This is a genomic window from Noviherbaspirillum sp. UKPF54 (assembly GCF_007874125.1).
Lineage (GTDB): Bacteria > Pseudomonadota > Gammaproteobacteria > Burkholderiales > Burkholderiaceae_D > Noviherbaspirillum.
The window spans coordinates 57,672-115,192 of sequence record NZ_CP040128.1 but is presented as its reverse complement, the minus strand read 5'-3'; the positions used below and the strand labels follow the sequence as shown (position 1 = coordinate 115,192).

Genomic DNA, 57,521 nt, shown 5'->3' with positions numbered 1-57,521 from the left:
CGACAAAGAGCAGCTTGCCGTTGAAATGTTTAGATAGCGTCTCGGTGACTTCTTGGACCTGGAAGGCCTTTTCGGCATCGGCGCCAATGTATTGTTGCACCTCATCCAGCACGACTAGCGTCAGGGGGAACTTGCCATCCACTGACAGCGCGGCATCGATGCTTGTGGTCATCTGCTCGCTGGTGATGTCGGTAACTTGGGGGAATTGCTCCTTAAGCAGCTTGCGGGCGTCGGCTTCGGTGTGGGCGAGGTCAGGCCGGGCTTTGAGCAGCGCCTTGGCCAGGTGGCTGGACACGTACATGTGCGGCAACTCTTGAGCTAGCGAACGGCCGGCGGATTGGAGTTCGCCTTCCACCGTGGGCAGGATGCCCTCTCGCGTCATCCACAAAACAAACTGGGCCTGGTTGTATTGTTCCGGCAGTCCCTTTGACTTGAACACGATGCCCAGCAGCGCCAGCCGTACCTTGTCACCGGCACCGGCACCCAGCTTGCCCGCAGCAGCGTGCAGAGCGCCGTGGCGCTTGCCCTGGGTGCTGAGTTCCTTCAGGTGTTCAAATACCCCTGTGGGCAGCTTGGCCAAACTCCGAGCAGTGGCACCATCGGCAAATTGATAGTCGGTCCAGAGCGTACGCAACATCTTGGCCAAGTGCGATTTACCACTACCGTAGAAGCCAGAAATCCAGACACCTGGCTGTTCGGAGCCGGCGTCCAGATTCAGCAGGAACTTGTCGAGGATAGTCTCCAATCCCTTCTCGTACTGACCGTCGCAGACGAAAGTCTCGAGCTCGTATCGCAGAATGGCCTGAGCGGCATCAGAATGGTCTTCAGAAACCTCCGCAACGCCATTGTTAACGAGGCGATTTTCCTTTGGCGGCTTGTTGTAGATGTCCCTATTCAGCATGGTGGTCCTTGGTCTTTTTATTAATGACAGAAGTTAGTCTTGGGGAAGGAGCGGTACGGCGAGGTAGTTCCAGCCGTCGCGTGCGTCAAGCAGTCGATAGGTGTGGTTTTCTGGGTGGTGCTCGCCGGGGAAGAACACCAACAGCCGACCTTGGACGGCCTCCTTGATACCTTCGACGACACTGGAGACGCGGGCTAAACCGAAGAGCGTGCCAACGCCCAGGAGAGCCACTACCGTGTCTATTCCGCTCTCAGCGGCGATGCGCTGCTTGAGCTTAGTGGTCAGGTCGGCTACGAATTCCGTCAGCTCACCCGTCTGATAGCCAGCCAAGTCTTCAGGGCTTTCAAAATAGGCATCGCGGTACTCTTGAGCCGCCATCCATTCAGGAAATGCATTTGTCACGTCCAGCATCAGCCATTGCTTTCCTGCTTGTTGGGTGGCCAGCGCGAACTCGTCGACATTGGCCCGCAAGCGCAACTCATCGGCTTTGTCGTAGACCGCAAAAATGACGCGCTGAATCGCCGCGAGGCCATCCTGCCACGGCACAGTAAGGTGCTGTCGGTAAGCCGAAATGACTTTGGCAATCTTAGATGACACTAGAAACCTCCTGACGAATTTCTTCTTCTTCGGGGGTAAGGAAATCGGGGAATCGTACTTCCTTCACACCACCTGCATTCATGAAAACAAGTAACCCCCGATGAGACGCTGAGCTTGCAAGTCCTTCAAGTTCATCCAGCGGCCTTGTCAGCAACTCAATCCACGGTGAAGTAAAAAGACGCTGGCCGGAAAATCCTTCGAGATGTCCGAGGAACAGACAAAGGGCTACATTGGCAGGCGTAATAATCGGCACAGACCGTGTTTTGCGAACGCGGCCAGACAAGAATCCGGCAGCCGTCCAGGTGCCATTAACGTTTTGAGCAAAAGATTTGAGCGAAGCAGAACTAAACCTGTCCTGATAATCTGCAACGAGAAGCTTTTCAAGGTCTTCTCGCGTCACTGGAGAGCCAGGTTGCCTGTTCAAGATGAAAGACTGGGTATTTCGCAGCAATGGGTCGCGAGCTAAAGCTACTGTAAGAGCAAGCACTGGCTGTGCAGCCTCATCGACTTCCCACAACCGGCGCATGGCCCGAAATAGCGGCGACTGCGCGTCCAGTCCATACAAGGCAATCAGATGACGAAGAGCTAGCTCTCTCGCTTTTTTCGTGGGTTTCCCGAGTATGTTGTTGTTAACAACCTCGTTCGCGTAATCAGCAGGTGAAGCATTTACGGGAAGCCGGCTAAAAAGGATGCATAGGTCATCGAACATCATCGTCCGCGCCGCATGCGGCCCGTTCCTACCAAACCGAAAACCTAGCTTGGAAAGAAGTTGTTCTTTTGTGTCGCTCACGATTTCTGCGAACCTTTAGTGTCTGCGAGCGCCTGTGGGGAAAGTCCATCGATTGGAATGTTGTTCGCACGACAATAAGCGACCACCATTACTTCGACCATGTTTGCTAAGCTTCGAAGCTCTCGCTCAGCAGCAGTTTGCAGGGCTGCCTTTATCCTTGGCTCGACCCTAACACTTACCACTTCGGTTTTACCAACTGTCATTTTTCACGGCCCTTGTAAGCAAAACGCTAGCGATTTGCAACTCTATCGCAAACGTTGGAAAAAATCGAGAAGGTTGCAACGTGCGAAGCGCTCCCCTTCCTTTCTGCAAGCCAACACCCGTACCCGAAGAACATTGACCGATATAAACCGCTCGACCTACACGGAACGCCACTTGTTGGCACTTTCCGGCACGTCGTGGCGAACAAATCCTTTTTATGACGCCTCGCGTGCTCTTCTCAATTCGATGGAGCACTAATGAAAACATCAATCCTTGACCTCCAAGAGCTGGCAGCTCTGCTTGGCCGCAGCCCCGAAACGATAAAGAAAGACCTCAAGCGCAACCGCTTGGCAGTCCCTCCCCGCTTGCATATCCCCGGCACGAGATTTTTGCGCTGGCGCCGAGCCGATGTGGAGTCCTGGCTCGAGAGCCACGTCGAACCCCGGCCGATATCGGGGGACGCGAAATGAATATCAACCCGTTGAATATCCGCATTGAGTCGGACACGCTGGGAACTCATTTGAAAGCAGCCCCTACTCAACTCAACGACTCGTTGCAAACACTATTCGAAATTCTCTCCGGAGTAGCCCCAGAGTCCATGACCCTGAAGGAACGGGGCGATTTCTACAAGGCTCAGAATGCCAATGCTAAAAAGTTCGTCGCTGCCATCGACAAGGCGAAGCGACCTGAGCTTAACGAACAAATTGGTACGTACATCCGAACTGTCAAGCCACCTCAAGAAGACGTTCGCGACCGACTCTATCAAATGCAAGGACTGATGGAGCAAGACCTTGACCACATCGTGACCACCTCCACGCCGGTTACAGCGACGATGCCGTTTGAACTATGGGACGGCCACAGCGCCGCTCCCACGGCTATTTTGCGCTGCGGCCTTTTCAGCCACCCCGCCCCCGGGCAGCATATCTTCAAGGTACTCGGCCTAAAGCATATCCGCATTGAGCGTGCCGGCGCACCGCTGACAGAAACTCACCTGCAGGCGCTGCTATATGCCGCCAGCCTTGTTCGCGACTATGACCCCAAAAATGGCCAAACCGTTGTGTTCAATGCTTGGCAAGCGATATCAACACTGGGGTGGACAAAATCAACCAAAAGTCTGCTCCGACTGCGGAACGCACTCGAGACTCTTCAAAATAGCAAAGTGCGCATCCTCTTGGACGAGGATACTGACACGGAAGAGTCGGCCCCATTAGTGGGGCGCGTGATGTCGGCCATGGATAAGCGCACAGCATGGGAAGTCCAGCTGACGGGAACATTGCTGTCTGCTATCGCGAAGCATCGCACGTTCTTAAATTTCGAGACACTGGCCGCACTGCCGAATGGAGCGGCGTTCTGGCTATATGCCTTTATCCGGAGCGAGGCCAACCCGCGCACCGAATGGGACCTGAATGAAATAGCCGAGGCTGCTGGCCTCACCAGCACTAATCACGACTACGTCAAGGGTAAGCTCAAAGCCGCTCTCGAAACACTTGTCTCTGGACGCGTGGAGGTCAAGGCACGAGGGAAGGCAACTCACATCGAAGGACGTGGCGCATTGGAATCGCGTGGCAATAAGGTAGTCGTCAAAAGTTTGACCAGCATTACCAAGAAATTCCCTCCACCGCTGAGAAAATTCGAGTTCAAAAAGACGGCTACAGGCAAGTCACGCGTCGTCATCTATCGCTAAACTTTCAGTGCGTCGCCGGCATCACGCAGCCCCGCCGGCTGCACGCGCTGACAAAAATTGCCTCTCGCGGCTCCATCAGAGCATCGAGAAGCGGTAGTTAAAGCATGCGAAATCAGCGCACTTTTCTGGTAGTTAAGGCATGCGAAAATGCCGCGACCTGAATTTGACGGCTCGGTAGTTAAGCCATGCAAAAGTAGTTAAAGGGTGCGAAAAGTTAGCAATCACTACCGCGAAAACCCTTATCCAGAAAGGCTTTCAAGAGAACCCTCCCCCTTTAATCAAAACTCTTATACAAGGGTAAGAGTTTGGAGTAAACCAAGAGTAAGAGAAAGGGTCCTCTCCTTGGATAAAACAGCTCCGTCTTTAGGTATTCGCCGAGAACGAAGTTTCTGGCGAAGTCAGGGTTGGGGCATCCGCGCGCGGCAAGGGCAAACGTCCGGATGGGCCAAGAAAAGCATTGCATAAGCTGGCTTGCAAGAATTGAAGCGCGAGGATACCGAGCGATTGCAAAAGACTCGTTCGACCGAGGAACGGCTGCATCGGGCGCAGTCCGTGGCAAATCTCATCGCACGATTCGCGCATCACGGTGCGTCAGTAGATTACATGGAATTCAGCTCGGGTGTTTTGCAGGGCTTTAAGGGCCACAATCGCGCATCATAGGGGGTAGACACCCGCCATCCAATTTGACGGGGCATATGCAGGGCAAAAACTAGGGAAAACAGGCATGCCATTGCGCCTTCCATCCGGAAGAGCGGCGCGCCTGTCAAACTTGTCGTTGGCTGAGGGCTCCACGCCGAAAATTTGCCTATCTATGCTGCGATGCCGGTAACCGAGGTAACACGGTAACAGGCTTACACTTGCGTCTGCGGGGTATGCGAGAGTCGAATACGGCCATGGCGCCCACATTGACCTGCTTGGTCGGTGTAGGTGACTCAAAAAAAAGCGAGCCCATGGGCTCGCCAAATCACTTACCAAGATGGCCTTTCGTTTTGTATGAAGTTACGATGTCATGCGATGTCCATGCTGCGCGGCGAATTCATTATCATCATGAAGGATGAGCGCACGTTGTAGCCAGCGCACCATATTTGGAACATCTCGCAGGCCGAATACATCTTGACCTGCGACTTCGCCGTACATCAGCACAATGACTTTTTTTGCCTCGAGCGGAAGTTGAAAAAGGTCACATGGCAGAAGCTGTCGAACCTGGGGTCTTCTTGAATTTGGCGCAATATCCGGTCCAACGTATCTTCTTCACTCTCGCGCGGCGCAATGAAGTCGGACATTTTGACCCGTCCGGCGAGAATCTTAGTCACGATGGGTGGACAGCCAAGGTATTTAGCTGTGGCTTCCGCCATCTCTTGGCTAATATGAGATGGGCTCCGTACCCCAGTCCGCAACTGATTGATGTACCCGTAGGTCACACCAAGCTCAGCGGCCATATCTTTGAAATCATGCCCACGCTTCCTCGCCTCGTCGAACAACCAGCCCAGCAACGGACCTCCCGGACAGTTGTAGAGACGTTGCACACGCTCTTCTGCATTCTCATTTTCAACTGCGCAGAAAGCTGTAAATTCTTCCGTTTTTACCGCCCGCTTTCCTTTCGCCGCTGACTTAACCACTTGAAGTTTCGTCATTTTGTCCTCTAATCACGTGATGCATGCACACGCATGCACTTCGTATAGCAACGGACTATTTGCGCAATATGTACGGAAGGTATAAACAAACTCGCTAGATTATTCAGGTCCATCGCATACAGTCGGTTTTCAAAACTGAGCAACTTTTGACCGGTTGTATGCTGCCTGTAGAGTTCGCCACCGTGCAGGTGGCTTCGAAATTCTGAAGTCCTTGGTGACGTTGTAGAGGTAACTTTTTCCTCTGCCGAATAGGCAGTTTAGCTGGAGACCTTTTCCATATTGACGAAAAGGTCACTGTTGTTCACCACCATATAGGTGGCTTGGGAGCCCGCATCTGCGGGCTCTTTTTCTGCGAGTTTCAACGTTGAAACTCCAAAAAGAAACCGGGCCCTCTGCCCGGTTCTCCCCGTCTCTGCGTTGTTGGTGCCATTAACATGCCATCGACGAGTGTGACACATTCATCTTGAGGAACACCCCGGCCCGAAGGCCGGGGGCTGAATCAAGAATCATGAATCACAAAATTTACATGCCTTAATTCTCGCTCCCAAAACTGACATCCCTGTCAGTACCGTGTGGCTCTCACCCCGCACGGCAGGTACGACAAAATCTCAAGCTCGACGTCTCCCGACGCCGAACATCTCACACGAACAACAGCGCTTCGGATAGCGCCCTGCTCCCGTCTTTCGACCCTTCTCACATAGCAGCAAGTCTGCAAGGGGGCTCCCACTCACCGTTACATCGCACGAGGCGCACGTTCCAGTTGTGGCTACTCAACAAGTCTCCCAGTCATTGCCCATTGCCGGTTTCTCACGCCGGCGGGCTTTAGACTTTCCCGAGTTATTTCAATACAACTACACAGCACGACCGCGAGCTCCAGTTGCTGCATGACTGACAGAGCTTCTGTCTGGCCCCTCGTACGAAAAGTACGAGCAGGTTTTCGGGGGCGCAGGATTCCATAACCGCTCCCCTACCGGCATCAACCTTCATCACTTCCTTGCTTGCTGCCCCACCGGGGCAGTACGACCTTGCTGTGCATAGTCTTTCGCGTCAGTTCTTCACGAGCCAACTGGCCCGGACGCTTTACCGTCAAGCTATTCGCCAACCCATCATGAGCTGCACTTGTCGTGCAACCCTTTGGGCTACCACCGTCCACACTCGCTCTGGTGGCCTGCGCTCTTTCGAAGCACCTCAGGCGTGCCGGTTAAGACAGAGGTTTAGCCCTCTCGAGCTACCCCTCTGCGGACAAGTATCCGCTTCCTGCATTGAACGCCGAATACGGTTTCAAGCGCGAACCGCGCTATTCCCCGCACCAGCATGTCCTCGTCGCCCAATCCCGGTTTCAACGTTGAAACTGGTTATGGCCTGGCCTACGGTTCACTTCGGAATGGAGTCGTCGGGCGGGAGTTGCAGTCTCCCCTTCCGAAACGAGGTCGCTGTCTACGCATCGTGAGATGCTACGAATACGACCACCCGCGCTCCGTTGTTTGCCGCGCCAGCACTGTTAGATGCACGCGGCTTCCGCAGTCTTCAATCAGTTGAGAGTCTGATTGAAGGGTTCAGGTGAGATTTGAGCTCGAGGGCATAGCCCCCGTATGTATTCCTGGGGCATATCGCCCCACCAAAGGTAAGACGACAGCCAGACGGGGTGAGAGGCCCTCTGTCAGCATCGAATCGAAACGTATAGGTAAGCTGCTGATTCCGGCAATTTAGCCCCCTGGTTCCCACGAGGCTAATTTATCAAGTGCTGATTCGCATGAAATAACCGCTTTGGTATGTGGCGACAATCGGGCCAGGACCTGCCGCTCGGGATTCTTCTCCATTGCAGTCATTCGTAGATTGCGTGTCTTTGGCTATTACACGGCAACCTATGATTTATAGGGATTCCAGAATGACCTTACGCCGTGCTTCATACTCTTGGGGGGAAATCAGGCCTTTCTTTTTTAATTCAGCTAATCGAGCTAGGCGACTTTCCACATCTGACGCCAAAGGTGTAGTGGATGTCGAGACCGGTGCTGCCGTCGATTTTTGGCCCAATTTTGATTCCAGCAGCGAAGCTCTCATCTTGCTAAGCGCATCCTCCATTGCTCGCCGCCCCGCAATTCCATGGTCAACGAGTCTTTCGCCTGTCTCAGCAGTGCCTATTCCCAATACTCGGGGGCTCGCAACAAGCTGACCAGTTGAGTCAATAATTCTGTTTGTTATATCGACAGAAAAATTTGTCGGAGGCCAAGTAAAAAATCCTGAGCCACCAGAATTGGTGACAATGGTCGGTTCAATCACGTAATCAAGCTTGTCGTCGCCGTCGGGCCTCAGGGTGGGCGTAGAGACTTTAGTGACCTTGCGAAAAACGCCGCCTAACGTATCTTTATAGGCGGCCTCAATATCTTTGTAGGGGTAGTACCGAATGTTATCTCCGCCTCCTCCTGGCGTCGTGACTTCCAAGTTTTCGGCACTTGTAGAAATATAATAACCAACGCTTACTTCGATTATTTTGCGAGTTTCCGAACCATTCTCGATGTTGGTCAGAGTAGGTGCGACCGAGATTGGATGGGCACACCCAACAGTTATCAAAGAAACAAGCGTGAGAGCGAGGATTTTTCGAACGCTGAATTTCCAATAGCCTTTGGTTTTCATGATTTTCATTGTGAATTTTTTCAGTGAGAATTATGCGCTTTGCCAATTAAATTGCCTATGTGTAATTTCCATTCCCGCCAATAGCGCCCTGTCCATCGTTGCACGGCTACTATTGAATAAAGCAAACTACCCCAAAGGGTCAAACCCAGTCATTGCTTGCTACTTGGGAAGTCAATCTCAGCGCCAAGGCTCAACGTAAACCTGCGTATGCACAAACCAAACAAAACACGAACTGAATTTGCTCTCAGTCTCGACGTCGAAACTTGCCGCCGAATGTCCCAGCGCGCTCCGCGCTGCCGATTTCAACATTGAAATCGGATAGTCTTCTATCCCGGCATTCGCCTCGGAATCCTTTGTAGTACGGTCACTGCCGGACTAGGGGCCAGCCCCCGCAAAGCGCTCGCTATACGTGACATCACTGTTATGGAGTTTCGATGATGTCGCGCCAGCGCTCTTACAACCCTACCGTTTTGCTCAGCAAAACGGTCTACCTTCAACGTATTCAGGAGGCCGTCATTGACGGCTATCGGCACTATGTTCTCGGGTCTGTTCCGCTCGAAAAGGCTCCTGGCCTAGTTCGGAAGTTCAAGGACTTTTATCTAGCGCATCTCGACAAAAACGCGCGCTACCGGCGCAAAGCCGCCGGCTTGGGGAATGCCCGCCTCCTCCTGCGCTTCAACGAAGAGCAAGAAATCGACTTCGCCCTGCTCGTTTCACCGGGAGAGCATCCGGCGCATCAGCTCGAAAAGCTGGGCGACGTTCGCAGAACGCCGCTTGCGTTCCGCGAATTTGAACTTGTTCTACTCACATTGAAAGGCCGGGAAAAACCGGGTCTGACCTGGCGCCTTTCGGCACCGACAATGGAATCCTGGCGCCAGCGCTTGCACCTCTACACAGCGCACTACAACAGGTTAGAGCTATTCCGAGCTTGGCATAGTCTGTATCGCGTGCCCGGATTTGCCGGCATCCGCCGGCAAATCGGCGAGTTGGTCGTGTACTGGCGCGCTGAGTGGAAGCAGCATCGTCATGATGCGCCCTGCCCCCTCGCCTACCCACACAACGACCTTCAGTACCGGCCGCGGCCGGGCGTCCACAAAGGGAAAGACGGTATGTACTGGACCGTGAAGGGATTCCCGACATCAGCGCAGCTACCAAAACTCTTTTACGTCCGTAAGCAATCCAGCGTTGGGCAGTCATTGACGTCGCTGCTGCGAGACCGGAAAGAGGGGCGCTGCTAAAGGCGATTGCACAACTGTGTTTCCTATCACGTCAGCACATGTCGTCCGTTGCTGACCAGTTTTGTACCGCACATGCCGGCATGTGCTGACGTTGCGCCCGACGGCATATGTGCATACGTGCAGACGAGATATGCGCTCACGAATTCACGCCGCACATGTGCACACATGATGTCGACATATGCGCATTCCCTTTCAAGCCGCACAGGCGGAAAGCACAGGTTGCTATACGAAGAATGAGCGGACGAGGTGTGCGCTCAGAAACTCAACCGTAGGAGCTTTTTTATGCCAAAAATAATCATTAAGCCGCGTGCCGGCGGAAGAAGTGCTCAACTCGTACGCAGCGTCTACTCCAAGGACTTGAGGCGAAGCGTCACAGTGAATGTTGGCTCGATATCGGCGAGCATCGAGCTGGCGAACCTGCGTGCCGGTATCCGATTGGCCCAAGGACAGACCTTGAATGCAAATGACGTCGAGAAAATTCGGCGATGGCTGGCCACTCATTCAACCGTAGGAGGTCTTTATGCCAAAAATAATCGTTAAGCCGCGTGCCGGCGGAAGAAGCGCCCAACTCGTACGCAGCGTCTACTCGAAGGACTTGAGGCGAAGCGTCACAGTGAATGTTGGCTCGATATCGGCGAGCATCGAACCGGCAGGCCTGCCTGCAGGAATACGCCTGGTCCAAGGCCAAACCTTGGCCGCGATGGACATCGAGAAGATTCGGCAATGGCTGACCACTCATCGACAGCCCACCTACCCAACCGAACTGGTAAGACAAATCGAAAAGGAGGTAGAAGCCCGGTTGCGGGCAAGCTTCAAGGACGAATGTATCGAGCAATCTGCCGAGAGCGACATGGACGATGAACCGGAGGCGCAACTTCTCAATGCGCTCAAAATTTTCAATCAAGCGTGCGCTACAGCTCAAGCTGCATTCAAACGGCTACCGAAGGGTCACAAGGTCGCGGCGCAGACGATACTCGAATATCAAAAAACCTGGTACACCAATCAGGCAATGGGCAATGCGCTAAAGATAAAGCCCTGCTTTCACCGCCCCGGCGGCTGGTCGGAACTGCGTCAACAGATACTTAGCGGGTGCATCTACAAGAAGGGAGATGCTGTGCACGTCAATTAAACCATGCAGTACTACGCTCCTTCAGTAGCATCAGCGCTGAATCCTGCATCTCAGAATAATCGTTTTTCCTTCGTAACTGCGTGCCCACTATCTATCGCAAACAACGTAACGTAGGTAACAACGGTAACCAGCTGCTGGAAACCATCCCGACGAACATCGCCCCTCAATGGACTCACGCAAATATTTCCCATCAAATATGGTGATGCGTTCAGAATTAAACGAGCGTGTGCCCGTATTTTTAGCCGAAATAGTCGTAATTCCCCAGCAAAAAGGCCACCTCTGTATTACTCAGCGCGGCCTTTTCGTCCGTAACTTAACGGCATAACTGTCAAATATGGCTATTTTTTCAGATTGGCGAAATGGCACCAACCATAACGATGACCATACTTAGCGCTTGCAATTAGGGGCTGCTTCCCATTCAGTTCCACTTCCCATCTTCTTCTGGTATCTTTGAAGCAACAACCGCTCATCTACAGCACAACTCAAGGAGCTTCCCAAAATGCCGCATGAACTTGCAATCTCTACTGATTTGATTGACAACCCTTCGCCTCGCTGCCCATGCATGGTTGTGCTCGACACTTCTGGTTCAATGGGCGGTGGCGTATTCAGTGGTTTATTTAGTTCCGGAAACAGCAACACACCAATTGCGCAATTGAATAAGGGAATGTCAACTTTTTTGGAGGCTTTACAAGCAGATGAAATTGCATCTTATTCTGTTGACGTTGGTGTAATTACGGCTGGTGGTACGGTGCAGGAAGTTCTACCTTTCACAACCGCCGTGCAAATTGAAAATATTCAGCCATTTCAAGCCAACGGCCAAACTCCTTTGGGCGGTGCGGTTGAACTTGCATTGAAGCGATTGGAAGAGCGGAAGGCGGAATACAAACGCAACGGCGTAGCGTATTACCAACCTTGGTTGGTGGTTATCAGCGACGGTGAGCCATCAGATAAGGGCACTTGGCAGCATGCCGCCCAAATTGCCAAAACACTGTCCAACGAACGAAAATTGGTTTCCCTGATGGTCGGCGTTGAAGGCGCAGATATGAATGTCTTGGCACAAGCATCCAATAAACCCGCATTGAAACTGGATGGCTTGAAATTCTCCGAGTTCTTCGAGTGGCTCTCCGCCAGTATGAGCCGAGTTTCAGCCTCCACATCAACTAGCGCTTCAGTCCAACTTCCCAGCGTGGACAGTTGGGCAAGTATTTAATGTTGAGTTGGTTAATCATAGATGAAAGTCGTCTATAGCAGCGAGCGTGAGCCTCAACAACTAGGGGAGTTACTCGCAAAGGGGGGCGAAGGTGAAATCTATCCCTTGCGTGACCGCCCCGAAATTCTCATTAAAATCTACCACGATGCAATACTGAAAAAACGCGGTAAGGACTTGCAAGACAAGGTGCAAGCCATGCGCCAAGTCACTGAGTTGCGAAATAACCGCAAGCTCTCTTGGCCTTTGATTCCCGTGTATGACGCCCAACAAAGATGGGTGGGCTATGCCATGTATCGAGCCAAAGGCATACCGATGGCAAAGCTCGCCCATGCCATGCTCTATCAAAAAAATTTTCCGGGCCTCAACCGCCGTAAGGTGGCGGGGTATCTGCTGAATTTACTGGAGACGACTCGTTTTTTGCATAATCATGGTGTCATGATTGGGGACTGTAATCTTCAAAATATCCTTTGTGACCCCAATAGCGAAGATGTCGTGCTGATTGACTGTGACAGTTATCAACTATCAGTCAGCGGAAAACACTACCCCTGCCCCGTCGGTATGGCGGACATGACGCCTAAGGAGCAGCAGGGAAAAGATTTCAGCAAAGTGCTTCGGACGGAGGAGAGTGAAGCATTTTCCATTGCCATCATTATGTTTATGTCGCTGATGTTGGGCAGGCACCCATATGACATTCAAGGCGGCACTGAACGTGCAGAAAATCTACGCCGTGCAGCTTTTGCCTATGGTAAAGGCAACAAAGGTATTCCTAAAGGGCGCTGGTATAACATCTGGAGCCATATGCCTCACAAGTTGAAGGAACTTTTCATTCGTACTTTCACCGACGGAGCAGAAGCCCCTCAGCATCGGGCTACGCTAGCTGAGTGGATAGAAGCTCTGACACTTTATCGCAAAGAAATTGACAAGGGCTGGCATGAAGTGGCAATGGCACCAACAGAACCGAAGAAAAGTGAATATCGCGGCTCACGGGTCGGTGTTCAGGCATAAAGCATTCGCAGAAAACTTCTATGAAGAACAGAGAAAAGCTAAAATTGAAAAAGCAGCCTCTTGAGACTACGGCTACCGCAGTCCTAGCAACAGAGGGCAAAGTAGAAAGTACCACTGCACAAACTGATGCCATCACCGATGAGCCCCCACGACTCGATGCAAATGAGCCTCCTGTATCGCCCCCTTCATCCGAAACACTTGCAACTTTCTCAAAAGAAGAAAAGTTCCTATACCACCCGTTAACACCTAGTTGGTTATCTCAGCATGAAGCGATAGCAGGTATCAAGCATCGCAATATGCAACCACCTTTGCCCTGTCAAGACGCAGCGGAGAGTGGTCTTGCTCCCATGCCCTTTGTCATCGTTGCCGATGGCGCAGGAAGTTCGCCCATGTCAGACCTTGGAGCTCAATCCGTGGTCACTGCGTTAGCTCGCCTACTTAAGACCTTGGAGGTGGAAGTCGCTGGTCTACTTAATCAACCCCAGGAGGCGCCAGATGCTGGACGACGCCTCTCGCTTATGCTGGTTAAGCATGCAATGGGGGTTCTTATGGACTTGGCTCAAACCCATCGCCGCTCAGTTAAAGACTTTCGCTGCACGCTTTTATTGGCTGTTATCGGTAAGGTAAATGCATTGTGGCTCAAGGTAGGTGATGGCGCCCTGGTAGAAGAAAAGATGCGTATTTACCCTAATAACAGGCTTGAATCTGAATGGCGCACCTTGGGCGCTCCTGGCAAAGGTGACTTTGCCAATGAAACTATTTTTGTCGATGACCGTTTGCAGCCTGATGATGTTCAAAGCGGCCTCACATCTTCTGCCGATATTTGTGCTCTTGGCGCTATGAGCGATGGCGCTGCTTTGGCCTTAGTTTCAAATGATGGCAAACAAGTGGCTCCACGGCTATCAACTTGGTCGAATGATTTACGTACAGGAAAATTGAAAAAAAGCACGCTTACGGCAAGTTTTTACGAGGCTGATTTTTCTCGCCGGGCGATGGGTGATGATTGCTCAATAGCGCTGGTAAGTTGTGCTCTGAAAGAGTAGCTGCCAACTGCCCTTCACCGCAAACTCCTAAGCCGATTTTCCAGATGAGGTCCGCACCATCCTCTCAATGATAGGGCGAGAAAAACCCTTCGTCGGTGTCGTGTTCAAAGATGTCTTTCTTAGCTTCGAGGTTCAGCTCGCTGGCGCTAATTGTTGGCACGGAGCACCTCAAAGAAGGATTTTTTCACACATGCACGATATTGCTGATGACCAACTAGAAGCGGCAACAGTCACGAACAGATTTTCTGAAAAAAGTGTCCAGACTCTGGACACTTTTTACTGAATAACGGGCCATTGTCATAGAGTGGCCCTCCTCGCCGCCCATGCGTCACGCCGCGCCACCTTGGAAGCATCGCATTCGAGGCTGTGCGCGAACTGGACCTGAAACAATAGCTCTTCCAGTGCATCACCAAGCAATTCAGGACCGCCCTCAAAAGAGACACTCTGTGTTGGCGCTCCTGCGACATCAATGAACGCTGTAATCAAAGTGCCGAAGTGCTTGCGGAGAAACTTGATTTTATTCGCAAGCTGTTGCGGCAAATCGCCCGGCGGCGCACCATGAATGGGAAAGTGCGAGGTACCGAGGACGCCGGCCACTTTGAATGTGATGTTCGCAGAAAAATTTCGAGACATTGAAATCTCCAAAGGGAATTTATTTTTCAGCGTCTTAATCGAGGAACACGACGTTCCATGCATGCTCCGATGCGGACTCCAGCATTTCGAGCAGGACGCCATATTCTGGAAGGCTGTCGGCGTCCTCGATGTCGTACACGAGGCAGCTGGTGTAGAGGTTCAATTCACAGTCGACGTCGTACTCGTCCCACAGCAGGCTCTCAACAAACACCCGAAACTCTTTGAGGTAACGGTCACTCTGCGCGTCATCTCCGGGGAATCCCGTGAGCAGGTAGTCGCGGGAGGCCTTGTGGCCGAGGCGAAAATCGGTGGTGGTCATTTGGTTTGACTCTTTCAAAACAAGTTTGTAGGAACTTGTATAGCCACTGACTCTCCGAAATTCGGCTGAAAACAGGTTTTTTGACTGTATTTTTTTAGAACTTTTTTACATATTGATTTGTGAAATCCATGCTCCTTTCGCATATACGGAGGGAGTGAAAAATATCCCAAGCACAGATTATGAAAATGGCGGGACGATGACACTGCAGCCGAACAATTTTGATTCCAAGAGGCTGTACTCGTGCTCTAGCACAGCGTAATCAGCGTAGTTGGTCTAGTCGTGTCCTACTAGGACACGGTAGCAGTCAATCATGATTATGAGAATCACGGTGGCGTTTCAAAAACTCAGACATTTCAAGCAAGGCTTTACCTACGCCGAGTTCAGGCACGCCCCTGTTGGGAGCAATTAGCTCGTCCGGGCTGACGTTGGCGCGCTCATCCATGTAGGCGTCCTCAGGAGTGATTACGGCTGGCAGCGTCGCTCCGGGCATACAGTCACCATCTTGGGCGGGCAAGAATTCAGAACTAGGGCACCCGCAGGTCGTGCAGCGTTGATAGCTCTCAATCGTCGCTCGCCGGCCGCCGTAGTGCTGTCGTTGCTCCTCAGCGGTCAGCGTGTCGTAGTATTCGTTGAATTCCTGAACGGCCGCAGCCGCCTCGGCTTGTGAGATTCCGCGGTGCACTCGCCCGCAGCGCGGGCATTTGAAATCATTGGTGTCGTCCATTAGCGCCCTTCGAAAATCATTTGGTTGACGAGCGCATCATCTAACGCATGATGCGCTCGCAGTCCGTGTTTTATGTGCAGTCTGCGCCTGATGTTGAAGAATCGACGACGCAGTTGCTCCAGCCACGACAGTGTTCTGCAACTGCAGTTTGTCGGCAGCCCACTTGGAAACGAAATTTTGAGCTGTTCAACGTCTCGCTGAGAGTCACAAATCAGCACTACGTCCTCGCCGCGACCAGACAACCAATTCCGCAACGCCACGCGGAGGTCTGCGAGTATCATCTCGCATGCGGCCCCCTCGAGCAAAGGTAAGACCTCACGCCGACACAAATCACTGCATCGCTCTGGGCTGTATGTGTCCGACAACTCCGCATAAAATGTCTGACCGGCGCTATCCACCATGCCGATTGAAATCAGCGCCGCGTCGTGGAACAGTCCTTCAAACTCTGTATCGAAATAAACTCGCACTAGAACCTCTCAAGCCACGCCCGCACCTGCGCCTGCACAGCCGGGTCGCTCAGCCCTGTTTCGCCCGCCGTTCCAATGAAATTGCCCTCGTAGCACCAATCGGGCCACCGCGCCCAATCGTCATCGAGCGCTACCCACTCTTCGCGCGCAAGCCCACGCCGTTTGGTGTCGACAATAACCTGTCCGCCCCGCCCTAGCATGTCAAACGAGTCTAGTGGCATGTGTCGCCGGTGGTATGTCGCACCAATCACACGCTCGCGCAGCCCTGTACTCAGCTGCTTCTTCGCAAAATTAAACGACCGAACCACGCACCAGCTCGTAGACAAAACAATTTTGACGTCAGGGTGTGGCTCTAATAGTTGCTCCAGGACAGGCATCCATTCGAACAGGGAGCGTCCTGGGGCATCTTTAATGAAGATGCCGCGTTTCGGAGTCCAGTAGACCTCGCTGTGGTGCAGAACACCGTCGAAGTCCAGATATAGCACCCTCACGCTTCCTCTCCCTTCTTCTTTATTTGAAATCTGACGCGCATAGTCTCTCGTTCGCTGTGCTGCGGAATCAACTCGTCTAACTGTCGCCGCGCCACATCTGCCAAGTCGCCTGGCGACAAAAATCTGTCTAGGCCTGCCTCAGCAGCGAGTTCTCGCAACTGCGTGCTCGGCATACGTCTGCCAGCGTACCCCTCGTCCCGCGCCATGCTCTCAACAGTCAATAGCAACAGCACACGCGGAACCCGCGCACCGATTGCGCGCTCTTCGTTCTCGCGCAGCATGTCGTTAATCATGTAATCAAGCTGCAGCGTGTCCCACGGCTCGCCTACGGCGTTGCAGCGCTCGATGTACGCCCGGACTTCCGCATCTTGGTCCGGTGTGAGGGGTAGATTTCTGAATGTCATCCTCTGAGCGTAGCCCAGAGTCGCAAATACATGCAATCGCACAAAACGACACTGCCAGTATCTGTATTCGATAACGAATTATGGAATTATCGAATGCCCTGATTCTTGCGAGTGTAGAACCGGTAGATTTACGTGCCGGCTGGAGCGTAAGCCCCATGCGGCTTTTCCGGGTATTCACCGCTTACAGCGGCGCCTGGCCAAGTGCGAAGATGTGCCAAAGTTCGCACGTCTAGCGAGACTTGAAGCGAACCCGTTATCGAATAGCATATTGCGAGAAAATTTTAATGTAGATGGCGCGCTACAACTGCCAAGTACCGTCTGCATACCGAGACCGATTGCCAGAAGGACCGAACTGCTGATGAAATCCGTTGCGGATTGCTTCCCGTCAAATTGCAGTCAAAAAAAGCCCGGCGAGAACCGGGCATAAGAATCAGGACAAGGTCATTCGAGGAACCTTGTCATGTATAGCAATCAGCCTAGGTCTTGAATCGTCAGGACTAGATTTGTTTCATTACCTTTTTCCCAGGCCTACTCGAGAACCGCGTCAGGCCATCTAGTACTTCGAATTCCAGCTCCACGCTACGCCCGTCATAGACGTTGTCCTTCAGCCAGGCGACTTCGCTTTTGATGGCCTCAGCACCGGTGACTGTGTGATGCCAACATTTTCTCTCTGCGTCCCATCGGTATCCGCGCCCCTTGAGCAGGTCCTTGGACTCAAATGGAGACCTGATTGCAAACACCCGATAGCTCTTCTCACTTGATTGCTTGAGAATTGCTTTCAACGCAAGCTCTCCGGATTTCGGCAGCGGTTGCTGCAGAACTTCCAGTAAAGCCACGCAGTCGGCCTCGGCTCGATGCGCTTCATAAAAAAGTCCGTTTTGGAACGCAATATAGTCAAGCTTCGCGCTACCAATACCCTCTTCTCTCCAGCTGACCTGCGACAATGAGCATCCCCAATGCAGGCGCTCGAACATCGGCAATCTCTTCTCCAGAAACACGCGGTCGAACGCTGAGTTGTGGGCAATGACGAGACTCACTCCCTCCAAGAAAGCCTCAACCGCTACATCATCGATGCGCTTGCCTGCAAGCATGGCGTCAGTTATGCCATTGACAGCTGTGGCTTCAGGCGGAATCGGGAAGCCGGGGTCTTCAAGTTCGTTGAACGTTTTCAGCACCCGGTAAGCTTGGCCTGTTTCCGGGTCATATTCAAACAGCACCATGCCAAGCTCAATAATTTTGTCTTGGTCATGATTGGTTCCCGTGGTCTCCGTATCGACAATGGCCGCCTTCAGTAGCATGCCTGCTTCGGATTCTGCATACCTCTCACGCGGGACAATTCGCCGAATTATCCTGTAATCAGGATGCGCCTCCAGCACTTCAAGTGCATCTGAAATTGTCTCTTTTGTTGATGTCGAGTCTCTTCCCATTTTTATCCTTATTTTCCTCGGTATCTCGTATAGTAACGGCGAATTTGGAAGAATATCTTGCGGTGAAAAGCAGCTTGACGCCTCATCTGCGACGGCAACCACTGCACCGAAGCCTATATTAGTTCGCGCGCCTTGCGATGTACGATGAAGCTAGCCTTTATTTATGGGGCTATTCACGAAAAACAGAAAAAAGTGAAACTTCGTCATAAGGGCAACTTGTGGGAGGTTTAAAATTTGCGAAGCAACACCCAATATAATATGGCGCGCGTTATTTGGATTACCCATTTCACTACTACGAAGACGCCGCTATGGAGATGATGATGATGAGACTACAATGGGGCGGCCGGAGCGTTCTACTAACACGTATGTACCTTAGGACTTTATCCACGACGCTTGCTCTGCTGGCAGTCGTACCTGCAGTTGCGCAAGTTATCGACCCCGAGAAGCATATCCAAAAGTATGGGTATCACGAGACGGAAACGGGCAGAACTGGAGTGCGTACTTTTAAGCACAATGGGCAAGCATCACCGGCAACGATGGCAGCGCTTAAGAAAGCAATAGCCGAGCTTCCTAAGGAGGCCAGCGTGCGCAGCACATGTAATTCGATAATAAGCAATGACAAGGAAAGGTTGGCCGAGGAGCAGCGATTGGCCAAACAACCGATTACTATCAACGTCAGCCTTGCCGACTTTGGCTCTACGGACGCAACGATTGCCTGCGCGTTAAAGGTTAAACGCAACAAGAAGGTAAGTACGGAACTCCTTTACATCAAGTTAGGAGGCGAGGGGGTGTACTATGTAACAGTAGAGCCTGACTAGTCCTTCAGACTATCCTGCGCAGCATAAAAAGCTCTGAATCTTTCAACAGAATGGTTTGGTGGTCGGTTCTTTCAAGACTGATAAGCGTAATCTTGAAGCCCCTTTATCAAGGCAGGTTCATTTGCCTTATTGGCAGAGGCTCTGTTACCAGGAGTGATAGTGCCCTGTAAATATGTGCGACTCAACCATGCTACTCACGTCGCACTGTATAGACGAGATATCCGTTTATGGTCGCCCAGAGGTCGATATTTTGCGGCAGAAATAGCATATTGCCTGTGCTACATCATCCTTCTATGGTCATATATTTCAACTACACTACGTCTGACTAAAAATGAAAAACAATATGAATAAGGCGAGCATTTTTGCGGCCGCTTTGACCTGCCTATCCATGGTGACCGCACACGCCGAGCCCACCATTGACTCCAGTAAGGCTGCCTTTTATGTGGGAACGGAAGCCATGGTATGTGGCACGGTCTACGAAGTTAAGCCGTTTAGCAAGGGAACCTACATCAATATGGGGGGACGGTATCCGAACCAACACATCAGTTTTATGGTGTGGGACTCGGACCAGCCAAAGTTCAACGCGAGGTTTGGTGGTCTGTCCGTTTTCCAGGGAGCCCAAGCTTGCGCCCGCGGCCTAATTGAGAATTATAAAAACACGCTACAGATTAAAGTTTCCAACCCGCAATTCCTGCGACTGATTAAGTAAGTCTATTTGCGCTTAAACGACAGCGACGGCAAAGACCGCTATTGCGACTTCACCGTCATTGAGTCCCGGACCGTTCGTATTGCCATTGAAATCGACGGCTACGAAATTGGCAGCAACGCCAAGCATCGCCCGCCTCGCAGGGGTGGCACGTCCTGCAGTTCGCCAATCAGGATGTTTTGGAAGAGCCCCGCGATGTGCCAAGCATATCTCCTTACTACTCAATCGATTGACACAAGCGCAAATCGGGCGCGTTGAAATCGTCACGATTTAGTCCAGTTCGCCGGAGGTAAATGTCGTCCCCGCTATCGTGACTTGGCAGAGCCTCTTTGAGAAGCTCTGCCACCCCCGCGATGTACAGAGTTGTGCTGTTCTGAAGGTTGAATTTTTTCCTTGTGGCGGCACTTCGGGAATCGATTACAACTCAGGAATGGCCCATAGGGTCCCGTCTTTTGCACCATGAACCCTTCCTCGCAGGATGGGCAAACCTGCGATGCGCCAACCTCTCCATCCAGGTCCAGAACCTGGAGCTGATAGTCTTTTACCAATTCAGCAATAAAGGGAGATTCTTTGTGTGCCAATGTAATCAACGTTACAGTGCTCCTAGCGCGGGTCAGGGCAACGTAGAACAATCGACGTTCTTCAGCATCTTCAAACGAGTCCCCTCCTGGCATCGCTAGCTGAAGCACTGGGTCATCCTCGATATGGCTCGGGAACCCCAAAGTCTCTGAAGTCATCCTCGGGACAATGACATGGTCAGCTTCCAGCCCTTTGGATGAATGAGCCGTGACGAACTCAAGCTGCACTCTGCCATCTGTAGGTCTAATCGGGAGATGCTCTCTTTCTTTTCGGTAGCGGCCAAGAACATAGACACGAAGTGGCTTGCTAAGTGTTGCGTATCCATCGGCTAGCTCCTGAATACGGTTGGCAATGGCAGCTTTAATCTTTGCCTCTTCATTAACCCGAATAATCCTGATTGGTTGTTCAATATCAGGCTTTGACGACCTAACCTTCTTTCGCAGTTGCTGCGGGTTTTTCTGAACGAAAGAGCTGCTGATGTCGCAAAGCGACTGCGGGCACCTGAAGGTCGTTTCCAGCTTGAGGGTAACCGCCTTACCGAATTTTTCATCAAAGTCGGTCATTACCCCCAAGTCGGCCCCGGCAAACCGGTTGATGCTTTGCCAATCATCACCCACGGCAAAAAGACATCGCCCGGGGGATTTCAACAAGCTGGCAACCAGGCGGGCACGCGCTTGGCTAACGTCTTGGAATTCATCAACCATCACCAGCTCGTAGGGACTTTGCCACTGACCAAACTCTACACAATCCGCAGCGAGGCCGAGCATGTCCTCAAAGTCGATGCATCGCTCAGCTTTCAGGCGTGCTTCCCAGGCTGTCCATACTTTCTCGAACAGCTCCAGGAACATCTGATGTCGAAAACGGAAGTGGCCAGCCAAACCGACATCAAGTCGGTGCTTCAAAGTCGCAACCGACAGCCGATTGCTCTTGGCGTGGGTTAGGAAGGCCCGGAATGTGCGCGCCAGCCTTGGATTATCAATTGGCTTTCTCCCTTTCCCCTCACGGTCCGGATTCGGGTCGAGGGTAATACCTAGCTTTGTCAGTTCCTGTGTCAAATAGCGGAATGCCTTACCGCTCCACAGTTCTGCCATTGTCGTTTCGAGGAGCTTTGTGCCATTGGTCGCATGCACCTGGCGCTTCCAGACCATGCCTTCCTTGTAGCCCGTAAACTCGGGAGGTGGCTCCCCCTCCTCATCTACTGCCCAGTGCTCCAAATAGACGTCTACATCCGGGAGGTAAAAATCGGGCCGATATTGCCGATGTTGTGCGTCGGCGGTATCAATCCGGTAGGAGGATTCGTATTCGTATTTGACGCCGTTGTAGAACATCCAGTTTGCAATGAGCTGCTCACCACGGCTCTTCACGACGTCACCATTCAACGTCCAGAAGCCAGCTTCCTTGCGGTCCCTATCCCATGAATCAGGGGAATCCTGCTCCTTACCGAATTTAGGCAAGTCCTGCCCGAATACGACCCTGAACAAGTCCCAGTTAGTCCTGAAGGCATCATCACGGTCTTTGAGTTCATCGACCAATTCAAGAAGCATTTCCAAGTCCTGCCCGCTTTCCAACCAAGGAGCGACACTTGGCCGCTTTCCGGTTGCAGCGCCGATAATATCCAGACCAAAGGCGTGGAATGTCTTCGCAGCCACCTTGTCAGCAGGCAGCCCGAGCGGCTCAAGGCGAGTCTTGATACGTTCGCGAAGCTCGGCAGCTGCGTCTTTGTTGAAGGCAAGGAGCAGAATTCGGTCTGCTTCAAAGTACCCCTTCTTTAACGCGTAACCAGCCTTAGCCACCATAGTGGAAGTCTTTCCCGAACCTGCAGATGCGACCAGCAGCACCCGGTTGTCAAAGCAAATGACTGCCTTGGCCTGCTCTTCAGTTAGGGGCGATTTCTCTACCTGGTCAAAGAAAGACTTGAACTCCAGTAGCTCTTTGGCCAGATGTCGCGCATTGATATCATCCGCAACTTCAGTGAAATTACTCTTCCAGAGAGAGACAGCATCCTTTAATGGCTGAGGCTGTCGTTCTAGATGCTTCACTACCTCTGGCTCAGATAGCAATTCTGCTAGGCCTCTAGGTTTAAGCTCTGACTGGGTCTGTTTGAACTCATGCGTTACCCAACCCTTGGTCACCAGTTGCGTCTTACAAGCTTCACGAGCATTACTGGCCCAAGCAGAAACTGGCTGCATAGCAGCATCAAAGTTCTGGATGAGTTCAGCAACTCTAACTCGCCGAATTGCTTGAGCAATTGCCTGTGCCATCTCCTTGGCTGTGGCATTTGGAATGCCATCCAAGGTAGCCATACGTGCATTAGATATGGGGACTGAGATACCTGACCAGAATGTTCCTGGCGTAACCTGTAGGCGTCCCAAATCCAGCACCGCCCCTTGATATTTCTGGCTGCCGAACGCGAGCTGAAATCGTTGGGCTGAAATTGACAGCTCCCATTCTGGAGACCGAGTAAGCACCCTCCCTAATGTCGAAGGTCGCCAAGAATTCTGTATTGATGTCATCTGTGGGTCGAAAAATTCGGAATTACCTAATTATCATGCATTCTCTTGTTTTACCCGCGGAACAACGACTGACGTTCTATGGGCATTCAGGGATAATCGCTTTGAATGTCATCCGGACAAGCTGGCATAATCGATATGTGCAACACAATCTAATACCTTTTGCGTATGACCTGCCCCTTCTGCTCCCTTCCCTCCGTACGCATCGTTGAGCAAAATAAGTATGCTCGCTGGATTTACGATGGTTTCCCGGTGTCTCCCGGACACAGCCTTATTATTCCGAATCGACACATTGGGTCATTTTTCGAAGCAACTCAGGAAGAGCGGATGGCAATACTGTCTCTACTGGATAGGGCAAAAGCAGTAGTAGCGCACGAGTTTCAACCAGATGGCTTCAACATTGGCATCAATGATGGGCCGGCTGCGGGTCAAACTGTTCCCCATCTTCACCTTCATTTGATACCGCGATACAAAGGGGATGTTGAGGATGCACGCGGCGGCGTACGGTGGGTCATACCAGACAAAGCCGACTACTGGTCTGCTCGATAGACGTGGCTGCCAATCCACCAACCCCAGAAGCGCAACTTCAGTTTCTTAGCAAACTGCAACGCGTCTTTGCTGAAGGCGACTTCGCCGCCACATACAAATTCGCACTGCTTATCGCACTCGCGGACTTGGCGGTTGAATTGGGGGCTGACGATGGAGAGGAACTGATTCTGACGACGCGTCAAATCGGCCTACGGTTCATTTCCCTCTACTGGAAGCACTCACTACCTTACGGTAACGGACGACCAGACAGTGCGGCTGGCATCCTGAGTCAGAACAACGGTACGCAAGCTGCCGTGGTGTCGGCCATCACCGGCTTTCGCGAACAGACGAACGTCCCAACGTTCCTGGCTGCTACGTTACATCCCGGCTTCAACAGCCTTTTAAGCTCTGTGGCGGCAACAGTATCGGCACAGCCTCTGAGCTATCTTCAGAACTTCGGAGGTGGCACGGACGAGTTCATCTACGAGAGAGCTGGCGCAGGCAAGGTACGGCTTAAACCAGGCATGGGATACTGCCTGCGTCGCTTCTACTCGTTGGTCCAGCAACTTGCTCGAGCGCATTGGGTCGGACACATCAAAGGTAACCGCAGAAATGTGGCGATTCTTGGCGAAGCTGACGACCTTGAGGAATTTCTGTTCGCCACCTCGAGGCAGTCGCTTGAATTGATGGGCGCCGGCTTGCGCAAACTCGATGGAGCACGATGCTTTTACTGCGGGCATAGCCTCAACGCGGCAGATGTGGACCACTACATTCCATTTGCTCAGTATCCAAGAGACCTCGCACATAACTTCGTGCTCGCACACCCAGGATGCAACCGTAGCAAATCAGATACTCTCGCCGCATTACCTCATCTGGAGCGATGGCTGGAGCGCTTGCAGGCTAAATCTGATGCGTTGGCCGAGATTGGAACTGCTGCGGGCTTTCTCACTGACTCGCGAGTTGCAAGGCAAGTTGGAGCTTGGGCGTACTCAAATGCAGTTGCATCTGGTGGCCAGGCATGGCTAGCCACAAATGACTACCACCCTATTGACCAACGCTACGCCGACTACTTCCATAGCGTTGTAGGGTTGTAGCCACAGGTAGGTATGTAGTTATTTCAGCCGTCGCCAGTTTCCTTGTTATCTCGAATAACGAGTGCCTCTGAATGACCGATGACACTGATTACAAATTGTTGCAAGTCAACTCGCTTCGCCCACGATATTTACGCATTCTTTCGGCATGAGCAAAGCAACACAGAAGCTTCAGATGAGGTGAGATATTACAATCTACTTGCCAAAACACTTAATCGATACCTTGGATTAACTAGGCGGCAATCGAGCTTCAATCAACGATTAAACAGGTACGCCTGATGACGCAATTAACTGAGTCACCGATGGAACAAATCAAATTAATAGAAACGGACGCCACTCGGTCTCTACTCGACCAATTGCTTGAAGAGTCTCGGCTATACAAATCGGGGAAGGATTACAAAGAACTTTTGGATTTCGTCGTTCGGCTGCGCAACTTTGCCCCATTTAACGCCATGCTCCTTCAAGTTCAGAAACCTGGCGTTCTTTATGCCGCTTCCGAACGAGACTGGCGGGAGCGCTTCAACCGATTTATTAAGGACGATGCCAGACCCTTATTGATTCTTTGGCCGTTCGGACCAGTGGCACTTGTTTATGACGTGGCTGACACAGATGGAGCCCCCCCTTCCCGAAGACGTTTCTCCTTTTGCTGCTTATGGGACTGTAGATGAGGCCACATTATCAGCGTATAAAAATAGACTGGAAAAGAAGAACATCATTTGGCACACCATAGATGCAGGTGATGGCAAAGCCGGTTCAATTGCATTGATATCTCGTTCCGAAAAACCTGGCGAACCTTCGCAGTACAAAATGGCGGTTAATCGAAATCACAACCCTAATGTTCGATTTGCGACTCTTGCGCATGAACTTGGCCACCTGTTCCTGGGACATCTTGGCAAAGACAAATACCTGAATATACCGGAACGGCCAAAGCTGTCGCATGCACAGGTTGAACTAGAGGCAGAATCCGTTTCGTACATCATTTGCTCGCGTAATGGCATCAAGAGCAAGGCTGAGTCCTATCTCAGTACATACGTCAGTAGCGACACTTCCATAGAAAATTTAGACCTGTATCAGATTATGCGGGCCGCTGGCCAAGTAGAAAATATTCTTGGACTCAGTGCCCCTACGAAGTATGACCGGCCAAGTAAGGCACCAACAAGCGACGTGAACATGCAAGACACCCTCTTCTAGGCACAATACTGTTCAGCAAATCAGAACTGAAGGGAAGTACACGACTATTTGGCCCAAGTCCTCGCGGTCACTACACAATTGACTACGCTGCCACCTGTTCCCTTACACTGGTCGCCATTTCCTGCATTAGCACAAGTGCTTGTTCGCGGTATTGCCGCCCTTTTTCCCATTGCGGATGACTGGTTCTGTATGCCTGAATACCATCGGCCTTGAACGACCACAATGCCTTGGGCACAAGTCTTTGGCTACCGGTAACATCAAAAAACTCCTTTATATAGCTGTCGTAGCCCGTGCCAGTCACAAACAGCATCACATCAGGCCGGAAAACCTCTACCTGAATGCGAAGCAAGGTTCGGGATAGTTCCTTGATTTCTTCAAAGCTGTCTAAACATCTGGTCGGGGTGCTGGACCGGTAGCTTAGGCAAAAAAGATTCGCCCATGCCACTGCATCTGCTGCAGGAGGTTTTTTGTCACTGAGAGCTTGGCATGCAGCACGATAAAATTGAAAAAATTTCGACGCCGACGGTGGCTTGCGTAGAACGCGTACATGCTGCTTCATGACGCATTCAATGTAGTTCTCTGTATTCGTTAAATCTTTTACTTCTTTCGGCTTTGCCCATCCTCTCGTTTCCTTGCCAACTATCATGACCTTGAGTCGGCTGGTGAGATAACTTTCCGTTATCCCTGGGAGAAATAGCCCAGACAAGCGAGGCGATTTATCTGCTAGGGCGGCGAGCCTTTTAAGGTTTACGGCTTCTGCATATTTTTCAGCCAATAGCCTATTGGCGTCCTTTTCCGAAACCATTTCGCTCTCCCCTTCGGCAGTTACAACATGTACCCGGGCGAATAACCGCTCATCCATCTTGGCAGGCCCCCCTGGAATTGCTATCTACCAGCCACCAACAGCCGATATTTCTCCACCCTACGCACGACTTCATCACCAATAATTTGGTTCGCGTTTTTCAGTGATTCGTCCATGCCCGATTCTGGCGCGTGGCTTTCAGCTTCGGCAAGGTCATAAACAAAACTTGAAATGCCTGTTGCGTTCAGCGTTCGAAGCCCTTCCAACGCCGCTTGCCGCCGAGCTCCTTCCACAGTAAACGGCAACGTGACTGCGGCCAATACTTCCAATCCCTTGTCTTGGGCAATCTGCACGATAACTGGCACTGCGCCTGTTCCAGTTCCGCCACCCAGCCCCGTCAAAAGAATGAGCAACGACGAACCGTCCATGATTGCCGCCAGTTCTGTTCGCGACTCAACTGCGGCTCGCCGTCCTCGCTCCGGAACCTGCGCACCCGCGCCGCGGCAGGCGTGAAGACCTATCAATAGCTGCTCTGGGAGGGAAACGCGCTTAAGTGCGTTGCTGTCCGTGTTGACCGCTATAGCTCGCCCGCCGATTGTGGAGTGAATATGCGCGGCAATCGCGCAACCGGCACCTCCAACACCAACGATAAGGATTTGATTCATGCATTTACTCCAATAATTTTTCGCTCATTTTCACCATACTAATAGGCCTGTCTTTGCAACGCGAAGACGGAAGCATTCTTTTTTATTCAACGACACTCAGCAATTTGCTCCCAATCCGTCGTGTAGTGTGGGCTCCTGTTGTCCGCTCTCATTTCCCATGCCCGGTGCGAGCCATCACTTGAAATCTTCAATGCACCTCGTCCAAAGCGAGCATTGATTTTATCCAGCGCGTCCATCAGGGCTTCTCTCGGCTTCGTTTCTTGGACCGCGAACAAGTCCTCTTGCACAATATGCTCTGGCCTGATGTCAGCGAGGATGACGCCGGCCTTCTTGTAGTCGTAGCCAGCCCGATAGATGCGCTTCAATCCATCGCATGCCCAGCGATTGAGCTGCAACGAATCGGCAGTCGGGACCGGCAATGGAATGGAAATGCATGGGGAATATTGCGACTTTTCCGGCCTGAACCGGTCGGTGAGAATAAACACCTGCAGCAGTCCCGCAACGGATTTCTGCGTTCGCAGTTTTCCGGCAGCATTGGATATGAAGTGGGCAACAGCATCCTGTAGGTCGTGCAACTCGGTCACGCATTGACCAAACGAGCGACTGGAAACAATTTGTTTTTTGGGGGGTTCGACTTCTTCTAGCTCGATGCAGGCGTCACCACGCAGCTCCCGAATGGTCTTCTCCATTACAACACCATAGCGCGCTCTCAGTGAAGGAGCATCTGCGTCCCGTAACTGCAAGACGGAATCAATTCCAATGGTGCTCAATCCTGTCGACAGCTTCCTGCCGATACCCCACACATCGCCCGCTTCCAGGTGGGCTAGAACGTTGTCTTGCTGCGACTGACTGAGTAAGTTGTAATCGAATACCCCTTTTGATTTTGGATGCTTTTTCGAGACGTGGTTAGCGAGCTTGGCCAACGTCTTGGATGGGCCGATGCCTACACAGACGGTAAGTCCAGTCCACTGCAAAATGGTTTTTCGAACGTCGTATGCCCGCTCGCGAATATCCGTGAACCCCGTCAGGTCGAGAAAGCATTCATCTATCGAATAGACTTCCTGGACCGGCGAAAACTGGGACAGGATAGACATGACGCGATTGCTCATGTCGGCATATAACGCGTAATTGGACGAGAAGGCGACGATGCCGTGCTCCCTGGCCAGGTTTCTTAACTTGAACCAGGGTTCGCCCATCTTGACACCCAGCGCCTTAGATTCGTTGGACCGCGCGACGACGCAGCCGTCGTTATTCGAAAGGACGACCACTGGCTTCCCATCGAGGTCCGGCCTGAACACTCTCTCGCAACTGCAATAGAAGTTGTTGCAGTCGACTAATGCCAGGCTGCGGATTGACGAGTCCATGGCGCTGCTAGCCGTTGAGCAGCTTGCGAAGGTTATAGGTGACTACGCCCCACACGCGCAGCTCTTGCCCATCCTTCAAATCAATCGGCGGATACGCCGGATTTTCCGCCAAGAGGCGGATGGTCTTCCCGCGCCGATACAGCCGCTTGACGGTAAATTCCTCATCCACGATGGCCAGCACAATGTGCCGGTGCTTCGGTTCGATGGAGCGGTCAACAACAATCGTATCGCCGTCAAAGATGCCGACGTTAATCATCGAGTCGCCCCGGACGCGAAAAAGGAACGATGCTTCCGGGTTAAGGAGCAAGTGGGCATTCAGGTCGATTCTTTTTTGGCTGTGGTCTGCCGCCGGACTGGGAAAGCCTGTTCGCACAGTAGCCCCGAACTGGGTCAAAACCAGCGGATTGACATCCAGCGGCACGGGGTCTTGTTGTGACGACATGGCAGATAATTCTTTATGACATTAAACTGTATATACATACAGTATCTGCGATGCGTTTCTAAAATTCAAGCTCCTGCTTGGCGTTTTGAATCGAGCAGGAACAGGCTTCGTGAGCAGCCTGCAATACTCGCTGCAAAAACACGCTCTTCCACGTCGCTACCAGATGCAAGTCAAAATGAGTTCCGTTACTCAGCTAACTGCTCTGCAAATTCTCTTCCAGCGTGCTAGCCACGCAATCGGTTCAGCTGGGCTAACTTACTCGACCTGCTCCCGAATCTCGCCCCGGCATTACGGCATTACGGTATTACGGTATTACGGTATTACGGTACCTGTGTCAGCCGTATTACGCGCGTCAACAACGTCCAATGTTCACGACGACAACCAGAGAATTCACTGCGTCCGGGAATTGCTTATTTACCCGCAATGACACATACGAAACTGGTTCTTTCCCTCCGCTTTCGCTTTGTACATTAAGCGGTCTGCTGCTTCGATAATTGCCTCATTTGTATGCAGTTCCGGATTGGGCAACATGCATATTCCAACGCTTGCTCCAAGCCGTAAATCGTCGCGTGGAGTGACTACCCGTTCGATTGCGCTGAGCACCCCTGCTGCGAGCCGTTCAGCATTGTCTTCACTGACAACGTGCCGAAGCGCTATGCCAAATTCATCCCCGCCCAGCCTAGCAACCTTATCCGAATGCCGCACGCAGCGAACTAATGAAGCGGCGACGGCCTTCAATACCGTGTCGCCGGCAGCATGTCCGCAGGCATCGTTGATAGCCTTAAATCCATCCAAGTCCAATACCAGTACTGCGGTCTTTTCGCCAGGTTTAGTATCCGCCGCCCGCAATTCTTCAAGTACATCCCCGAATCCGGCACGGTTCAATAATCCCGTCAACGGGTCGTGTTTGGTGGCGACCTCAAGGTGTGCGACACGCGATTCGAATGCGGATTTCTCCTCTTCGAGTCGCTTGACGAGGACAACAACATAGAGTGGCAACAGGACGTTGACGAGCACGATGCCGGCCGCAACGCCCGGAATGCTTCGCCAGTCGGACGAGAAGAAGAATGCGGCGCCCATAGCCGGGCCGCCGACCGCCGACGAGAGCCACGCATATCTTGTCCCGAACCGCATGCCGCTACCGATGGACCCGAGAGCGGGAACCCAGGCAACCAAACCGGCCAGAAACCCAGCGAGATACATCCCGATGGCAGGCAACGCCTGGTCCAATATGGCGGCCAGCGTCCGCCGCAGCTGAATATTCAGAATGGAAAACTGTACAACGAACACCCAGAGCACGGCATAAAGGATGTATCCCAATGCGCCTATGGCTACATTGGCAGGCACGGCATGCCAATCGCGATACCACGCCAGAATAAGGTACAGGCAGAACGGTGTGACATTCATCACCCGGAGCTTCGCCTGGCCGAACTCGGAGCCGATAGGAGACTTGCGCGACAACAGACGGGTCAACCAACGAAATTTCTTCATGCCGAATCACGCCTTGAGGCCAAGCTTTATGAATGGCCGGAGTACCGATATGCGCGCACGGTTTGCGCGTGCAAGTCACAAATAGTTGCACTGTAGAAATTATTTTAGCACGTGGTTTGGTGACGGTTCCCTAGGGCAGCTGAGATTTTCGGCAAATCCGCAAAGCATGTAACCTCGAGCCGATAAAATTATCGTCCAGGCGCCTTCATTGCGGCTGTCGTCTGCGTACGCACGCTTGAACAACTGCCCAAGAATTTTTTTCACGCTGCTTCCAAAAAGGCTAAAACCTGATTTTTACACTTGTCCTTACCAATTTTTTGTGAGGACATCATCATGGTTCATGCAACCACTCAGGGCAATTCCAACTTTGCAGGCACTACGGCGGCCGGGAAATCTCCGTCGGCGCACGACAAAGAAGTCAAACTCATCAAGACGGCTGCGACCGACACTGGCCACACCAAGAAGGCTATCATGGCCGCACTCCGCGCAATCGGCCTTGCGGGCAATCCTGCTAACGTCGAACGTGTGCAAGAACTGCGTGCCGATTTTGAGATGGTGCGCGCGCAGCGCTTCTGCGACAGAGCCAGTGCCCGGCTTTCTCAACCCGTTCCGTCGCTCCCCACACCCTCTGGCCGCGCGCCGGTTCTTCTTCCAAAAGGAACACCGTCCAAGCGGCTTACCGCACTCCGGATACGCGCCATATCGGCGCATGCCAAGGGAGCGTTCCGTCATGGCGCACCTGGCGGCACCCGCTTTACCGTGGGGTTCGCGTCCTGCACAAGCAAGGTCAATTACTCGGTCGAGCTTGGCCGCAATTACGATGTCTATCGTGGCGCATATAAAGGATGGGGAGCCAATGTCGATAACCACCAGATATGTGTGCCGGCCGACTGGCGGCTGAGAGTCGAGCGCAAGGGCTTGGCTAACCTTGGCGGATTGCTCACGCTAGATGTCCTGCCGATGGAAAGCCCTGCTGGCATTGCACTGTATGACGCAGTATGGGCAAGCCAGGGCCGTGGCTATGACGTAAGGACAGAACGCGGATTCATTGCAAAGAGCGGGGACGAGCACTTTCATGGCGACACCCCGGAAAACGCCATTGCAGGACTACTGCGCAAGTGTCGAATCCTTAAAAAACACATGGCCACGGTTGCTGACCTGTCGTCATCGGTCGACTCGTTTATCGCCAAATTTTCAGCCAGCGACGTCAAGGTCAGCCTTGATGACGCGCGGCAGACAGGCAGCTGCGAATATGGTATCCGCTCCTGGTGTCAGTCTGTCGGAATTGATATCGCTCGCGTAAAAGTACCGGTCACAGAAATTTTGGAGGGGTTCCGCAAGTTACCGCTCAGTGAAGTGCGTCGTGCGGTATTGTTTGCGGCTCGGCGCCATCGGGTTCGCCTGGTCAATGGGTCTTGATAACGAAAAGATGGTTCATCCCCCCGGTCTCTAGGAGGGATGAAGCGAAAAACCTAGAATCGATAGACCAAGACGCGCAGATGCGCGACTACGCCCCCACCGGACCACACGGAGCATTGGGTCTACCAGTCTCTCCTCGACCGCCGACTCGCCAAGTTTGCCAGATTCATATCTTATGGCGGAGACGACTGGCAGGACTACGCTGTTCTTGAGGCGGAGTTCAGCCGATTGGAATCAAAATTGATGCGATTACAGTGATAGCGCGCTAGCGCCCTGGCGCGCTATCATGCTGTTGAAAAAAATAGTTGCCCAACAGAATTTATTTCTATATATTTCGTTTCACTACTTCTTTTGAAGTGCAAACCAGCTGCTCCGGCTCAGGAAGTCGGAAACAAGCAGTCGATGCCCCGGGCTCACAACGAAGCGCGGAACGAGTAACTATTCTCGTAAGGTTTGCACTTTAAAAATTCAGACAGAGGTAGTCAGCGGAACGCTAAGCCGCACCACCTCAAGCGCCTAATCAGGCGCTCAATAAATCCCCAGAACACCCCCAAGCAACACCAGCCCTGACGCTAGGCACTTTGCTCTGCGCGGCTGGTTTCATTCGTTTCACAAAAAATACATTTCAAGCTTAGGAGAAAATATGAAGCTGAACAAAAACATGACATTCGACGAAGCCGTTGAACAACTCCGCAATCTCCCCGACCCGGCCACGAAATTGGACGCCTGCCCCAAAGCCTCTCAAGACAAACTCGCGGGGTACGCACAGAACGCGGTGGATTTGTTCAAGAGTGGCGAGTTCTACCGCGCGATGCTGGAACTGGACCGCGTCCACGCGTTGACACGCTTACTGGCTCAATCGCTTGAAAAGCACGACACACCGGAACAAGCCGTGGCTGCGATTGATGAAGACCTCGGAGATATCGAGGGCAATCTGTTGACGCTATTCGACATCAGCAATCACTACGACGAGCATCCCGCGTTCAAATTGGCGTAACTCGTAAAAAACACTAATCAAGAGGCCCCGAGGGGCCTTTTTTATTACCCAATACAAAATTTATAGGATAAAAATCATGGCACTCATCACTGCATACAAACATAAAGCCCAAACACTCGACAACATCAAATGCGAGGCAGGCGGATTCAACAAACGCACGAAAAAATTCACGCCCTTCACGGAAATTCCGATGGGGATGTACGAGGTGTTGGACGCTATTACTGCCGCCGTGGAGGCCGGTATCGTTGATACAGACACGTGGGTATCTCAGCTGTTTGCTGGCGTAGACGTCTTTGAGGACTTTCTGGCGGGACTGGCTTGCTACGACGAGTGCTACCGCGTCATGGACCGCTGGTGGCAAGCCCTGGCGCGGCTAGCTGGCACAGAGCACATCGAAGAGGGATTCACCCACACCTCGGAGATGGCCGATTTACTGCGCGAAACGGCAGACGAAACAAACCAAATTTGATTACAAGGCCCCGAGGGGCCTTTTTTATTACCCAACACAAAAACTAAAGGACAGGAAAATGACAAAGAGCGCCGAAACACGCCGCATCAATAAGAATATCCACGCCTGGCAGTCACTCATGCTCACCCTTGAGTGGACGACACAAACACTGACAACCGCACTGACAAAGAGTGGTGTTGCTGTTATCCCCTGGTTCGCCGACGATTTTGGCGCGCTACGAATTGAGGTACTACTGCCGACGGACCATCCGCGACATGCAGAGGCATACCAACTTTACATGAGGCTCGAACTGAAACTCCGGGCACAAACATGGACCGCGCATCTGGCCGAGCGCACTGCAGATGGTTGCTGGACACCGTTAGCTAATCCAATCGAAGTGCCGGTGGCAGTGAGCTTGGAAGCGCAGATGTCGGAAATCATGCGGACGTACGCAGCATTACACGATGTGCTGCTGCCAGTGATTGGCGCCGAACGACTCCTGGAAATGCAAGAAGAGTTGCTTTAATCAGTTTCCAAAATGCAAGGAAGTTACTCGTTTAACTGGTAACATTTCCTTGCATCAATAATATTTGAGGACAAAGAAATGGCAGCAGCAAAGAAAGCAGCAGCAGCAAAGAAGCCGGTAGTGAAGAAGACGGCAGCAGTGAAAAAGGCAGCACCGGCTAAGAAAGTGGTAGTGAAGAAAACTGCGGCACCAGCAAAAAAGGCCGCAGCGGCTAAAAAGCCGGCAGAGAAGAAGGCAGTAGCACCGGCTAAGAAGATGGCAACCCGGAAAGCGACGAAGGCTGAGATGGCGGATTTTGATACTGCGGTGTCATATATGAAGATTGCAATCAACGCGACAGTGGGAAAAAAACTGGATGAGGCCTGTCATGCACTGCAAATAGCTGCCGCAGCAGCTGACATGGCCAGACAAATAGCCACGTATCGACGGAATCCGGAGCAATACAAACCTGCAGCAATGGACTTGGCCCTGGCCAAGGGCGAGGCAATGCTGGAGAAAATCGGGAGTGATACGGACACGCAAATTCGGATTATCAAGGCATATTCCGCCAAGCCTTTTACTCTGCGACGCTACCGCCTCCAAGCGATTAAATAACTCCAGAGATAAGAAAAAAGGGACGATAGCGTAAGCCGTCGTCCCTTTTTTGTCTTAGTAGCAGAGCAGTTTTACCCCGGGCATTTTTATATGCTGAAGAGATTGGGGTAAAAACGGTGTAAAACTCAAAATTTACCCCAATCAAAAACTGCTAATCTCAAGTCATAACTCTTTGATTCCACTACTAAATTTTGGTGGGCCTCCCGTGAGTCGAACACGGCACCAACGGATTATGAGTCCGCTGCTCTAACCAAGCATGAGCTAGAGGCCCGATGGACGCTGCCAAAAACTTGGGCGGTGTTACCCGCCCAAGAAGTTTGGCAATGTTAAACGATTAACTGCCTTCGAGGAAGCTCTTCAGCTTGTCGGAGCGCGACGGGTGGCGCAGCTTGCGCAGCGCTTTAGCCTCTATTTGACGAATGCGCTCGCGCGTGACGTCGAACTGCTTGCCGACTTCTTCCAGCGTGTGGTCGGTCGACATTTCAATACCGAAGCGCATGCGCAGCACCTTCGCTTCGCGCGGCGTCAGCGAATCGAGCACGTCCTTGACCACGCCGCGCATCGACGCATGCAAGGCCGCATCGGCCGGGGCCAATGTGTTGTTGTCTTCGATGAAGTCGCCCAGATGCGAATCGTCGTCATCGCCGATCGGCGTTTCCATCGAAATCGGCTCTTTCGCGATCTTCATGATCTTGCGGATTTTATCTTCCGGCATTTCCATCTTGATCGCGAGCGTGGCCGGATCCGGCTCGGCGCCGGTTTCCTGCAGAATCTGGCGCGAGATACGGTTCATTTTGTTGATCGTTTCGATCATGTGCACCGGGATACGAATCGTGCGAGCCTGGTCCGCAATCGAGCGGGTGATCGCCTGGCGGATCCACCATGTCGCGTAGGTCGAGAACTTGTAGCCGCGACGGTATTCGAACTTGTCCACCGCCTTCATCAGGCCGATGTTACCTTCCTGGATCAGGTCGAGGAATTGCAGGCCGCGGTTGGTGTACTTCTTCGCAATCGAGATCACCAGACGCAGGTTCGCTTCGGTCATTTCGCGCTTGGCCTTGCGCGCCTTCATCTCGCCGGCAGCCATCTTCTTGTTGATGTTGCGCAGGTCCGGCAGCGGCAGCACGACGCGCGCTTGCAGGTCGATCAGCTTTTGCTGCAGCTCCTTGATGGCGGGGACGTTACGGCCGAGCACGGCACTGTATGACTCGCTGGCGGCGACTTCACCGTCGATCCAGTCGAGATTGGTTTCATTGCCCGGGAAAACCTTGATGAAGTGAGTGCGGGGCATGCCGCAACGATTCACGGCCACATCGAGGATTTGCTTTTCGATGTGACGCACTTCGTCGACCTGGCCACGCAGCGTGTCGCACAGCTTTTCGACGAACTTGGCGGTAAAGCGGATCGACAGCAGCTCGTTCGAGATCGTTTCCTGCGCCTTCACGTACGACTTGGAGTTGTAGCCTTCCTTCTCGTAGGCCTTGCGCATCTTATCGAACTGGGAAGCGATCAGCTCGAACTTGCCCAGCGAGTCGCGCTTCAGCTGTTCCAGCTGTTCTGCGGAGAAGCCGGCGGCACCGCCGCCGCTATTGTCCTCTTCTTCTTCGTCCTCTTCGTCCTCTTCTTCCTCGTCCTCTTCATCATCAGAAGCGGCGGCAACAGGAGCGGCCGCGGTATCTTCCGAGGCATTCGGGTCGACCAGTCCGTCGACGACTTCATCGACCTTGATCTCATCCTTTTCGATGCGCTCGGCGGCGGCGAGAATCTCGGCAATCGTGGTCGGGCAGGCGGAGATCGCCTGGATCATGTCCTTCAGACCCTCTTCGATCCGCTTGGCGATCTCGATTTCGCCTTCGCGCGTCAGCAGCTCGACCGAACCCATTTCACGCATGTACATGCGCACCGGGTCGGTAGTGCGGCCGAAGTCGGAATCGACCGTCGACAGCGCCGCTTCGGCAGCGGCTTCGGCGTCATCATCATCACCGGTGACATTGGCAACGTTATCGGACAACAGCAGCGTCTCGGCATCAGGGGCTTGCTCGTAGACGGCAATGCCCATGTCGTTGAAAGTACCGATGATGCCGTCGATCGCTTCCGGATCGACAATGTTTTCCGGCAGGTGATCGTTGATTTCGGAATACGTGAGGAAGCCGCGCTCCTTGCCCAGCTTGATCAGGGTCTTGAGCTTCTGGCGACGCTGCTCGAGCTCTTCCTCGGTCGCCTCGGTGTCGGACGAGAATGCATCTTTCAACAGCGCCTTTTCCTTGGCCTTGCGATCCTTGGCGCGCGCCTTGTCGGCGGCCTTCAGCTCGGCGCGCTCGACGGCGTTGAGCGCGGCGACTTCGTCATTCTCCGGCTGGAACTCCTTCGGCTTGCGTCCGCGGCGGCCGGGCACTTTCACGCCTGGCAGCACATAGCTGGAGGTGTCGATCGCAGCCAGAGCGGCGGCGTCCGTCGTCTGGCTGACTGCCATCACCTTGGATTCGGTCTTCGGCTCGGCCTTGGCCTTGGCGGCCTTGGGTGCTGTCTTCGATTCAGGTTTTTTGGTCGTCACGGGTGCTTTCAATTTCTCGGGAGCCGGCTTGGCTGCGGCTCGGGATGAAGTTTTCGCCTTGGTTGCGGGCGCGGCCGGCGCCTTCTTCGGTGCCGCGGCGGCGGTCTTCGTTACGGCTTTGCTCGGGGTCTTGGTCGTGCTGGCGGCAGCCTTCTTCACGGCAGGCTTAGCCATCGACTTGCTCGAGGCCGGTTTAGTTGCAGCCGGTTTTGCTTTTTTTGCGGTAACAGTCGTTTTCGCGGGTTTTTTCATTGCGTTTGCCATGGAATCAATACCATCTAATGCTCTCGTGCGCCGAGGGATTGCGCCTGGTGGAGCCGATTATTGACTTGCTTCGGCATTCGCCCGCGCGACAAATTGCTTACTTTTCGATCATCGATTCATGGCTGGAATGGAAGCCGGTTCGACAGTCGAAATTTCGTAAGGCCTTGAATCAAAAGCTTTTAATTATAACACAGGGAGCAACATTTCTCCAGCTAAAAGCATTACTGTTACGTTCGCGGCATACGTTCGACCTCAGCTTGCCGCCGGAGTTGCTCCTGCAGTTGCATCACTTCGCGATATCGTGTACGCGCCTCTTCCGTTGCCAATCCGGTTGTAACCAACTGGTCCAGTTCGGCTTTCAATAATTGCATTTTAGTCTTGCGCACCGCTCCGGCAAGTTCCAGCCGCGCCGCCTGCGGATCGGATTCCGCATCGTCGGAAGCAACTTCGGTGATCAGCGGATCGAAATCCGCGCTCACCGTGCGCAGCTGCTCGGCCAGCGCCGCGAAATTGGCCCGCTCGCCGAGCGCCTGGCAGGCGCCGATCAATTGCAGCAACATCTCCGCATTGTCCGGCGCGAGTCGTGCGGCCGCATCCAACGCGCCCTGGTCGAGATCGGCGGCCAGCTCGGGATGCGCCACCAGAATGCGCATCATCTGGCGCTCCAACCCTATCGGCGGCGTGCGCTTGGTGCGCGCCGGCGCAACCTTGGTGCGGGCCACCGGCTGCGCCAACTCGAACAGCGCCTCGATCTCGGCCGGCGTGGTCTGCGTTGCCTGCGCCAGGCTGCGCACGATCTGCAGTCGCAAGCCCGACGGCGGCATCGCCTGCAGCAAAGGCTTGGCCTCGAATTGCGCCTTGGCCCGGCCTTCCGGGGTGCGCAAGTCGTTGTCCCGCGTGACCTCATTGAGCAAGAACTGTGACAGCGGCATCGCGTCGCGCACCTGCTGCTCGAATGCCTCGGCGCCGAGTTCCCGGATATAGCTGTCCGGGTCGTGCTCGGCCGGCAGGAACAGGAATTTCAGCGTCTTGTTGTCAGTCGCGTGCGGCAGACAGGCGTCAAGCGCGCGGCGTGCCGCGCGGCGCCCGGCGGCATCGCCGTCGAAGCTGAAAATCACGTGATCGGTCTGGCGCAGCAACTTGTGCACATGGGTCGGCGTACAGGCCGTGCCGAGGGTCGCGACCGCCTGCGGAAAGCCGAGCTGGGCCAGCGCGACCACATCCATGTACCCCTCGGTGACGAGCGCATAGCCGGCTTCGCGAATGGCTTGCCGGGCCTCGAACAAGCCGTACAGCTCACTCCCCTTCTGGAATAAGGGTGTTTCCGGCGAGTTCAAGTACTTCGGCTCGCCGGCATCGAGCACGCGCCCGCCGAAGCCGATCACCTGCCCCTTAGTGTTGCGAATCGGGAACATGATGCGATCACGGAAACGGTCATAACGCTTGCGCCCACCGCCCCCCTCCTCGCTCTTGTCGATCACTAGGCCGGCCTCGACCAGCTCCGGCGCTTCATAGCGGGGAAATACGGCGCCTAAGCCGTCCCAGCCGTCCGGCGCATAGCCCAACGCAAACTTTGCCGCGATCTCGCCAGTCAAGCCGCGTTTTTTCAGGTAGGCGATCGCATTCTGCGCGCCGCGCAGCTCCTGCCGGTAGAAGTCGCTCGCCTTGGCCATCACATCCGACAGCGCCAGGCTCTTGGCCTGCACTTCGGCGCGCTGCGCCGGCAGCAGGCGATCCTGCTCGGGCACAACCATGCCGACGTTCTGCGCCAGGTCCTTGACGGCGTCGACAAAGCCGAGACCCGAATATTCGATCAAAAAACCGATCGCGGTACCGTGCGCGCCGCAGCCGAAGCAGTGATAGAACTGCTTGGTCGGACTGACGGTGAAACTGGGGGATTTTTCGTTATGAAACGGGCACAAGCCCATGAAGTTGGCGCCACCCTTTTTCAGTTGCACGTAGCGCCCGACCACATCGACGATGTCGACCCGGTTGAGCAAATCCTGAATGAAAGACTGTGGGATCACTGCGCGCCTGAAAAATCCGGAGTACTGACGAAAAAGCCATGAAGCGATCCAATCGATCGCATCATGGCCTGAAAATGGGGGCAGACGGCCGTTTTTAAACAGCCGACGATCACGCCTTGGACAGCGCGGCCTTGACCAGCCCGGATACGGCAGTCATGTCGGCGCGGCCAGCCAGCTTCGGCTTGAGCACCGCCATCACCTTACCCATGTCCTGCGGGCCGGCCGCGCCAGCGGCGGCAACGGCCGCAGCGACTTCGGACTGGATTTCGGCTTCCGACATGGCGGCCGGCATGTAGACCGACAGCACGGCCATCTCGGCCTTTTCGTTATCAGCCAAATCCTGGCGGCCGCCGGCCTCGAACTGGGAAATCGAATCCTTGCGCTGCTTGATCATCTTTTCGATGATCGCGAGGACGTGGGCGTCGGTCAACTCGATGCGCTCGTCGACTTCCTTTTGCTTCATGGCGGCGGTCAGCAAGCGGATCGTGCCGAGCTTGGCCATGTCCTTGGCGCGCATGGCAGCCTTCATGTCTTCATTGATTTTTTCTTTGAGACTCATGTTTTCTCCAATATCAGATCATTCGGACCAGCAAGCCGCACATCACCGGCCTGAAACGCCAAAACCCGCTGCGGGACAACTCCGGAGCGGGTTTGCGCGATACCGCACACAGCGTGCGGCAGCAAAAATCAGTACAGCTTCTTCGGCAATTGCTGGCTGCGGATGCGCTTGTAGTGGCGCTTCACGGCAGCGGCGAGCTTACGCTTGCGCTCTGCGGTCGGCTTCTCGTAAAACTCGCGCGCACGCAACTCGGTCAGCAGACCGGTTTTCTCGATGGTGCGCTTGAAGCGACGCATGGCAACTTCGAAAGGCTCGTTCTCTTTAAGGCGAATTGTGGTCATGTAAACTCAACCGAGGGTTTTTAGGGAAAGAGGGCGAGTATATCAGCATTGAATCGGCTTGAAAAGAGTGTTAACAGTTTTGTCGCCAATTTGCAATTGATTATTGGAAAGATAATCCCGCCGCCATGCCCGATGCCCATGCCCATTGGAAATTGTATCCACCAAGCCAGCCTGTGACGTCCATGGCTTCCCCGACAAAATGCAGTCCCGGCACCTTGGTCGCCATCATGCTCTGCTGCGACAGCTCGCGCGTATCGACGCCGCCGCAGGTCACTTCCGCCTTGCGATAACCTTCCGAGCCGCTGGGCACCACCACCCAGCGATTGAGCGACTCGCCGAGACGGCGCAACTGCTTGTCCGGCATGTCGGCGATGCGCGCCTCCGGCTTGAAGTCGTTTGCCAGCAGCCAGCCTTCCGCCAGGCGCGCCGGCAGCCACTGCGCCAGCAGGTTGCCGAGGTTTTTCTTGAGCGCGCCTTTGCCCTGGATAAGGGTTTCGGCGATATCCGTTTCCGGCACCAGGTTCAGGGTCAGGGCTGCGCCAGGCCGCCAGAAACTCGATATCTGCAGGACGGCCGGGCCCGACAGGCCACGATGTGTGAACAGCAAGTCTTCACGAAAATGCGCGCGCGATTTCTTTTCACCGGTTTCGATATCGACTTCCAGGGCGATGCCGGCCAGCGCGACGAACGGCTGCCACGCCGCCTCATCGAACGTCAGCGGCACCAGCCCGGGGCGCGTCTCGACCAGCTTGAGTCCGAACTGCCTGACGACGCGATAGGCGAAATCCGTGGCGCCGATCTTGGGAATGGACAAGCCTCCGGTGGCGACGACGACGTGGTCGGCGGTGATCGTTCCGGCACTGGTATCGAGCCGGAACCTCTCGCCTTCCTTGCCGACGGCGTCGATCTTGCACGGCATGCGCCAGGCGACATGGCCGCGCTCGCACTCGGCTTTGAGCATGTCGATGATCTGCTCGGCCGACTCGTCGCAGAACAGTTGTCCCTTGTGTTTCTCGTGGTACGCGATGCGGTAGCGCTTGACCAGCGTGAGGAAATCCTGCGGCGTGTAGCGCGACAGCGCGCTCTTGCAGAAATGCGGATTGTTCGAGAGGTAATTCTGCGGGCCGGCGTGCAGGTTGGTGAAATTGCAGCGCCCGCCGCCGGAGATGCGGATCTTCTCGGCCAGTCTCGACGCGTGGTCGATCAGCACGACTTTCTTCCCGCGCTGGCCGGCGACGGCGGCACACATCATGCCGGCCGCGCCTGCGCCGATTACTGCAACATCAAATTGGTTTGTCATGGCTTGTGCGAATTCGGATCAGCCGTGATTGTACGGGCTCATCCGAATTCGCGGTCCGGATTGCGCCAGTTCCTACTGCACGTAGGGAAGCGAGGTGTGCTTCATCCACAACTCGGACGCCATGCGCGTGACGTCGTTGAGCGAGCCGCGCTGCTTGTAGGTCTGGCGCAGCCAGGACGCGTCGTTCTGCCGGTCGTGCGCCATCTGGCGCAGTCGGATCAGCGCCTTGAGCTCGGCGTCGTTCTTCGCATAGCGGTTCAGGTCGTGCAGGCGCTCGATGATGCTGGTGTAGATCGTCTGCTTGACCGCCGGCGAATTCTTGTCCGGCCCCTGCAGCGCGATTTCGCCATCCAGCCCGTAGCGGCTGGCGGCGAAGCGGTTGTACTGGTACAGCAGGTAGTAATCCTCGTGGATCTCGATCGGCCGCTCGGTCAACAGCCAGCGCGCCAGCAGCTGCGCGTAGCAGCCCAGGAGCGCAGCCAGCTCCAGCGTGAGCGGCGTGTCGCACACGCGGATCTCGACCGTGCCGTATTCCGGTTTGGGACGGATGTCCCAGTAAAAATCCTTCATGCTGCCGATGATGCCGAGCTTGAGCAGTTCATCGTAATAATTCTCGAAGTCGCTCCACTTGGTCACCACCGGCACCGTGCCGGCCAGCGGGAACGCGCGCACGACGTTGCTGCGCGAAGAGTCGAACGCGGTGTCGACGCCCTGGTAGAACGGCGACGCGGCGGACAGCGCGATGAAGTGCGGCACGTAGCGCGAGAAGCCATGCGTCAGGTACAGCGCGTCGTCACCATTGGCCACGCCGATATGGATGTGCTGGCCGAACACGGTGAAGGTCTTGGCCAGGTAGCCGTATTTCTTGTGCAAGTGATGGAAGCGCTCGTTCGGCGTGATGCGCTGTTCGCTCCAGCTCTGGAACGGATGCGCGCCACCGCCGGCGATGTCGATGTTCAGGCGTTGCGCGCTCTTGATCAGCGCGCCGCGCAATTCCTTCAGCTCCTGCATCAGTTCGTCAACGCGGGTGTGAATGCCGGAATTTAGCTCGATCATGCCTTGCGTGATTTCCAGCTTGATCTTGTCCTGCAGCTCGCGCGGCTCAATCCAGTTGAGCAGATCGAGCGCGTCGGTGGCGAGGTTATAGTTGCGGCGATTGACCAGTTGCAGTTCCAGCTCGATGCCCATCGTGTAGGGCGTCGAGGACGTGAATGGCAGGCTACTCATCGTGATCTCCTTGATTTGCTATGCGTGGTGTTCGTGGCCGCCTTCGCCCGACTTGATCAGCGCGAACTGGGTGGCGATCGGGCCGAGCAGCTCCAGCACGATCAGGCTGCCGGCCAGCAGCGGCGCTACGGCGGCCGCGGTCTGCGGGTAGATCGTGGACAGCTGCATCAGGCTCAGCCCGGATTCGGCCATCGGCAGCGCACCGAGCGCGAGATAGCCGGCCTGCCGCCATTTCAGCTTGGCCGGACGGGCAAAGGCGAAGATGCCGCAGGTCATGGCCAACAGCCGCGCGCCGATCAGCACCGCAACGGCCAGCGCGCCGGTGGCGAACAGTTCGGGCAAGGTAATCGATGCGCCGATCGCCACGAACAGCACGACCATGAACAATTCGCTGGCCACGCCGAACTCGAGCTCCATCAAGTCGTACTGCAGGTCGAGGTTCTTCGACAGGATCGCGAACATCAGCATCGTCAGCAGCACCGGCAGATGCAAGGCATGAGCGGCGCCGATGATGAGCGTGATGATGGCGATCACCAGCACGAACTGCCGGCTGCGCTCGCGCCCCAACAGGCGCGCCAGCGGCATCATCAGGCGATAGGTGAAATAGGCCAGCAGGGCCGAACCGCACAGCGCGTACAAGGTACTCGACAGCAGGGTTTCGATCGGCGTGCCGGAGTCGGTGGCGACAATCGGCAGCACGATGTAGGCGGCCAGCAGCGCCAGCAGGTTGTTGAGCGCCGTCATGGCGGCCAGGCGGCGCGTGACGTGCCCTTCCGCGCCGAGGTCGCGCACCACCACCATGATGACCGCGGGCGCGGTGCCGATGGCGAACACGCCGGCCAGGGTGGCCAGGGGACGTGAGACGCCGATCAGTTCGAGCCCGCCCCACACGAACGTGAAGCACAGGACTGCGCTGGTGACGACGGTGACGAACAACCACTTCTCGCGCCGCAGCCAGCCGATGTCGACATAGCGCCCGAGCTGGTAGACCACCAGCGCCAGGGCGATATCGGAAAAGGTATTGGCCAGCTTCAGGATATCGCCGCTGAGCCAGTTGGCCCCGCCCGCGCCCAGCGCAAAACCGACCAGCAGATAACCGGTAATGCGGGGAATCCACGAATTTTTTGCAACGATATAACCGCCCATCAGACCCAGCAGCAGCAGGCTGCCGAACAGCAGCAGCGCGTTCCATTGCAGCGGCTGCGCCAGGTCAAGTGGCGGAAGAGACCAGCTCATAACTCCTCCAGCATGAAATACTTTTTATAGGGAAGAGAGTTGGATCAAGAGACTGTCTGCAAGCCGGATGCAACGCATCGACATCGTCCTGCGAACATCGCGCAGATACGCCTGCACGACATCATGCGCCCGATATGGAAGCGAGTTATGGCCTTTCAAACAAGCTTTGAGAACTCCCTGGGGCACCTTGTTGATGCCGCCATCAAGGCGGGCGGCACTGCTCTCTTTGTCAGCGGAAGCGATACAAAGTTCCGTTCAGCAATATTTGGAAGCGTCTTTTTTGCAGTGACCGAACGGGAAAATGACTTGACAACTGGCGAAAAAAAGGCCGCCCGGGAAGGCGGCCCAAATCGCTTGCGGAGATTATCTAAGGTCCAACGCGCCGGGATTCATGTCCGGGATGCCAGCCTGCGCCGGCCTGCCGGTCCGCGCACCGCACCACGTCGCCGATCACAATGATGCCGGGGCTGCCCAGGCCGGAGGCGGCCAGCGCCAGCGACAGTTCGCCCAAGGTGGTGACGAGCTGTGCCTGCGCCTGCAATGTAGCCGACTGTATCACCGCCACCGGCGTGTCGGCCGCCTTGCCGGCGGCCAGCAGCGCGGCCTGGATTTCGCCGCAGCGCGCCACGCCCATATAGATCACCAGCGTCATGTTCAGCCTTGCCAGCGCGGCCCAGTCGGGATTGGCGTCAGGCGTCTTGCCGTGGCCGGTGACGAACACCGCGCCCTGGCTCCAGTCGCGATGCGTGAGCGGCACGCCGATCGACGCCGGCGCGGCCAGTCCGCTGCTGATGCCGTTGACGACGTCGACTTCGATGCCCGCGCCCCGCAGGTGCGCGCGCTCTTCGCCGCCGCGCCCGAAGATGAACGGGTCGCCGCCCTTCAGGCGCACCACGCAGTGTCCGGCCCGCGCCTCGGCAATCATCAGGCGCTCGATGAATTGCTGCGGCGTGGACTGACAGCCGCCGCGCTTGCCGACGTGGACGATGCGCGCGTCCAAGCGTGCATGGTCGAGGATTTCCGGATTGACCAGATCGTCGACCAGGATCACGTCGGCCAGGGCAATCGTCCTGGCCGCCTTGATGGTGAGGAGTTCGGGATCGCCGGGGCCGGCGCCGACGAGGAAGACTTTACCCTGCGTTTTCATGGGACACACTGTTTGCCTGTAGACGCTTTGCTACATGCAAACAGTGTTCCACCTGCTCCGCGATCGGTTGCGGCACCGGTTGCTCGCCGCGCAGGGCGGCTTCGATCCAGCGGGCGGTGGTGGCGGCATCACTTTGGTGCGGCAACGGCGGCAGTTCGTCCACCGGCGCCTGTTTCTGCACCAGGGTCGTGCGCTGGTGATCGTGGAACCATTCGATCTGCTGCGCGCGCTTGGCGTTGGCCACGGTTTCCCCTTCGGTGCCGCGCATCAGGAAGGCGTCGCCGCGCGCCGGCGGCGCGGCATTGCTGAAATAGGCGGTGAGCATGTCCAGGTATTCGGGATGCGTGTACGAGGTCAGGCGCAGCGCCGCTGCGGAAAACGGCTGCAGGATCTTCACCAGCGTATGCGTGGTGTTGCGCACGCCGAGAACGCGCCGCAGCGCCAGCAGGCGGGCGATTTTCGGCGCCAGCGCCTCGATCGGCATGAAGACCGGCTCGCGTCTTGCGAAAGCTGTCTCTGCCTGCTGGGGCGACTGTGCGAACGACAAGCCGAGTTCGCGGAAGATTTCGGCGGTCGTCACCCGTCCCGGATCGACGGTTACGCCGTGCACCAGCACGGGTACGCCTTGCCGCGCCAGCAGCAGCGCCAGCAGCGGCGTCAGGTTCGGCATCTGGCGCGAGCCGTTGTAGCTCGGGATGACGACCGGCGCATAGGCGCCGGCGGGATTGTGCAGCTTGTCGAACGAGGCTTCCGCCGCATCGAGAAACCCGGCGATTTCGTCGACCGATTCGCCCTTGATGCGCAGCGCCATCACGAGCGCGCCCATCTCCAGATCGGAAACGCGGCCGTCGAGCATGGCGGCATACAGTTGAAAAGCGTCGTCGCGCGATATGCCGCGCGCGCCTTTGCTGCCGCGGCCGATTTCCTTGATGAAGGCGGCGGCGCGGAACGGTTCGGAAGTGTGCAAGGAAGTCATGGCGAAAGGGTACTACGAAGTGCGGACGGAGAGAAAGGGCGCAATCGCCGCTTGGCAGCCTTGCACTCCCTCTTCCGCTTGCGGGAGAGGGAGTTCTTTCTCTTGGAGAAACAGCGCGCTGCACCTCTCAGGCGGCAGCCTTGCGCGGCATTTGCGCCAGGATGATCTTCTTGAGTTCCGGCACGCAGGAACCGCAATTCGTGCCGCATTTCAGCTTGTCCTGCACCGAAGCCAGCACCGCTTCCTGCGTGCCGCAATTGACCCAGTCGTTGCGCTCGAGCGTTTCGCCGATCGCGCTCTCGGCCACGTTGAAGCAATTGCAGACGACACGCCCGCGGCTCTTGAAGCCCTGCGGCGCCCTGGCCGACGGCACCAGCAGCAGGCGCCCCAGGGCGGCCACCGGCTGTTCGCCCTCCAGATATTCCTTCAGCCAGCGTTCGGCGGAAGTGTCCCCGGCCAGCGAGACCGCCGCCAGCTTGCCTTCGCGCACGCGGATATGCCGGGCATTGCCGCGCCTGGCGTCATCGTAGCGCAGCACGTCGGCGCCGGCGATGCCGAACAGCTCCTCGATTTCGCGGACCAGTTCCGCCGCCGCCGGGTAGTCGTCAGCCGCGCGGAACACGACACCGTTCCTCTCGCGCCCGAACAAGGTGCAGGAGGCATAGGCGAACCGCCGCATGGCGGGCCGCAGCGCAGCCTGCAAGGCCAGCACGCGCGAGCGGTCGATCCAGCCGAATACCAGGAAGCGCCACGGTAGTTCCGCCTTCAGGATTTTCACCGCCGCGTGCTTCAATTCCGGCTGCTTCGAGCTCGGGCACAGCGCCGGCAGGGTCAGCGCGTTCACGCCGTACGTGCCGCTGCCGTCGCTGCCCCTGCCCGATACGTATTCCTCGCCCCAGTGCATGCCGATGAACGCCTGCCCGGAGCGCATGTCGTCGCTGGCGACGGCCGGCAGGATCTGCGAGCCGCGCCTGCCGGTCACATGCACCAGGTCGCCGTCGGAGATCATGCGGCGATCCATGTCGATCCTCGCCATCATCACCGCCGGCTCCGCTGCATGCGCAAACAATCGCGCCACGGTGCCGGTGCGGCTCATGCCATGCCACTGGTCGCGCAGGCGCCCGGTGCTCAGGCGGAACGGATAGCGCGCGTCGACCGGCTCGGCCACCGGTCGGTACACCGTGTTGACGAACCGTGCGCGGCCGCTTGCGGTAGGGAACACGCCATCCTCGTACAGGCGTTTCTTTCCTTCCGTCGCGCCCTCGGGAAACGGCCATTGCTGCGGCCCCTGCTCTTCCAGAATCCGGTACGACAAGCCGGTGATGTCGAGATCGCGGCCGCGCGTCGATTCGCGGTGCTCGTTCCAGATTTCCTCGACGCCGCCGTACGGGAACAGCGTCGTGCTCCTGGCCATGAGCGCTTCCAGCCGGCGCGCGAAATCGACCGCGATTTCCCAGTCATGGCGACACTCGCCCGGCTTGCCGAGAATCGGCTTGAAGCGGGTAATGCGCCGCTCGGAGTTGGTGACGGTTCCTTCCTTCTCGGCCCAGGCGGTGGCCGGCAGCAGCACGTCGGCGTAGCCGACCGTCGCGGTGGTCCTGTACGCTTCCTGCACGATCACCAGCTCGGCCTTTTCCAGGGCCTCGCGCACCAGCTTTTGCTCGGGCAGCGACTGGGCGGGATTGGTGCAGGCGATCCAGAGGATCTTGATTTCGCCAGAGCGCACCGCCTCGAACATCTCGACCGCGCTCTTACCCGGGCTGGAAGGCACGTCGTCGATCCCCCACAGGCGCGCCACTTCGGCGCGATGCGCCGGATTGGCCATGTCCCTGTGCGCCGACAGCAGGTTGGCCAGGCCGCCGACTTCCCGTCCGCCCATCGCATTCGGCTGGCCGGTCAGCGAAAACGGGCCGGCGCCGGGCTTGCCGATCTGGCGCGTGGCGAGATGCAGGTTGATCAGCGCCGCATTCTTCGCGGTGCCGGACGACGACTGGTTGAGGCCCTGGCAATACAGGGACAAGGCGGCCTTCGATTCGCCGAACCAGCGCGCCGCCCTGGTCAAATCCTCTTCGCTGATGCCGCAGGTCTCGGCGACGAACTTCGGCGTGTAATCGCGCACCGTGCGCTTCAAGTCGGCGAAACCCTCGGTATGCGCGTCGATGTAGGCCTGGTCGATCAGGTCTTCCCACAGGCAGATATGGAGCATGCCGTTGAACAGCACCACGTCGGTACCGGGCAAAATCGGCAGGAACAGATCGGCGTCGCGCGCGGTGTCGGTGCGGCGCGGGTCGGCGACGATCATCTTCAGCGCGCGGTTCTTCTTTCTCGCTTCCTCGATGCGGCGATAGAGGATCGGATGCGCGTAGGCGGTGTTGGAGCCGACGATGAAGATCAGGTCGGCATGATCGACGTCCTCGTAGCAGGCCGGCGGCGCATCCGCGCCCAGCGTCTGCTTGTAGCCCGCCACCGCGCTCGACATGCACAGGCGCGAGTTGGTGTCGATGTTGTTGGTGCCGACCAGGCCCTTGGCCAGCTTGTTGAAGACGTAATAATCTTCCGTCAGCAGCTGGCCGGAAATGTAGAAGCCGACGCTGTCCGGGCCGTGCTCGCGCAGCGTATCGGCGATTTTTTTCGCGACGAAATCCAGCGCGTCTTCCCACGAGGCGCGCGCGCGAGGCAAGCCGCGCGCCGCCCGCATTTCCGGATGCAGCGCACGCACCTGCTGCTGCAGCACCGGATCGGCGGTCAGGTGCAGCGTGCTGCCCTTGGTGCACAGGCGACCGAAATTGGCCGGATGGTCCGGGTCGCCGCGCACGCCGACGATCTGCGCGCCGTCGGCCTCGACGATCATGCCGCAGCCGACGCCGCAATAGCAGCAGGTAGTCCTGGATTCGCGCAATTCGCTCATGCGGCCTTGACCTCGATCGCCACGGAATGCAATTCACCGGCGTCGAGGAATACCTTGCCATCCTCGACCTTGACGCTGAACTTCGGCGTGCAGCCCTCGTCGGGCGCGTTGGCGCAGCCGGAATCGAGGCCGATGCTCCAGTTGTGCAGCGGGCAGGCGACGTGCTCGCCGAACACGATACCCTGCGACAGCGGACCGCCCTTGTGCGGACAGCGGTCGAGCAGCGCGAACACCTTGTCTTCGCCGTTGCGGAAAATCGCCACGTCGGGCCCTCCGGTTCGCTTGACGACGCGGGCGCCGAGCACCGGGATGTCCGCGACATCGCATACAGGTTTCCATTGCTGAGACATTTCGATCCCTTCAGTTAAGTTGGTATATGTTGGCAGGCGCTGCCCGGCCCGGATTGCCGTAGGCAATGCAGGTGTTGACGATGATCGCGGTTGCCGACATGGTCAGCACAATCGCGCACAGATACAGTTTCATCGTCGTTCCTCTCATCGCTTTCAGGCGGCCGGCCGCGTCCGTTCTTCCCGCCTTATACGGGCAGCGGCGCGAACTGCCGCTCGTCGACCTGCGCCTTTTCCTTCTCGTGCCACGGATCGGGTTCGCCTTGCAGCGAGAACAGCAGCCGCTCGTAGAGCGCCTTGCGCCCCCCGGCATCGTCCAAAACCTTCTTCTTCACATGATCGAGCCCCACGCGCGCTACGTAGTGCACGGTGCGCTCCAGATACCAGCCCTCCTCGCGATACAGTTGCAGGAAGGCGCCGGAATATTCCAGTACCTCGTCATGGGTTTTCACCTTCACGAAAAAGTGCGCAACCTCGGTCTTGATGCCGCCGTTGCCGGCCACGTAGATTTCCCAGCCGGAGTCCACGCCGATCACGCCGACATCCTTGATGCCCGACTCGGCGCAGTTGCGCGGGCAACCGGACACCGCGATCTTGACCTTGTGCGGCGCATACATGCGCCACAGCGCCCGCTCCAGCTGCTTGCCCATCAAGGTCGAATCCTGTGTGCCGAAGCGGCACCATTCGGAGCCGACGCAGGTCTTCACCGTGCGCAGCGCCTTCGCATACGCATGGCCGGACGGCATGCCGAGGTCCTGCCATACCGCCGGCAAGTCTTCCTTCTTCACGCCGAGCAGATCGATACGCTGGCCTCCGGTGACCTTCACCGTCGGGATGTGGTACTTGTCGACCACGTCTGCGATGCGGCGCAACTCGGAGGCATTGGTCTCGCCGCCCCACATGCGCGGGATCACGGAATAGGTGCCGTCCTTCTGGATGTTGGCGTGCGCGCGCTCGTTGATGAAGCGCGACTGCGGATCGTCCTTCGCCTCGTGCGGCCAGGTCGAGATCAGGTAATAGTTCAAGGCGGGACGGCAGGTCGCGCACCCGTTCGGAGTGCGCCATTCCATGAATTTCATGGTGTCGGCGATCGTCAGCAGCTTGTTGACCCTGATCGCATCGCGCACTTCCTGGTGCGTGTAGTCGGTGCAGCCGCACAGCGGCTTGGCCTTGGTCGACACCGAGTAGTCGCCGACGGTCGCCATGATGATCTGCTCGACCAGGCCGGTGCAGGACCCGCAGGAAGCCGACGCCTTGGTGTGCTTGCGCACGTCTTCCAGCGTGAACAAGCCCTTTTCCTTGATCGCCTTGACGATGGTGCCCTTGCATACGCCGTTGCAGCCGCACACCTCGGCCTCGTCCGGCATTGCCGCCGCCCGCGTGTGACCCTCGTGCCCGGCGTCGCCGGGACGCCCTGTGTTGGATTCGCCGAACATGAGCGTGTCGCGCATCTCGCCGATGCTCTTGCCCTCGCGCAGCAGCTTGAAATACCAGCCGCCGTCCACCGTGTCGCCGTACAGGCAGGCGCCGACCAGCTTGTCGTCCTTGATCACCAGCTTCTTGTACACGCCGCCGATCGGGTCGGACAGCACGATCTCCTCGACGCCCTCGCCGCCCATGAATTCGCCGGCCGAAAACAGGTCGATGCCGGTGACCTTGAGCTTGGTGGAGGTGACGGAGCCCTGATAGCGGCCGATGCCGAAGTTGGCCAGATGATTGGCGCATACCTTGGCCATCTCGAATAGCGGCGCCACCAGCCCGTAGGCTGTGCCGCGATGGTTCACGCACTCGCCCACCGCGTAGATGCGCGGGTCGAAGGTCTGCATGGTGTCGTTGACGACGATGCCCCTGTTGCAATACAGACCGGCCGATTCGGCCAGCGTCGTGTTGGGGCGGATACCCACGGCCATCACGACCAGCTGCGCCGGCACTTCGAGGCCGTCGGCAAAGCGGATCGCCTGCACATGGCCATCCTCGTCGCCGACGAGCTCCTTCGTATTCTTATCGAGCAGGAATTTCAGGCCGCGGTCTTCCAGCGACTTCTGCAGCATCTTGCCAGCGGCCGGGTCAAGCTGGCGCTCCATCAGCCAGGCCGGCAGGTGTACCACGGTCACATCCATGCCGCGCTGCTTCAAGCCGTTGGCCGCTTCCAGTCCCAGGAGGCCGCCGCCGATCACGACCGCGTGCCTGTGCACCGTGGCCGCCTCGATCATCGCGTTGGTGTCCTGGATGTCGCGATAGGAGATCACGCCCTTCAGGTCCTTGCCCGGCACCGGCAGGATGAATGGATTGGAGCCGGTGGCCAGCAGCAGGCGGTCGTATTCCGCGACCGTGCCGTCTTCGGCGACGACCTGGCGCCGGACGCGGTCGATCTTGACGATCTTCTTGCCGAGATGGAGCGTGATGTTGTTTTCCTGGTACCAGTCGACATCGTTCAACATGATGTCCTTGATGGTCTGCTCGCCGGCCAGGACGGGCGACAGCAGGATGCGGTTGTAGTTCGCATACGGCTCGGCGCCGAACACCGTGATGTCGTACACGTCCGGCGCGATCTTCAGCAGTTCATCGAGCGTGCGCGCGCCGGCCATGCCGTTGCCGACCATGACCAATTTCAGCTTCTTCATTAAAGCTCCCTTCATTCCAGCTTCGCCATTAAAGCCATTTCAGAAAACATCCCTGCATCTGATTAGCAAAAGCGGTGCCAGTCGATTCGCCGGGTGAATGCACTGAATTGAAGAGAAATCCGCACTGCGGCGGTGCGCCTTTTCGGCGCGTCCGGCGCGATGCACAAGGGCGATACGCGCACATGCACGCAATCGCTGCGCAACATCGAATGGCATGGCGATTGCATAAGAGGACGCGACTTCAATATCGGATGCAAAGGAGCCTCATGAAAACGTCGTTCTGGAAGGCGGGCCATACACCGACCCTGCTCGCCGCCTTTTTCTATTTCGATCTGAGCTTCATGGTCTGGGTGCTGCTCGGGCCATTGGCGGTGCAGATCTCGCGAGACCTCGGGCTCAGCCCGGCGCAAAAGGGCTTGATGGTGGCCACGCCGCTGCTGGCAGGAGCGCTGCTGCGCATCGTCATGGGCGTGCTGGTGGACCACCTGAAGCCGAAGAAGGCCGGCGCCATCGGCCAGGTCGTCGTGATCGCCGCGCTGCTCTGGGCCTGGCTCGGGCAGCTGAACAGCTACGATGCGATGCTCTCGCTCGGCATCCTGCTGGGTGTGGCCGGCGCCGCATTCGCGGTCGCGCTGCCGCTGGCGTCGCGCTGGTATCCGCCGGAGCACCAGGGTACGGCGCTCGGCATCGCCGGCGCGGGCAACTCCGGCACCGCGTTCGCCGCCTTGTTCGCGCCGTCGCTGGCGATCGCGTTCGGCTGGCAGAACGTGTTCGGCCTGTGCCTGATCCCGCTTGGCGTCGCGTTCCTCGTCTACATGGTCTTCGCCAAGGATGCGCCGGCCGCACCGCCGGCCAAAGCCCTGGTCGAATACCTGCACGTCCTGAAGGACAAGGATGCGTGGTGGTTCATGTTCTTCTACAGCGTGACCTTCGGCGGCTTCTCCGGCCTGGCGTCGTCGCTGACGATCTACTTCAACAGCCAGTACGGCCTGTCGCCGGTGACCGCCGGCTATTTCACCGCCGCCTGCGTGTTCGCGGGCTCCATGGTGCGCCCGCTGGGCGGCATCATCGCCGACCGCATCGGCGGCATCAGGACGCTGTCGATCATGTACGTGCTGGCCGCAGGCTTCCTGTTCATCGCCAGCTTCGGCATGCCGTCGTATCTCGCCGCGCTCGCGGTGTTCGTGGTGGCGATGCTGGCGCTGGGCACCGGCAACGGCGCGGTCTTCCAGCTGGTGCCGCAGCGCTTCCGCAAGGAAATCGGCGTGATGACCGGCCTGGTCGGCATGGCCGGCGGCGTCGGCGGCTTTTACCTGGCGTCCAGCCTCGGCTACTCGAAGCAGCTCACCGGCAGCTACCAGCTCGGCCTGACGCTGTTTTCCTCGCTGGCGATCCTGGCGCTGCTCGGCCTGACCATGGTCAAGACGCGCTGGCGCACCACCTGGGGCAGCGCGGCGATGACGGTCGCGAAGATCTAGAATCGCTGCATTGCCCCCGGTTACGCATAAGCCATGTCCCTGTCCGTCGCCACCGGCCATGCCACCTTCACCGGCCTTCGCGAACGCAACGAAGACTTCGTCGGCATGGTCACGCCCGACGAGCCGGAGCTGTCGGCCAAGGGCCTGATCGCGGCCATCGCCGACGGCGTGTCCGGCAACGCCGGCGGGCGCGAGGCATCCGAGTACACGGTGCGCGGCCTGCTCGCCGACTATTACGCCACGCCCGATACCTGGCCGGTCACGCAGGCGCTCGACCGCGTGATCAAGGCAATCAACGGCTGGGTGCAAAGGCAGGGCTCGACGCGCGCGGAACTGGCGGGCATGGCGACCACGCTCACGGCCGTGGTGCTGCGCGGCGGCTTCTACTACTTCGCGCACGTGGGCGACACCCGGCTGTATCTGCTGCGCGAGGGAAGAATGGCGCGGCTGACCGTCGACCATGTGTGGGACCGGCCCGAAATGCAGCATGTTCTGACGCGCGCCGTCGGCCTCGATTCGCGCCTGGCGATCGATCACGGAATGGGCGAATCGCGGGCAGGCGACGTGTTCCTGCTGGCCTGCGACGGCGTGTGGGCCTGCCTGTCCGAACACGACATCGCTCGCCATCTGGAGGAAGTCGCCGCCGGCCGCGCCGCGCCCTCCCACACGGCCGACACGCTGGTGAAGGCGGCGCTGGCCGCCGGCTCCGGCGACAACTGCAGCGCGCTGATCCTGCGGGTGAATGCGCTGCCGGAGGAAAACCTGCGCGATACGCTGTCGGCCTCGCAGCAGCTGCCGCTGCCGCCCAGGCTCAAGGCCGGCCAGATCCTGGACGGCTATCACGTCGAAGCCGTGATTCATGCGTCGGCCGCGACGCTGCTGTACCGCGTGCTCGATCCGAAGTCACAGCGCCAGCTGGTGCTGAAGACGCTGCACCCGGATCGCGCCGGCGACGCGCAGGAGCGCTCGGCCTTCGCGTACGAGGAGTGGCTGGCGAAACGCGTGGTCGCGCGCTTTTTTCCGCAGGTGATCACGCCGGACCAGAAGAATTACCAGTACTACCTAAGCACCTGGCACGAGGGGCGGACCCTGCAGCAAGCGCTCGACGCCGGTGCCCATTTCACCGTGCCGGAAGCGATCGCGCTTGGATCGAAACTGGCACGCGCGATCGCCGCGCTGCACCGGCGCAGCATCCTCCATCGCGACATCAAGCCGGCCAACGTGCACCTCGGCGCGGACGGCGAGCTGCGCGTGCTCGACCTCGGCGTCGCGCGCTCCGGGCTGGAAGAAGACGAGATCAAGGCGCAGGAATGCACGCTGGCAGGCACGCCGTCTTTCCTTGCCCCGGAACAATTCGAGCACGCGCCGCCGTCGCGCCAGAGCGACGTGTACGCCGCCGGCGTCACCCTGTACGTCATGCTGACGCGCCGCTATCCGTACGGTGAGGTCGAGCCGTTCCAGCACCCGCGCTTCGGGGTCCCGACGCCGCCCAGCCGCTTCCGGCCGGATCTTCCGCTATGGCTGGAGAACGTGGTGCTCAAGGCGGTGGCGCGAGATCCCGCGGACCGCTTCGAGACAGCGGAAGAGTTGTTGCTGGCGCTGGAACGCGGCGCCGCCAACCCGACCGCGCCGCGCAGACCTGTGCCACTGGCCAAGAGAGATCCGGTTTCCCTGTGGCGCGCGGTGGCGGCGGCAGCGATCGTGATCAACCTGTTGCTGCTTTACCTGCTGGTCGTACGCTAGCTACATCCTGTGCGCGCAACTGATGCGCCGGCTGTCCTGCATCAGGTCCAGGAACTGCTCGCTGCGCATATGGATCAGAGCCTCGTGGTCGCCCGCCTCGAAATACACGTCGGGCTCATGCACCAGGCTCTCGTCCAGATAGGTGGGCATGCCGTAGGCCATGGCGACCGGCGGCAGCGCGCCCAGCTCGCAATCCTTGAACAGCTCGCGCACATCGTCCTCCGACGCCAGCTGCAGGCGCCGGCCGGTCTGCTTCCACAGATCCGTCAGGCTGAGATGCCGCGTCGACGGCAATACGGCCGCCGCATAACCGATGTCGTCTTCCAGGATCACGGTCTTGGCCAGGCGATCGCCGGGAATATGCGCCGCCTCCGCGGTAGCCATGCTGTTTGCCGTATGTGAATGGTGAAAGATTTCGTATTGCCCGGACTTGCTCTCCAAGCAACTTTCGAGAGTGGTTGAGATGGACATGATCTTCCTCCTGCGCTGCATCTCTTCACTATAGACGAGAATCGGAAAAATTCCGGAAAACCAGCCGCCCAGAAAAGTTCGGCGAAGGCCGCCGCCTTCGCCGCACGGCTTTTTATGCCGCGTCCCTGATCGCCGGGCGCGCCTGGCGGTGGTACAGGAATTCCAGCACCGAAGTGCGGTATTCGATGTACAGAGGATCATGCGCGAGCGCGACGCGGTCGCGCGGTCGCGGCAACCGCACGTCGAGGATGTCGCCTATCGTCGCGGCGGGACCGTTGGTCATCATCACGATGCGGTCGGATAGCAGCACCGCCTCGTCGACATCGTGCGTGACCATCACCACGGTCGAGCCGGTCTTGGCGACGATCTTGAGCAACTCGTCCTGCAGATGGGCGCGGGTCAACGCGTCGAGCGCGCCGAACGGCTCGTCCATCAGCAGCACTTTCGGTTCCATCGACAATGCGCGCGCGATGCCCACGCGCTGCTTCATGCCGCCGGAAATCTCGTGCGGACGCTTGTGCTCGGCATGGGCGAGGCCCACCAGCGCCAGCGCCGCCTTCGTGCGCTCGCCGAGCCTGTCCCGGCCTTCGGCCGCGCCGAACACGCGCTCTACCGCAAGGTACACGTTCTCGTAGCAGGTCAGCCACGGAAGCAGCGAGTGGTTCTGGAACACCACCGCGCGTTCCGGCGCGGGGCCGGCGATCTCGCGGTTAGCGCACAGCAACGTGCCGTCGCTAGCCTTCAACAGGCCGGCAATCAGGTTGAGCAGGGTCGACTTGCCGCAGCCCGAGTGTCCGATCAGCGTGACGAAATCGCCCTTCTTCACGCTCAGGTGGATGTCGCGCAGCGCATGAAAGCTTCCCTTCCTGGTATGGAACAGCATTTCCACGCCCTGAATTTCAATGAATTTTTTCATCATGATTCCCCGCTCAGTGACGGACTTCTTCGTAGGTGAATGCCTTCGCGACGGCGACCAGCGCCTGTTCCAGCAGCAGGCCGACCACGCCGATGACGGCGATGGCAATGATGATATGGGCGACGTTCAGGTTGTTCCACTCGTCCCACACCCAGAAGCCGATGCCCACCCCGCCGGTCAGCATCTCGGCCGCGACGATCACCAGCCAGGCGGTGCCGATGGCGAGGCGCACGCCGGTCAGCATGTATGGCAGCGCCGACGGCAACAGGATCTTGGTCACGATCTTCCACTCCGACAGCTTCAGTACCCGGGCCACGTTCATGTAATCCTGCGGCACGCGCTGCACGCCGACGGCGGTGTTGACGATCATCGGCCAGATCGAGCAGATGAAAATCGCCCAGATCGCCGCCGGGTTGGCCGCCTTGAATACCAACAGGCCGATCGGCAGCCAGGCCAGCGGCGAGACCGGCTTGAGCAGGCTGATGATCGGGGTGAACATCCCGGACAGGAACTTGAAGCGGCCGATCATGAAACCGAGCGGAATGCCCACCAGCGCGGCCAGACCGAAGCCCAGGCCGACACGCTGCAGCGACGACAGGATGTTCCAGCCGATGCCCTGGTCGTTCGGGCCGTTGCGGTAGAAGGGATCGGAAAACACCTTGACCGCTTCTTCCAGCGTCGCCGCCGGGGTCGGGAAGTTG

The 57,521-nt window shown here is 56.5% G+C and carries 54 protein-coding genes and 1 tRNA gene (2 of these 55 cut by a window edge); 20 read left to right on the top strand and 35 right to left on the bottom strand.

All coding sequences use genetic code 11. The features are described 5' to 3' along the window. The 3 genes in view from brxC to FAY22_RS00555 are tightly spaced (at most 33 nt apart) and all read right to left on the bottom strand, a layout consistent with a single transcriptional unit that may run on beyond the window. A protein-coding gene (gene brxC / locus FAY22_RS00565) for a BREX system P-loop protein BrxC (protein ID WP_146328427.1) crosses the window boundary here: on the bottom strand, positions 1-901 show its 5' end (the start). 2,561 nt of this gene lie to the left of the window's left edge; 901 of the gene's 3,462 nt are visible here — the first part of the coding sequence; its start codon is at positions 899-901; its stop codon lies beyond the left edge, outside the window. A gap of 33 nt (positions 902-934) precedes the next feature. After that, positions 935-1,498: a BREX protein BrxB domain-containing protein gene (locus FAY22_RS00560; protein WP_146328426.1), complete on the bottom strand. Its 564-nt coding sequence runs from the start codon at positions 1,496-1,498 to the stop codon at positions 935-937. After that, positions 1,488-2,288, bottom strand: coding sequence for a hypothetical protein (locus FAY22_RS00555; protein ID WP_246860606.1), 801 nt, complete (start codon positions 2,286-2,288; stop codon positions 1,488-1,490). The genes FAY22_RS00560 and FAY22_RS00555 overlap by 11 nt, the downstream gene beginning before the upstream one ends. Before the next feature lie 458 nt (positions 2,289-2,746). Here FAY22_RS00555 and FAY22_RS22640 point away from each other — a divergent pair, with 458 nt between their 5' ends. Together FAY22_RS22640 and FAY22_RS00540 are read left to right on the top strand one after the other, a co-directional pair. Further along, positions 2,747-2,959, top strand: a complete 213-nt coding sequence (locus FAY22_RS22640) for an AlpA family transcriptional regulator (protein WP_146328424.1) — start codon at positions 2,747-2,749, stop codon at positions 2,957-2,959. Further along, positions 2,956-4,173, top strand: a complete 1,218-nt coding sequence (locus FAY22_RS00540) for a hypothetical protein (protein ID WP_146328423.1) — start codon at positions 2,956-2,958, stop codon at positions 4,171-4,173. Before FAY22_RS22640 ends, FAY22_RS00540 begins: the two co-directional genes overlap by 4 nt. A 1,136-nt stretch (positions 4,174-5,309) precedes the next feature. Here FAY22_RS00540 and FAY22_RS00535 read toward each other — a convergent pair. Together FAY22_RS00535 and FAY22_RS00530 are read right to left on the bottom strand one after the other, a co-directional pair. Next, positions 5,310-5,807 (bottom strand): helix-turn-helix transcriptional regulator, encoded by a 498-nt coding sequence (locus tag FAY22_RS00535; protein ID WP_146328422.1) that lies wholly within the window; start codon positions 5,805-5,807, stop codon positions 5,310-5,312. 1,872 nt (positions 5,808-7,679) lie between these two features. Beyond that, complete coding sequence (locus tag FAY22_RS00530; RefSeq protein ID WP_168204720.1) at positions 7,680-8,441, bottom strand: SHOCT domain-containing protein; 762 nt, start codon at positions 8,439-8,441, stop codon at positions 7,680-7,682. A gap of 434 nt (positions 8,442-8,875) precedes the next feature. Between FAY22_RS00530 and FAY22_RS00525 the strand changes: the two genes are divergently transcribed. From FAY22_RS00525 to FAY22_RS00505, 5 genes are all read left to right on the top strand, one after another. After that, a complete protein-coding gene (locus FAY22_RS00525; protein WP_146328420.1) occupies positions 8,876-9,679 on the top strand; it encodes a hypothetical protein in 804 nt (267 codons plus the stop codon). A gap of 520 nt (positions 9,680-10,199) precedes the next feature. Beyond that, entirely contained in the window at positions 10,200-10,808 is a 609-nt protein-coding gene (locus tag FAY22_RS00520) for a hypothetical protein (RefSeq protein WP_146328419.1), read from the top strand. A 499-nt stretch (positions 10,809-11,307) separates the two neighbouring features. Continuing rightward, positions 11,308-12,018 (top strand): VWA domain-containing protein, encoded by a 711-nt coding sequence (locus tag FAY22_RS00515; RefSeq protein WP_146328418.1) that lies wholly within the window; start codon positions 11,308-11,310, stop codon positions 12,016-12,018. Positions 12,019-12,039: 21 nt separating this feature from the next. Beyond that, a complete protein-coding gene (locus FAY22_RS00510; RefSeq protein ID WP_146328417.1) occupies positions 12,040-13,023 on the top strand; it encodes a kinase in 984 nt (327 codons plus the stop codon). Between the two features lie 20 nt (positions 13,024-13,043). Beyond that, positions 13,044-14,066, top strand: a complete 1,023-nt coding sequence (locus FAY22_RS00505; RefSeq protein WP_146328416.1) for a PP2C family serine/threonine-protein phosphatase — start codon at positions 13,044-13,046, stop codon at positions 14,064-14,066. A 297-nt stretch (positions 14,067-14,363) separates the two neighbouring features. Here the strand turns inward: FAY22_RS00505 and FAY22_RS00500 are convergent, their stop codons facing one another. From FAY22_RS00500 to FAY22_RS00470, 7 genes are all read right to left on the bottom strand, one after another. Further along, positions 14,364-14,699 (bottom strand): hypothetical protein, encoded by a 336-nt coding sequence (locus tag FAY22_RS00500; RefSeq protein WP_146328415.1) that lies wholly within the window; start codon positions 14,697-14,699, stop codon positions 14,364-14,366. 34 nt (positions 14,700-14,733) lie between these two features. Next, positions 14,734-15,018 carry a hypothetical protein gene (locus FAY22_RS00495; protein ID WP_146328414.1) on the bottom strand — a complete coding sequence of 95 codons (285 nt, stop codon included), beginning with the start codon at positions 15,016-15,018 and terminating at the stop codon, positions 14,734-14,736. Positions 15,019-15,322: 304 nt separating this feature from the next. Then, positions 15,323-15,742, bottom strand: a complete 420-nt coding sequence (locus tag FAY22_RS00490) for a hypothetical protein (RefSeq protein ID WP_146328413.1) — start codon at positions 15,740-15,742, stop codon at positions 15,323-15,325. Then, a complete protein-coding gene (locus FAY22_RS22635; RefSeq protein WP_146328412.1) occupies positions 15,742-16,209 on the bottom strand; it encodes a 3'-5' exoribonuclease domain-containing protein in 468 nt (155 codons plus the stop codon). Before FAY22_RS22635 ends, FAY22_RS00490 begins: the two co-directional genes overlap by 1 nt. Then, positions 16,209-16,694, bottom strand: a complete 486-nt coding sequence (locus tag FAY22_RS00480) for an HAD domain-containing protein (protein ID WP_246860605.1) — start codon at positions 16,692-16,694, stop codon at positions 16,209-16,211. Before FAY22_RS00480 ends, FAY22_RS22635 begins: the two co-directional genes overlap by 1 nt. A 2-nt stretch (positions 16,695-16,696) precedes the next feature. Continuing rightward, positions 16,697-17,104, bottom strand: coding sequence for a hypothetical protein (locus FAY22_RS00475; protein WP_146328410.1), 408 nt, complete (start codon positions 17,102-17,104; stop codon positions 16,697-16,699). Between the two features lie 497 nt (positions 17,105-17,601). After that, positions 17,602-18,531 carry a 3'-5' exonuclease gene (locus tag FAY22_RS00470; protein ID WP_146328409.1) on the bottom strand — a complete coding sequence of 310 codons (930 nt, stop codon included), beginning with the start codon at positions 18,529-18,531 and terminating at the stop codon, positions 17,602-17,604. A 308-nt stretch (positions 18,532-18,839) separates the two neighbouring features. Here FAY22_RS00470 and FAY22_RS00465 point away from each other — a divergent pair, with 308 nt between their 5' ends. Both FAY22_RS00465 and FAY22_RS00460 read left to right on the top strand, forming a co-directional pair. Further along, on the top strand, positions 18,840-19,349 hold the full coding sequence (locus tag FAY22_RS00465; protein ID WP_146328408.1) for a hypothetical protein: 510 nt from the start codon (positions 18,840-18,842) through the stop codon (positions 19,347-19,349). A 331-nt stretch (positions 19,350-19,680) separates the two neighbouring features. Further along, a complete protein-coding gene (locus tag FAY22_RS00460) occupies positions 19,681-20,058 on the top strand; it encodes a hypothetical protein (protein ID WP_210411866.1) in 378 nt (125 codons plus the stop codon). Between the two features lie 302 nt (positions 20,059-20,360). Here FAY22_RS00460 and FAY22_RS00455 read toward each other — a convergent pair whose 3' ends face one another. Beyond that, positions 20,361-23,147, bottom strand: a complete 2,787-nt coding sequence (locus tag FAY22_RS00455; protein ID WP_146328407.1) for a UvrD-helicase domain-containing protein — start codon at positions 23,145-23,147, stop codon at positions 20,361-20,363. Positions 23,148-23,312: 165 nt separating this feature from the next. Between FAY22_RS00455 and FAY22_RS00450 the strand changes: the two genes are divergently transcribed. From FAY22_RS00450 to FAY22_RS00440, 3 genes are all read left to right on the top strand, one after another. Beyond that, positions 23,313-23,693: an HIT family protein gene (locus FAY22_RS00450; protein ID WP_146328406.1), complete on the top strand. Its 381-nt coding sequence runs from the start codon at positions 23,313-23,315 to the stop codon at positions 23,691-23,693. 2 nt (positions 23,694-23,695) lie between these two features. Continuing rightward, the gene (locus FAY22_RS00445; RefSeq protein WP_146328405.1) at positions 23,696-24,766 is read left to right on the top strand and encodes an HNH endonuclease; all 1,071 of its coding nucleotides are present in this window, start codon (positions 23,696-23,698) and stop codon (positions 24,764-24,766) included. Positions 24,767-25,354: 588 nt separating this feature from the next. Continuing rightward, positions 25,355-25,954, top strand: coding sequence for an ImmA/IrrE family metallo-endopeptidase (locus FAY22_RS00440; protein WP_146328404.1), 600 nt, complete (start codon positions 25,355-25,357; stop codon positions 25,952-25,954). 82 nt (positions 25,955-26,036) lie between these two features. Here FAY22_RS00440 and FAY22_RS00435 read toward each other — a convergent pair whose 3' ends face one another. The 5 genes from FAY22_RS00435 to FAY22_RS00415 form a co-directional block, all read right to left on the bottom strand. After that, positions 26,037-26,759: a hypothetical protein gene (locus FAY22_RS00435; protein WP_146328403.1), complete on the bottom strand. Its 723-nt coding sequence runs from the start codon at positions 26,757-26,759 to the stop codon at positions 26,037-26,039. 80 nt (positions 26,760-26,839) lie between these two features. Beyond that, the gene (locus FAY22_RS00430; RefSeq protein WP_146328402.1) at positions 26,840-27,421 is read right to left on the bottom strand and encodes a hypothetical protein; all 582 of its coding nucleotides are present in this window, start codon (positions 27,419-27,421) and stop codon (positions 26,840-26,842) included. A gap of 86 nt (positions 27,422-27,507) precedes the next feature. Beyond that, positions 27,508-28,785 carry a Y-family DNA polymerase gene (locus FAY22_RS00425; RefSeq protein ID WP_146328401.1) on the bottom strand — a complete coding sequence of 426 codons (1,278 nt, stop codon included), beginning with the start codon at positions 28,783-28,785 and terminating at the stop codon, positions 27,508-27,510. 7 nt (positions 28,786-28,792) lie between these two features. Further along, the gene (locus FAY22_RS00420) at positions 28,793-29,227 is read right to left on the bottom strand and encodes a LexA family transcriptional regulator (protein ID WP_146328400.1); all 435 of its coding nucleotides are present in this window, start codon (positions 29,225-29,227) and stop codon (positions 28,793-28,795) included. A 414-nt stretch (positions 29,228-29,641) separates the two neighbouring features. Next, positions 29,642-30,718, bottom strand: coding sequence for a GGDEF domain-containing protein (locus FAY22_RS00415; RefSeq protein ID WP_146328399.1), 1,077 nt, complete (start codon positions 30,716-30,718; stop codon positions 29,642-29,644). Between the two features lie 333 nt (positions 30,719-31,051). Between FAY22_RS00415 and FAY22_RS00410 the strand changes: the two genes are divergently transcribed. The 5 genes from FAY22_RS00410 (at position 31,052) to FAY22_RS22105 (ending at position 34,702) form a co-directional block, all read left to right on the top strand. Then, positions 31,052-32,137, top strand: a complete 1,086-nt coding sequence (locus tag FAY22_RS00410) for a hypothetical protein (RefSeq protein WP_146328398.1) — start codon at positions 31,052-31,054, stop codon at positions 32,135-32,137. A gap of 643 nt (positions 32,138-32,780) precedes the next feature. After that, positions 32,781-33,134 (top strand): hypothetical protein, encoded by a 354-nt coding sequence (locus FAY22_RS00405; protein ID WP_146328397.1) that lies wholly within the window; start codon positions 32,781-32,783, stop codon positions 33,132-33,134. 76 nt (positions 33,135-33,210) lie between these two features. After that, a complete protein-coding gene (locus tag FAY22_RS00400; protein ID WP_146328396.1) occupies positions 33,211-33,603 on the top strand; it encodes a hypothetical protein in 393 nt (130 codons plus the stop codon). Between the two features lie 58 nt (positions 33,604-33,661). Then, a complete protein-coding gene (locus FAY22_RS00395) occupies positions 33,662-34,108 on the top strand; it encodes a hypothetical protein (protein WP_146328395.1) in 447 nt (148 codons plus the stop codon). A gap of 78 nt (positions 34,109-34,186) precedes the next feature. Then, on the top strand, positions 34,187-34,702 hold the full coding sequence (locus tag FAY22_RS22105; protein WP_210411865.1) for a hypothetical protein: 516 nt from the start codon (positions 34,187-34,189) through the stop codon (positions 34,700-34,702). Between the two features lie 192 nt (positions 34,703-34,894). Here FAY22_RS22105 and FAY22_RS00385 read toward each other — a convergent pair. Both FAY22_RS00385 and rpoD read right to left on the bottom strand, forming a co-directional pair. After that, positions 34,895-34,973, bottom strand: a tRNA-Ile gene (locus FAY22_RS00385). A gap of 63 nt (positions 34,974-35,036) precedes the next feature. Beyond that, the gene (gene rpoD / locus FAY22_RS00380; protein ID WP_210411864.1) at positions 35,037-37,256 is read right to left on the bottom strand and encodes an RNA polymerase sigma factor RpoD; all 2,220 of its coding nucleotides are present in this window, start codon (positions 37,254-37,256) and stop codon (positions 35,037-35,039) included. Here rpoD and FAY22_RS22100 point away from each other — a divergent pair. Continuing rightward, complete coding sequence (locus FAY22_RS22100; RefSeq protein WP_210411863.1) at positions 37,219-37,584, top strand: hypothetical protein; 366 nt, start codon at positions 37,219-37,221, stop codon at positions 37,582-37,584. The two genes, rpoD and FAY22_RS22100, sit on opposite strands and share 38 nt — an antisense overlap. Before the next feature lie 163 nt (positions 37,585-37,747). On the opposite strand, the gene dnaG is transcribed toward FAY22_RS22100, so the two are convergent. The 12 genes from dnaG to nirB all read right to left on the bottom strand — a co-directional run bounded on the left by dnaG (position 37,748) and on the right by nirB (position 52,212). Beyond that, positions 37,748-39,547: a DNA primase gene (gene dnaG, locus FAY22_RS00375; RefSeq protein WP_146328393.1), complete on the bottom strand. Its 1,800-nt coding sequence runs from the start codon at positions 39,545-39,547 to the stop codon at positions 37,748-37,750. A 109-nt stretch (positions 39,548-39,656) separates the two neighbouring features. Next, complete coding sequence (locus tag FAY22_RS00370; protein ID WP_146328392.1) at positions 39,657-40,106, bottom strand: GatB/YqeY domain-containing protein; 450 nt, start codon at positions 40,104-40,106, stop codon at positions 39,657-39,659. Positions 40,107-40,234: 128 nt separating this feature from the next. Next, the gene (rpsU, locus tag FAY22_RS00365) at positions 40,235-40,447 is read right to left on the bottom strand and encodes a 30S ribosomal protein S21 (protein ID WP_005665410.1); all 213 of its coding nucleotides are present in this window, start codon (positions 40,445-40,447) and stop codon (positions 40,235-40,237) included. A 100-nt stretch (positions 40,448-40,547) separates the two neighbouring features. Then, complete coding sequence (locus FAY22_RS00360) at positions 40,548-41,747, bottom strand: NAD(P)/FAD-dependent oxidoreductase (protein WP_146328391.1); 1,200 nt, start codon at positions 41,745-41,747, stop codon at positions 40,548-40,550. A gap of 72 nt (positions 41,748-41,819) precedes the next feature. Next, entirely contained in the window at positions 41,820-42,974 is a 1,155-nt protein-coding gene (locus FAY22_RS00355; protein ID WP_146328390.1) for a YbdK family carboxylate-amine ligase, read from the bottom strand. Between the two features lie 18 nt (positions 42,975-42,992). After that, positions 42,993-44,210: a cation:proton antiporter gene (locus FAY22_RS00350; protein ID WP_146328389.1), complete on the bottom strand. Its 1,218-nt coding sequence runs from the start codon at positions 44,208-44,210 to the stop codon at positions 42,993-42,995. A 367-nt stretch (positions 44,211-44,577) separates the two neighbouring features. Continuing rightward, the gene (gene cobA, locus FAY22_RS00345; protein WP_146328388.1) at positions 44,578-45,357 is read right to left on the bottom strand and encodes a uroporphyrinogen-III C-methyltransferase; all 780 of its coding nucleotides are present in this window, start codon (positions 45,355-45,357) and stop codon (positions 44,578-44,580) included. Further along, positions 45,341-46,333, bottom strand: a complete 993-nt coding sequence (gene ybiB, locus FAY22_RS00340; protein ID WP_146328387.1) for a DNA-binding protein YbiB — start codon at positions 46,331-46,333, stop codon at positions 45,341-45,343. The genes cobA and ybiB overlap by 17 nt, the downstream gene beginning before the upstream one ends. Positions 46,334-46,460: 127 nt before the next feature. Beyond that, positions 46,461-49,241, bottom strand: a complete 2,781-nt coding sequence (locus tag FAY22_RS00335) for a nitrate reductase (protein WP_146328386.1) — start codon at positions 49,239-49,241, stop codon at positions 46,461-46,463. Then, on the bottom strand, positions 49,238-49,591 hold the full coding sequence (gene nirD / locus FAY22_RS00330; RefSeq protein WP_146328385.1) for a nitrite reductase small subunit NirD: 354 nt from the start codon (positions 49,589-49,591) through the stop codon (positions 49,238-49,240). Before nirD ends, FAY22_RS00335 begins: the two co-directional genes overlap by 4 nt. A gap of 10 nt (positions 49,592-49,601) precedes the next feature. After that, positions 49,602-49,724, bottom strand: coding sequence for a hypothetical protein (locus FAY22_RS22520; protein WP_256377353.1), 123 nt, complete (start codon positions 49,722-49,724; stop codon positions 49,602-49,604). A 52-nt stretch (positions 49,725-49,776) separates the two neighbouring features. Beyond that, on the bottom strand, positions 49,777-52,212 hold the full coding sequence (nirB, locus tag FAY22_RS00325; protein ID WP_146328384.1) for a nitrite reductase large subunit NirB: 2,436 nt from the start codon (positions 52,210-52,212) through the stop codon (positions 49,777-49,779). Between the two features lie 266 nt (positions 52,213-52,478). Between nirB and FAY22_RS00320 the strand changes: the two genes are divergently transcribed. After that, the gene (locus tag FAY22_RS00320; protein WP_146328383.1) at positions 52,479-53,690 is read left to right on the top strand and encodes a NarK/NasA family nitrate transporter; all 1,212 of its coding nucleotides are present in this window, start codon (positions 52,479-52,481) and stop codon (positions 53,688-53,690) included. A gap of 33 nt (positions 53,691-53,723) precedes the next feature. Further along, positions 53,724-55,433 carry a bifunctional protein-serine/threonine kinase/phosphatase gene (locus FAY22_RS00315; RefSeq protein ID WP_146328382.1) on the top strand — a complete coding sequence of 570 codons (1,710 nt, stop codon included), beginning with the start codon at positions 53,724-53,726 and terminating at the stop codon, positions 55,431-55,433. Here FAY22_RS00315 and FAY22_RS00310 read toward each other — a convergent pair whose 3' ends face one another. From FAY22_RS00310 to ntrB, 3 genes are all read right to left on the bottom strand, one after another. After that, positions 55,434-55,904 (bottom strand): aminoacyl-tRNA deacylase, encoded by a 471-nt coding sequence (locus FAY22_RS00310; RefSeq protein ID WP_146328381.1) that lies wholly within the window; start codon positions 55,902-55,904, stop codon positions 55,434-55,436. Positions 55,905-56,016: 112 nt separating this feature from the next. Continuing rightward, positions 56,017-56,823 carry an ABC transporter ATP-binding protein gene (locus FAY22_RS00305; RefSeq protein ID WP_146328380.1) on the bottom strand — a complete coding sequence of 269 codons (807 nt, stop codon included), beginning with the start codon at positions 56,821-56,823 and terminating at the stop codon, positions 56,017-56,019. A gap of 10 nt (positions 56,824-56,833) precedes the next feature. Continuing rightward, on the bottom strand, positions 56,834-57,521 hold the 3' portion of the coding sequence (gene ntrB / locus FAY22_RS00300; RefSeq protein WP_146328379.1) for a nitrate ABC transporter permease. It continues 227 nt past the right edge of the window; 688 of the gene's 915 nt are visible here — the last part of the coding sequence; its start codon lies beyond the right edge, outside the window; it ends in the stop codon at positions 56,834-56,836.

Excerpts from the sequence above, each read along its gene's own strand:
- FAY22_RS22640 (WP_146328424.1), top strand. The coding sequence starts at position 2,747 with ATGAAAACATCAATCCTTGACCTCCAAGAGCTGGCAGCTCTGCTTGGC.
- FAY22_RS00540 (WP_146328423.1), top strand. The coding sequence starts at position 2,956 with ATGAATATCAACCCGTTGAATATCCGCATTGAGTCGGACACGCTGGGA.
- FAY22_RS00535 (WP_146328422.1), bottom strand. The coding sequence starts at position 5,807 with ATGACGAAACTTCAAGTGGTTAAGTCAGCGGCGAAAGGAAAGCGGGCG.
- FAY22_RS00530 (WP_168204720.1), bottom strand. The coding sequence starts at position 8,441 with ATGAAAACCAAAGGCTATTGGAAATTCAGCGTTCGAAAAATCCTCGCT.
- FAY22_RS00525 (WP_146328420.1), top strand. The coding sequence starts at position 8,876 with ATGATGTCGCGCCAGCGCTCTTACAACCCTACCGTTTTGCTCAGCAAA.
- FAY22_RS00520 (WP_146328419.1), top strand. The coding sequence starts at position 10,200 with ATGCCAAAAATAATCGTTAAGCCGCGTGCCGGCGGAAGAAGCGCCCAA.
- FAY22_RS00515 (WP_146328418.1), top strand. The coding sequence starts at position 11,308 with ATGCCGCATGAACTTGCAATCTCTACTGATTTGATTGACAACCCTTCG.
- FAY22_RS00510 (WP_146328417.1), top strand. The coding sequence starts at position 12,040 with ATGAAAGTCGTCTATAGCAGCGAGCGTGAGCCTCAACAACTAGGGGAG.
- FAY22_RS00505 (WP_146328416.1), top strand. The coding sequence starts at position 13,044 with ATGAAGAACAGAGAAAAGCTAAAATTGAAAAAGCAGCCTCTTGAGACT.
- FAY22_RS00500 (WP_146328415.1), bottom strand. The coding sequence starts at position 14,699 with ATGTCTCGAAATTTTTCTGCGAACATCACATTCAAAGTGGCCGGCGTC.
- FAY22_RS00495 (WP_146328414.1), bottom strand. The coding sequence starts at position 15,018 with ATGACCACCACCGATTTTCGCCTCGGCCACAAGGCCTCCCGCGACTAC.
- FAY22_RS00490 (WP_146328413.1), bottom strand. The coding sequence starts at position 15,742 with ATGGACGACACCAATGATTTCAAATGCCCGCGCTGCGGGCGAGTGCAC.
- FAY22_RS00475 (WP_146328410.1), bottom strand. The coding sequence starts at position 17,104 with ATGACATTCAGAAATCTACCCCTCACACCGGACCAAGATGCGGAAGTC.
- FAY22_RS00470 (WP_146328409.1), bottom strand. The coding sequence starts at position 18,531 with ATGGGAAGAGACTCGACATCAACAAAAGAGACAATTTCAGATGCACTT.
- FAY22_RS00465 (WP_146328408.1), top strand. The coding sequence starts at position 18,840 with ATGGAGATGATGATGATGAGACTACAATGGGGCGGCCGGAGCGTTCTA.
- FAY22_RS00460 (WP_210411866.1), top strand. The coding sequence starts at position 19,681 with ATGAAAAACAATATGAATAAGGCGAGCATTTTTGCGGCCGCTTTGACC.
- FAY22_RS00455 (WP_146328407.1), bottom strand. The coding sequence starts at position 23,147 with ATGACATCAATACAGAATTCTTGGCGACCTTCGACATTAGGGAGGGTG.
- FAY22_RS00450 (WP_146328406.1), top strand. The coding sequence starts at position 23,313 with ATGACCTGCCCCTTCTGCTCCCTTCCCTCCGTACGCATCGTTGAGCAA.
- FAY22_RS00440 (WP_146328404.1), top strand. The coding sequence starts at position 25,355 with ATGACGTGGCTGACACAGATGGAGCCCCCCCTTCCCGAAGACGTTTCT.
- FAY22_RS00435 (WP_146328403.1), bottom strand. The coding sequence starts at position 26,759 with ATGGTTTCGGAAAAGGACGCCAATAGGCTATTGGCTGAAAAATATGCA.
- FAY22_RS00430 (WP_146328402.1), bottom strand. The coding sequence starts at position 27,421 with ATGAATCAAATCCTTATCGTTGGTGTTGGAGGTGCCGGTTGCGCGATT.
- FAY22_RS00425 (WP_146328401.1), bottom strand. The coding sequence starts at position 28,785 with ATGGACTCGTCAATCCGCAGCCTGGCATTAGTCGACTGCAACAACTTC.
- FAY22_RS00420 (WP_146328400.1), bottom strand. The coding sequence starts at position 29,227 with ATGTCGTCACAACAAGACCCCGTGCCGCTGGATGTCAATCCGCTGGTT.
- FAY22_RS00415 (WP_146328399.1), bottom strand. The coding sequence starts at position 30,718 with ATGAAGAAATTTCGTTGGTTGACCCGTCTGTTGTCGCGCAAGTCTCCT.
- FAY22_RS00410 (WP_146328398.1), top strand. The coding sequence starts at position 31,052 with ATGGTTCATGCAACCACTCAGGGCAATTCCAACTTTGCAGGCACTACG.
- FAY22_RS00405 (WP_146328397.1), top strand. The coding sequence starts at position 32,781 with ATGAAGCTGAACAAAAACATGACATTCGACGAAGCCGTTGAACAACTC.
- FAY22_RS00400 (WP_146328396.1), top strand. The coding sequence starts at position 33,211 with ATGGCACTCATCACTGCATACAAACATAAAGCCCAAACACTCGACAAC.
- FAY22_RS00395 (WP_146328395.1), top strand. The coding sequence starts at position 33,662 with ATGACAAAGAGCGCCGAAACACGCCGCATCAATAAGAATATCCACGCC.
- FAY22_RS22105 (WP_210411865.1), top strand. The coding sequence starts at position 34,187 with ATGGCAGCAGCAAAGAAAGCAGCAGCAGCAAAGAAGCCGGTAGTGAAG.
- FAY22_RS00370 (WP_146328392.1), bottom strand. The coding sequence starts at position 40,106 with ATGAGTCTCAAAGAAAAAATCAATGAAGACATGAAGGCTGCCATGCGC.
- rpsU (WP_005665410.1), bottom strand. The coding sequence starts at position 40,447 with ATGACCACAATTCGCCTTAAAGAGAACGAGCCTTTCGAAGTTGCCATG.
- FAY22_RS00360 (WP_146328391.1), bottom strand. The coding sequence starts at position 41,747 with ATGACAAACCAATTTGATGTTGCAGTAATCGGCGCAGGCGCGGCCGGC.
- FAY22_RS00355 (WP_146328390.1), bottom strand. The coding sequence starts at position 42,974 with ATGAGTAGCCTGCCATTCACGTCCTCGACGCCCTACACGATGGGCATC.
- FAY22_RS00350 (WP_146328389.1), bottom strand. The coding sequence starts at position 44,210 with ATGAGCTGGTCTCTTCCGCCACTTGACCTGGCGCAGCCGCTGCAATGG.
- cobA (WP_146328388.1), bottom strand. The coding sequence starts at position 45,357 with ATGAAAACGCAGGGTAAAGTCTTCCTCGTCGGCGCCGGCCCCGGCGAT.
- ybiB (WP_146328387.1), bottom strand. The coding sequence starts at position 46,333 with ATGACTTCCTTGCACACTTCCGAACCGTTCCGCGCCGCCGCCTTCATC.
- FAY22_RS00335 (WP_146328386.1), bottom strand. The coding sequence starts at position 49,241 with ATGAGCGAATTGCGCGAATCCAGGACTACCTGCTGCTATTGCGGCGTC.
- nirD (WP_146328385.1), bottom strand. The coding sequence starts at position 49,591 with ATGTCTCAGCAATGGAAACCTGTATGCGATGTCGCGGACATCCCGGTG.
- FAY22_RS22520 (WP_256377353.1), bottom strand. The coding sequence starts at position 49,724 with ATGAAACTGTATCTGTGCGCGATTGTGCTGACCATGTCGGCAACCGCG.
- nirB (WP_146328384.1), bottom strand. The coding sequence starts at position 52,212 with ATGAAGAAGCTGAAATTGGTCATGGTCGGCAACGGCATGGCCGGCGCG.
- FAY22_RS00320 (WP_146328383.1), top strand. The coding sequence starts at position 52,479 with ATGAAAACGTCGTTCTGGAAGGCGGGCCATACACCGACCCTGCTCGCC.
- FAY22_RS00315 (WP_146328382.1), top strand. The coding sequence starts at position 53,724 with ATGTCCCTGTCCGTCGCCACCGGCCATGCCACCTTCACCGGCCTTCGC.
- FAY22_RS00310 (WP_146328381.1), bottom strand. The coding sequence starts at position 55,904 with ATGTCCATCTCAACCACTCTCGAAAGTTGCTTGGAGAGCAAGTCCGGG.
- FAY22_RS00305 (WP_146328380.1), bottom strand. The coding sequence starts at position 56,823 with ATGATGAAAAAATTCATTGAAATTCAGGGCGTGGAAATGCTGTTCCAT.